Raw genomic sequence first — 57,671 nt, 5'->3', positions numbered from 1 at the left:
GGTGTAGCAGCTAAGGTATTTAGAATACCAGCTTTTAACAAGCGACTAATTAAGCGAGTTAAGCCAATAGAAATGCCGACACCAGGCATTTTTTCACCCAAGAAGACCCCGACTAATTCTTCATATCTCCCGCCAGAACAAATACTACCTAAAGCTTCATGTCCTAATAGAGTTGTTTCGTAAACTGTACCAGTATAGTAATCAAGACCACGGGCAATGGATAAATCAATACAGAAACGGTTTTCGGCAACTCCAAGATTACGCACGCCTGCAATTACTGTTTCTAATTCGCTAACTCCTAAACTCAATTGCTCGGTTTCTGGCAGATTTTGGGCGAGGTGCTTGAGCTTATCTAAGACTTCATCAACGGAACCGTCTATTTTGATAAATTCAATGATTTTTTGCGATCGCTCGGCTGCAATCCCTTCTTTCTCTAAATCTTGTTTGACTTTACTTTCACCAATTTTCTCTAGAGTATCAACAATACCAATACAAGATTTTATTTGATTTTCGGCAATACCTAATGATTTAAAGAAACCAGTAAGAACTTTACGGTTATTGATGCGAATCAGAAAATCACCAATATTAATTGCTTCAAATATCTCAGTGATAATTGCAGGCATCTGAGCATCATAGAGTAAACTGAGTTCGCGACGCGCAACTACATCAATATCGCACTGGCGGAACTGACGAAAACGCCCATCTTTTGCCCGTTCTCCCCGAAAAACTACATCGGTTTGATAACGAGCAAAGGGAAAAGTTAATTCATTCAGGTGACGCGCTATATACGCCGCTAAAGGAACTGTTTGATCGAACTTTAAAGCTCTGGCTTCCGAACCAGTTTCGCCCGATTTATCTCTCTCGGCTTGTCGATTTGGTGGCAATATAGGATTAATTCCATAAATGATATTATCGCCTTGATTACCTTTAGCTTGCAGTACTTCTAAACGTTCTACAGCAGGTGTTTCGATGGGCGTAAATCCATAGCTTTCAAAAACTCTACGGATGATATCTAACAAATATAATTCTAGACGCTTTTCGCTAGGAAGAAATTCTGGAAACCCGCTAGGGGTAGAAAAGTTTATTTTGTCACCTTTGGCCATGCGTGTACCTTACTAAGTTAAGATTTGAGATCAAAGCTTAACGACTGGAAGTCGTGGCTACACAAACAAAGTCCGCCTGCGCGGACTGGAGAATAATCAGTGGTTATCTCTGAAAGGAGAAATTACTATCTTAGCGGTTCTTCTTGTCTTATCCGTCAAACTCACGCTAATTAGTGGCAAAATCCTGACTTCGGTTGGAATTAGGACGTTGTAAGGAGGTTCCGGTGGCTCTTAAAATAATGGCTTCTAGCTCCAATAGTAACGTAGGGTTTTCCCAATATGAAATGAATTGCACTGCGATTCGCACATCTTCATCGTTATACTTATCGAGCCACGCTCACAAAAAAGCTTGATGTCCACCACTGAAACGCCCCCGCATCTTGGTTTTACCGATGTACAGCAATCCTTCAGTCCTGTGCCTGATTGCATAGATGCTAGGACTAGCCGGAATGCTCGTAAAATCACGAACGAGTCAAGGGTTGGCATTGTTCAAAGGGAATTAAGGCGATCGCATCCAGAATTTTCCTTTTCTTGACTTTGAAGTTCAGAATCATTTGTTGGCATGAAGACGAGAGAGGCGTGATTACACAGAAATCATATTCTCACGAATTCAGTTATTTTCTAGCCCTTCCCAAAGTTGAACCACTGGGATACGCAATTTAGAGTTTGCCTGCCAGAATTTGAGCTGCTGTGAGATTGAGGTTTGGAAAGGTGGGGGATTGGAATCGCTTCATTTCCTCGAAATTCAGTGGAGTCGTAAAACTGATGCTCCAGGATGCAGAGGGTGATTTTCCCTTCCAACGGGTCAACGATCCAATATTCAAGGATTTCTAGCAGCCCATACTCAGCTCGTTTTGAGCGGTAGTCTTCAGCTTTGGTCGAGGGACTAACGACTTCGACGACTAGAATCGGAGGTGGCTCATTAAGATTAATTACAGCTTCGCGATCGCTCATAGCTTCCCATTGGGCAACCGTTAGAACAGTGACATCAGGAATACGGGAAGTATCCCAATTTCGCCCACGCGGAGAGCGAACACCAACGAGGGCAGGAAGTGCTACCCAAGGTTCCCCAGATTGCACCAGTGCATCCTCAAACTGCCGTGCAACAAAGTGGATGATTGCCCCATGTTTGCCAGTTCCTAAACTCATGGGTACCAGTTCTCCATCGACCAGTTCATAGCGGGTATCTGTGCCATCATCGTAGGCAAGGTATTCTTCAAAGGTGAGTTTTTGAGTCGTAGTCGTCATATAACTGTCTCTAGGCAAGAATCAGACAACTGGGTCTGTGAACTGTTGGGGCGGAGTGTGGGGAAACAGCGATCGCTTGCTTTATTGTCATCAATATGCTATAAATTCCGAGACTTCACGAATTAATTCAATGATCGCGCTTTTGAAGATTTCCTTAAGTTGCTCTGAATTTATAGTAATCTCATACATTATGCCTCATTAGGTTAGTTTGAGTTTGATAGATTGATTCCTAACGCTTCAAGCTGCTGGTTCATCCAAGCCGTTGCTGTCGCTTCATCGGTTGCGATCGCTCTTTCTACTCCGGTTTTAGCAATTTCTAGTAGTTGCTTGGATTTAGATTTTGCATCTTTCCCATTTTGCATTTTCTCAGCTATTAAAAGTTGTACATCTTTGGTAACAAGTGGAATATACATATTTTTGATGGTTGGCATCAAAATCAATCGAAAATACCTTTTCCTTGACATACTCATCGCACTCTGGCGGCTTTGGTTTAGCCGTAAACAGATGACTGGCTTCCCGTCCTTGATCGCGCATAATCTGCTTCCAGACATGAAACATTGTAGTTCTGAACCAAAACTATCAAAATTCTTCCAGATGCTTTGATTATCGCGGACGAAACTGTGGCAGAGGCGATCGCCTCTAGTAAAATAACGTGAGTTCGATGAACCTCTCCCCAACCCCTCTTGGAGGCGGAGAGGGGCAGAAATATTCTTAGTTGACAACGAAAAAATTAGGGTTTCAAAGCCTCTCGAAGAGTGGGGGAGAGGAATGGAAGTAGGGTTTTTAGAGCCGTCGAACTCACGTTAAAATAGATATTTTGAAGAAGATGCGAATGCAATGCCAACTCTTGGAGACGCTTTGCGTAGCTTGCTTCTTTAAAGGAGTACGGCAGCAAGCTACGCCATTGGTTACGGTAATCAGTTGCATAGTGATAATGGCATTGGTCACTCCCCATTTTCAAACCACCAAGGGTCATTAGTAGCATTAGTTTTAATCAAAATAGCTTTTTTTCGCATAAATCGTTTCATCGCTGCTGCACCTATGCGTGACTGTCCCAAACCGGAGAATTTGAAGGCGTTTTTCTCTCCCTCATGCATGATGGCGGTGAGTCCAGCATCGTTGATATTAATAGCACCTGCATCTATTTGATAAGCAACTTCTAAGGCTTCTGTTTCTGAGGCAAATACAGCAGCACTTAATCCATAGATTGAGTCATTGGCTAAAGAGACTGCTTCACCTACTCCAGAAAAAGGCATGACTGGCATAATCGGGCCAAAAGTCTCTTCAGTCATGACTTTCATGGAATGATTAACTTGGGTAAGCACTGTTGGACGACACCACCAACCCCCACTTAAATCCTCGATGACACCACCGCAGTGAATTACTGCTCCTTTTTCCACTGCATCTAGAAGATGATCGCTAATGATGGCTGCTTGTTTTTCGGCAATAATCGGCCCAATTTCTCCACTTTCGACTGTGGGATAGGCTAGCTTCAGGCGATGTGCTTTGGCTACTAGTTGATGGTAAAACTTTTCAAATATCGAGTCTGCAACGTAAATTCGCTCAATTGAGAGGCATGACTGTCCGGTGTTGACAACAGAACTCCACAAGATTGCTGAAGTTGCTAATTCTAAGTTGGCTGATTCTAAAACGATCGCCGGATCTTTTCCTCCTAATTCCAAAAAAGCTGGAATAAACTGTTTTGCAGCCGCTTGTGCAACTTTTCTCCCTGTGGCTACACTGCCTGTAAAACATACCAAATCTACATTTTCAATTAAAAGAGATCCGGTTGCGCCTGCTCCTTCGACAAAAGTTAATACCTCGTGCAGTTTGGGAACAGTGTTGAGTGCTGTAATTAGTGGCGCTACAAAGCGGGGAGTGATTTCACTGGGTTTAACAATGACAGCACAACCTGCCAACAATGCCGGAATGGTATCAACAGTAGACAGTGACAGGGGAAAGTTCCACGGGCTAATTACTCCAACTAAGGGATAAGGAACAGATGTTTGTTGCAAGGCAATAAAGGAAATCGCTGTATTTTTTGCCGATTCTTGTAGTAATTCCGGTGCTAACCGACACCAGCGATCGATGCTGGAGAGGAAGGAGTCTATTTCTAATACCGAGGCTGACAATCTTCCTGTATCATTTACCAAAGCTTCCGTGAGGCGATCGCGTCCAGATATTATCGCATCTTTCCACTGCTGTAAAGCTTCAATTCTCCCCTCTAAGCCCAACTGCTGCCAGCGAACTTGTGCCCGGCGCGTCCGCTTACATTGCTGTACCACCAACCTTGGAGGCGGCGGGATAATTACGTAATCAAATTTGCCAGTTCGGGGATTGCGGACTTCTATTGGTTTTGTCATTTGTCACTTGTACTGAGCGTTCGCGTAGCGTCTCGAAGAGAAGCCGAAGTATTTGTCATTTGTCATTTGTTATTACTTCCTAATCCCCAATTTCCATTCTCAAATTCAAATCATCCCCAAATTGGTGAAGCACTCAATGGTGGTTTGCTGTGTTTGCAGGAAGTGTTTGCGGTCTACTTCTTTCCAGCATAGTATTAGCAGGGTAAAAGTGTGATTGGCGATCGCGAGTGAAGGTTGATTGCACAACCGATAACTTGCGATGCTAAAGCGCAGCACGATTCTAAATTAGTGGACATGGAAAATTGAGGGTCATAACAAATGACCAATACTTCGACTACGCGGTAGTTGAATCTCGACTTCGCTCGATTACCGCGCAGTCGAAACTCAGTACAAGTGACCAATGACAAATGACCAATTTAGAGAATCCGATCGCCACCCCAGAGCGATCGCACAAGTCTATCTGTCAATTCCGAGCCAAACATCTGTGCGGCAAATTTATTACCTGGATCGCGTTCAGCACTGATACGGCGGAGCGCTAAATCACGAGCCGCTAAAGTTTCTCGTGCATCTTCTGGCACAGGTTCAGCTACATCTACCCAAGTTAACCAGCGATCGAGTGTTTCGTGTGCAACTGTGCGAGTTAGTTCGAGAGTTTCAAAAGTAGGCGCGCCTGTGTAACACAAGCTAACAGGCGATTGAAATAGACGAATATAGGCACTTTTGCTGGTAAATACCTTGAGTTTAGAATCTGACTGTAACTTTAAAAATGTTTCATTAACTGGCTCATAGTAGCGATCGAGATATGCCAAATCAGTTAGAAGCTCAGTTCGAGCAATGTAATCTATATAAAATAAAATATTTCCATCTGGAAGTGTGCCAAACTCAAAGGCCAAATGAGGAACCTGAATATGGGACTTCAACCAAGTAGTAAGACGCATAGTCCCAAAGTTTGATTTTTCCGGGTTTCCTAACCACGAATGCACTAGCCAGTCAATTTCTTCCCCAGAAAAAGCAGTCAGCGAACCTTTCATGTTGCCATCAAGACTGCTATATTGCTGTAAATTTTCTACAGAAGGGTCTGGATGTAACTGAAAACGAGCCTCTAATTTTTGGCGGAGTTCCTTTGTAATCTCCCACAACTGCTCAAATACAGCTTTATTATCTAAATCAGTTGGTTGCTGAGTCATGGTTTGAGTTTGCAGTTTTTCTATAAACTTCATATTTAGTTTGACACTTTCCGGTATCTAATTCGTTACTGGTATCGAGCAACGCATTCATCGAACTCAAGACTGTGAGAAATAGTCCATCAACAAAGCGCGATCGAGCTATTGCTGCAACATCTTTTTTCACAGCATTGCAGCAATTTATCTCAGTCGATGATTCTTCATTTAGATGCTTTTGCTCTTAGCACAAGCTTCAGTGATAATACTGTAATTTTATGTAAAATTATTTTTTATATACTTAATTATAAAAATAAAAATAATTTTGTCGATAATTATAGACAAATTAGCAGAAAAACAAATATTAATAAGTTAATTGTTTGATTATAAATATACAAAATATGGCTTTTGATTTAGATAAAGCTTTTCAAATAGATATCGCTCAAATGAATTTGAAAAAAGCACATTCATTAGTATTTAGGTTACATGGTGAGCCGAAAATGCCTTTTGTCATTTGGCTGCTAGAGAATCCTAATAGCATAATGGCATTACCTGGAAAAATTAGTCTACTCCATCATGATTATATTCACATACTTTTAGATAGAGGGATTTCTTCACAAGATGAAGCTTTTGTCATAGGATTTACAATGGGTAATGACTTAAAGACTAATCAACTACATTTATTCATCTATCAATTTTTTGCTAAATTTATATATCCAGTTCCTTATAATTTTTCCAAGCTAGACTTTATGAGTTTTAAATTAGGATTTATCTATGGCAGAAAGATTAAAACTAAACAAATAAATGAAATTGACTTTGAAATTTACCAAAATGAAACCATAGGATTTTTGAGAAATTTCTTCGGTATCAATACTGATGATTCTCAAGTTATGCAAGAGGATTAATGGCGACAAGAATGAATTAAAATATATCTAAAAAAATAGTATTAAAATGCATCTACCTTATAAACTGAGATTTGCTTCTTCTCAACTAATAACTGTAACAGTACTGCTTACTCTGCTCTTATTCATTCCTCAAATTTGGCTCAACTTACAAGCATATTATAACTTCAATAGTATTACTAAAAATGAATTTAAACTTCAAAAACTAAGTGATGAAATTACTTATTTTGATGAAGTACTAACTATGTCAGCTCGCATGAATGCTGCTACAGGAAACACTATTTGGGAACAACGATATCGCCAATTTGAACCTAAGCTTGACATTGCTATTAAAGAATCAATTAAACTAGCTCCTCAAGCATATAAAAATGGGGATGCCAAGAAAATTGATGCTGCTAATCAGCGCCTAGTCACAATGGAATATCAATCTTTTGACTTAGTTAATAAAAATCAAAAAGAGACAGCACAACAACTACTTTTTAGCCATGAATATGAAACTCAGAAGCAAATTTATGCTGATGGGGTGATGAAAAGAAAGTATAATATCTCATTGGAATTACAGCATAAGGTTGATGAATATTATCAAAGAATCCTATGGGCAATTTCGGAGTCTATTATAAGTTTAGTAATGCTGATTCCGGCATGGCTTTTAGTATTGCATTTATTACAACAATACTTAAAAGCTAAAAAAATTGCTCAAGCCGCTTTAGAAGAAACGAATTGTCGGTTGGAAATGCAAGTTGCGGAGAGAACAGCAAAATTAAAACATAAAAATATTCAGCTACAAAATACACTGCAAGAATTGCAACACACTCAAGTACAACTTATTCAAACTGAAAAAATGTCTTCATTAGGTCAGCTAGTTGCTGGTGTTGCTCATGAAATCAATAATCCAGTTAATTTTATTTATGGTAATCTGATACATATTAGAGAATATAGTCAGCAATTACTAACTTTAATTAAACTGTATCAGCAGCACTGTTCTAGTAAGAAATCAGAAATAACTACTCTAATTAATGAGATAGATTTAGAGTTTATTGTTGATGATATGCCGAAAATCTTATCATCAATGGCAGTTGGTACTGAACGGATTCGTGAAATTGTACTAACTTTGCGTAACTTCTCGCGCCTTGATGAAGCAGAAATGAAATTTGTTGATATTCATGAAGGAATTAATAGTACCCTATTAATTTTACAGTATCGTTTCAAAGAAAATCATAAACAGCAAGAAATTGCAATTCTTAAAGATTATGGAAATTTGCCTCTTGTTGAATGTTATGCAGGAGGGTTAAATCAGGTATTTATGAATATCCTCAGTAACGCTATTGATGCTTTACATCAACGGGAAGTAGAGTGTTTAAAAGGAGATATTGAAAGACAGCTTAATTCTATTATTATCCATACTCAAGTTAAAAATAAAGAATGCGTAATTATTAGTATAAAAGATAATGGTTTAGGAATAACTGAAGAAGATCAAACTAGATTATTTGACCCTTTCTTTACTACTAAACCTATAGGTAAAGGTACTGGCTTAGGATTATCTATTAGTTACGAAATTATAGTGGAAAAACATCAAGGAAAAATTAAGTGTATTTCTGTACCTGGTAAGGGTACAGAGTTTATCATTGAGATTCCTATCAAACAGACACGTTCAATAGTTACACATTGACAGAGAGCCATCTTTGCTATTTCAATTATTACTAATAGAAAATCCTCGACGCGTAGGTTTAACATTAGCTAACTCTACCTGAAAACTTACTTTGTCCATCATTTCCCCGCTTCTCGCTTCCAAAGCCCACTTACCAGGACGCAAATTCCAAAATAAAGAATTAGCTGAGTTTGTATCTAACTTTTCGCCGTTTAACCACCACTCCACTGGTGCAGATTTATTTCCCGCTAGCTTAAATTCGAGTTTTTGCTGCGTTTGTTCGCCAGGATAAACTAAAAATAAATCGCCATGATGGGGAGATAAAATTCTCAAACTGGTAGAAGTAAAATTTGATTGCTGTTGTTTTGCTAACCATTCATCATACTCTGGTGGCAAATTAAATTGATGCTCGCGTTCGTAATTACTTTTATCTTCAGGATAAAAATATTCCTGCACCACTGAGGTACAATCTGGGGTGGGTCGTAATCCCGAAATTGCACAAACAGGTAATTGCACTAAACCTTTTGGAGATGGAAAATCTGCTGGTTCTTGATGTTCGTGCAGATGTAACATAATTCGATTCCATAAAGGTGCTGCACCTGTCACACCTGAAACTTGTCGCATCGGTTCGCCGTTGAAGTTGCCTACCCAAGTAGCGACGGTGTAATCTGTAGTGAAACCAACAGTCCAAGTATCCCGAAAATTGGAAGAAGTGCCAGTTTTAACAGCAACAGGAAAGGGTAAATTTAACACCGAGTTTACACCAAATGCTGTTGCACGAGCATAGCTGTCACTGAGTATATTGGTGATTAATTGCCATATTGTCGTTGAATTTTGGACTTCGACTTCGCTCAGTCGAACGATTTGAGATTTGGAATTTTGGATTGGGGAATCGGAAAATGTGCTTACTAAAGGAATCGCCTCTCCTTGTCGTGCTATGGTTAAGTATGCACGGGCTAATTCCCAAAGACTGACTTCGCCACTACCTAGAGTCAACCCCAAACCATAATGTTCTGGAGTTTGATTGAGGTGTTCAAATCCCAGTTGATGCAATCGTTCTAAGAAAGTTTCCACACCGACTTTTTCTAACACCTTTATTGCAGGTACATTTAAAGAATTTGCTAAAGCGATTCGTACCCGCACAGGGCCAAGAAATCTTTCGGTGTAATCTGTGGGGCTGTAAAGTTTCGCGCCGGGAATTGCATAATGGGCGGGTACATCTGCCAAAATGCTGTTTGGCCGAATTAAACCTTTTTCTAAAGCTAATTCATAGACAAAAGGCTTGAGGGTAGAACCTGGTTGACGTAGTGCTTGCACTCCATCATTGCGTCCCAGTTTGGCTTCATTAAAGTAATCAGGTGAACCGACATAAGCCAAAACTTCACCAGTGTGGTTATCAATCACCAACGCAGCAGCATCATGGACATTGTTAGCGGCTAGGGAAGAAATTACCTGTTGTACCTGTGCTTCGACAAACTGCTGCAAAGGGCGATTGATAGTCGTGCGGATGGGAGAATTTTGTTCTGTTTGCGTCTTATCAAACTGATTGGCTAACCAAAACAAAAAGTGTGGTGCGGCGATAATTCCCCCTTGGCGAGACTGAAACACAACCTTTTCGGTGTGTGTTCGGGTTGCGTTCGCTCCATTAATATACTTTTCCTGTACCATCCGATTAAGGACGTATTTTTGTCGCTGCTTCAGCCGTTCCCAATGTTCGTAAGGATTAAAATATGTGGGATTATTAGGAATAGCAGCTAACAAACTAGCTTGAGCAAGATTCAACTCACTAGCTGGAATGGAAAAATAAGTCCGCGCGGCGGCTTCCACACCATATATATTCCCGCCCATTGGTAGCCGATTGATATATGCAGCCAGAATTTCATCTTTGTTCATCCCTGCTGCTAACCGCCAAGCTAGCCAAATTTCACTTAGTTTACCAGAGAAGCTGCGCGGTACTGGATCTAACATTCGCGCTAACTGCATAGTAATAGTGGAAGCGCCGGAAACAATTCTTTTGGCGTGGATGGCTTCTTTGCTGGCGCGGATAATAGCTTTCATATCCAACGCCCCGTGATGGTAAAAGCTGCCATCTTCGGCGGCTAAAATGGCATGGATAAATTGGGGCGAAACCTGATTTAGGGGTACTACTGATGTATGTTCTTGATCGCGGGTGAGCAATGTTCCTAATGGTAAACCATTGCGATCGCTAAATTGCATTGCCAACTGATTTTGGGCAATATCTGCGGCCCGAATGGGCGCAAAATAAGGGAGTAAGCGTACCAGCAGACAGATTAGCAGCACAGCTAAGATAACTTTACTAGTGTGCTTAAGTTTGAGTAGCGATCGTAAAATTAGTTTCATCAGGGAATCCCCTGTCCAAGAAAACCTACCTTAATCTTGACGCAGCAATTACATCTACATCAGTAAATATTTCAAATCCTTAATAATTAATTTTTACTAACTCAGCAGATGTAAATTAATGTTTGCGAAATTTAAATACTTCTTTATAGTTAAGAATTGTAGTCATTTTTGGAACAATAACACTAGATTAGTTATCTATGTAAATAAACAGACGTTACCTCCGCAGCTGGTGTAAAAATAACTAGTTATCTTGCGTCCTTTATTAATGTTGGCATTTCCGGCTCCATCAGGTAATGCAAGTCTTTATTTGCTATAGCGTGTAAATTTTTTATTTTTAATTACTAGAAAAATGATTATCAGAGTTTTAATGCGTTTCCAGCATAAAATAACCTATCGCGTTCTTAGGATTATTAGGAATTCGGTAAAAAAAATTAGGCGTTCTTCAAGCCGGAAGAGAACAATACAGTTTATCCTTCTCTTTACATTTATATTAGGGATGGCAGGGTGTAATTTTTTTGGTATTAACTCAAGTAAAGAACAACTCCCAGCAGTATCCCCACTCACACCACCAAAATTACCAGACTGGATTGAACAAATAAGTCCTATTGGAGATGCAAAACCCCTCAATCAAATCCGCATCCGTTTTAAAGAAGCTTTAATCCCAGTTGAAAGTCTTGATAGTCCAGAACAACAAAAATTATTACAAAAATTTGCTCTTTGGCCGCCTTTACCCGGACAATTTCGCTTTTTAACACCGCGTATGGTGGGATTCCAAGCTGAAAAAGCATTACCAATAGCGACAAGGTTTCAAGTTACTCTGAAAGCAGGTTTAGCCGATTTAAAAAATCATCGCCTAGACAAAGATTTACCTTGGACTTTCAACACTGAATCCATTAAATTAACTAATTTACCCGGTGTCAATCCCATAGAAAAGGCTGATATCGAACCAATTGATTTACAACAGAAGCTACAATTTACTTCTAATGTCGAGTTGGATTTAGCTTCTGTCAAAGAACATTTACAGCTAATTCCAGAAGGTCAAAAAAAGGGTATAGGTTTTAAAGTTGAATTAAACAAAGAAGAAAAACCAATAAAAAATGAAGAAGATCCTTTAGAAAAATTTGACCCTTCAGCACGCAATTGGATTTATAATCTCATCCCACAGCAAAATTTAGAAAAAGCAACCAGTTATCGCCTGGTATTTTCTCCAGGAATACGTCCTGCTTATGGCAATCTAGCGACAGAAAAAGAATTTGCCAGTAAATTAGCAACTTATTCGCCTTTAGCATTTCAAAAAATTAACTATTACGGACAGCCAGATTCAGGCGGAACATTTGGACGATTTGTTAAAGGCAGTCCGCAGCTAGAATTTAATAATATTTTATTAGCAGATTCAGCTAAAGAAAACATTACTATTAATCCAGCACCAAAAGAAATTTCGAGAATTTTGCAAGTTAATGATGAAGATAAAATTGTCGGGATTAATCCTTATGCACTAGAACCTGCCAAGACTTATACAATTACTATCGGCGAAAATCTCAAAGATAAGTTTGGGCAAACTTTGGGTAAACCCGTCACCCTTAAATATGATACTGGAGATTTAGCTGGAGATATCTGGGTACCATCAGATTTGAATATTTTCCCTACAAGTAAAGATTTACAGTTAAATATTAGTACGGGAAATCTGCCAGAATCCAAATACAAAGCAGCTTATCGAGTAGTTCAACCGACAGATTTAGTTTATTTTAATAATAGTAGTGATTTATTACCACAACCTTCTGAATGGCAAAGCTTTAAGGTATCGGGTAAGAAAAATCAATCAGTTGATATTGCTGTTCCTCTGCGGGAAAAAATAAATTCTACTACGGGGATGTTAGCTTATGGAGTCCAAGCCCGCACGAATAAATATCAGGAGAATGGGAAGGAACTGTGGCGCGAACCTACGACTTATGGCATGGTTGAATTGACAAATTTGGGCGTATTTACTCAGTGGTTTCCTGAGTCAGGGTTAATTCGTGTCAATCATCTTACAGATGGTTCGCCAGTTCAAGCGGCTGCTGTTGAAATTTATCAATCAAAATTACAAGCAAAATCTCGCCCAGAAGCTTTACCTTGTGCAACAGGTAAAACTGATGACAATGGAATTTTTAGAATTGCTCGTGAAGGATTACAGAAATGTTATTCTGGCAATGAAAGCTCTAGTAAATCACCACAGTTATTAGTAATTGCCCGTGAGAATCAAGATTGGGCATTTGCTAGAACTGAAGAATATAGCGGCGTTTATGGCTACGGCATTGATGCAGGTTGGCAAGATAAGAAGCCAGAATCACGCGGGGTAATTTTCTCGGATAGACAATTATATCAACCAGGCGAAAAGGCTTGGTTGACTGGTTTTGCAGACTATTTACAAAATGGTGCAATTCAGCAAGATAAAAATGCTGCTTACCAATTAACTTTGGTAAATCCCGATGGACAAAAAACCAGCTTAGGTACGCAAACCACAAATGAATTTGGCAGTTTTTCTCTGGAACTGCCAATTAAAACTACTCAGCGCTTAGGCTACTATACAATCCAGGCGAAAGGTAAAAATGGACAAGAAATTTCTGGAGAGTTTCGGGTAGCTGAGTTTAAGCCACCCAACTTTAAAGCCGAACTTAACTTAGATAAAGAATTTGCTCTCATTGACGAAAAAGTTAATATTAATGCTACAAGCAATTATTTGTTTGGCGCACCTGTAGAAGGTGGAGAAGCAAAATATTTTATTACTCGCCAGCAGGCTGATTTTGTTCCTAAAGGTTGGGAGGGATTTAGTTTTGGTAGACAATGGTTATGGCCGGAGGAAACCCCTACTATATCTACTGATGTATTGCAAACTAATGCCCAACTAGATGCTAATGGTAAAAGTAGTCAAACTGTAAATGTGGCTAATGATTTACCATATCCGATGACTTACCAAGTAGATGTGCAAGTTGCAGATGTTTCTAATTTGTCTGTAGCGAATTCCAAAACATTTACAGCTTTACCGAGTAATCGCCTGATTGGATTAAAAAGTAATTTCATTGCTGATGCTGGTAAGGCTTTTCCTGTTGAAGTGATTGTTACTGACCCTACAGGAAAACCGATAACAGGTCAACGAGTAAGGGTGGAATTACAACAGATTAAATATAGCAGCGTTACCCAATTGGTGGAAGGTAGCCGAACTCCAAAAAATCAAGTTGAATATAAAACAGTAGGACAAACAGAAATTACATCTGCAAGTAATCCACAATCGGTAAATTTAACAGCACCAGAATCCGCTTCATATCGGATTAGAGTTAATTTTAGCGATGCTAAAGGTGAATTAAGTGCCACAGATTTACAAATTTGGGCAACTGGAGAAAATCCAGTATTTTGGGGTTCTAGAGAAGAAGATGTTTTAGAAGTTAAATTAGATAAAAAAGAGTTTAAACCTGGTGAAACTGCTACTGCACTAATTCAATCTCCCTATGCAGATGCAGAGTTGTACTTTGCTGTGATTAAAGATAAACCCCTTTATCAGCAGATTATCAAAGTTCAGGGAGGCGCACCACAAATACAGTTTCAAGTTACGCCAGAAATGCTGCCAAATGCAGCCATTGAAGCTGTATTAGTCAGACAAGGTAAACCCATAAATCAAGTAGAAGCGGGAAGTTTAGAAAACTTGGTGAAGATTGGTTTTACACCTTTTAAAGTTAATTTAGAAGATAAGTATTTAAAACTGCAAGTTAAGCCAGTGCAAGCATCATTAGAACCTGGTGCAGAGGAAACGGTACAACTAGAACTGAAGGACAATCAAGGAAACCCCGCCAAAGGACAGTTTACAGTGATGGTGGTAAACGAGGCGGTGTTACAACTTTCTGGTTATCGTCCGCCAGATTTGGTAGATACAGTTTATGCAGAACAGCCAATTTCTACGCGCTTTAGCGATAATCGCCCAGATGTCATATTACAAGCACAAGATGTAGCTAAACCGAAAGGTTGGGGTTATGGCGGTGGTTTTTCAACTGGTGCAGCCAATACTCGCACTCGCACCGATTTTCAAGCCTTAGCTTACTACAACGGTTCTGTCCTTACCGATGCAAATGGGAATGCACAGATAACCTTTAAATTACCGGATGACTTAACTACATGGCGGGTGATGGCTGTCGCCACTGATGGAAATCTGCGTTTTGGGAATGGGGACGCTACCTTTATCAGCACTAAGCCACTGCTAACTAATGCCATCTTGCCACAGTTTGCCCGTCCAGGCGATCGCATTCTCGCCGGTTTATCTGTAACTAACAACACTGGAAATACAGGAAATCTCTCAATAAATGGCGAACTTAGCGGTAATGTGAAGTTTGCTGACAAAAACTCCACAGCTACTTCTTTGCAAACCAAAGCTGAATCCGCAACTCACGCTTATCGTTTTCCCATGCTGGCGGATAGTGTGGGAACTGGTAAAGTTCGCTTTATGACTCAGTTAAATGGTACAGCCGCAGATGCTTTTGAAGTACCTTTGGAAATTAAGCCAATTGAAATTACCGAACAAGTTGTTGAATCTGGTGTCACTGAAAAACAGGTGAAGATTCCCTTAAATGTTGATAAAAATACCTTCCCTGATGCGGGAGGTTTAGATATTCAGTTGGCGAGTACTTTGATTCCAGAAATTAAAGCACCAGCAAAACAGACTGTAGAAGATGATGATTTACCATTTACAGAACCGGCGGCGAGTCAATTAATAATTGCTGCTAATTTGCAAATTATTGCACAGAAATATGGTCAGACATTTACAGAATTTAATCCTAGCCAACAGGCAAGTCAAGCAATTGAAAAATTACAAAAACTCCAAATAGTAGATGGTGGTTTTGCTGCTTTCCCCGGACAAGAAAAATCCGACCCTTGGGTTTCTTCCTATACGGGTGAATCTTTGGCTAAAGCTAGTCAGGTGTTCCCTAATTTAGTCGATTCTGCAACAGTGTCTCGCCTCAAACCTTATTTACAAAAAGTTCTAGCAAACCCCGGAGAATACGACTTTTGCAAACAACTACTCTGTAAAAGGCAACTGCAACTTAATGCTTTAATCTCTTTAGCAGAATTAGGAGACAAACGCAATACTTTCCTCGCAGATATTTATGAACAGCGCAATAGCTTTGATGTAGCAACTCAAATTAAACTAGCGCGATACTTATCTCAATTCCCAGAATGGCAAGATGAATCTCAACAATTAGTGAACAAGCTGCAACAGAATATCTATGAAACTGGTCGCACAGCAGTTGTGAGTTTACCAACTAGTTGGGGATGGATGAGTTCATCTACTACGACGCAAGCGCAAGCTTTACGCTTATTTATTGCCAAACAAAGTAAACCCGAAGTTATAGATAAATTATTCCAAAGTCTTCTGGCATTGCGCCGGGATGGTACGTGGCAAACCAATTATAATAATGCCCAAGCTTTAACAGCTTTGGTAGATTATAGTCAACTGCAACCCACACCACCTAATTTTGTTGCCACAGTGGAATTAGCTGGTAATAAGTTAGGAGAAAATCAGTTTAATGGCTATCAAAATCCCAGCTTACAGCTAAATGTGCCGATGAATAAATTACCTCGTGGGCGTAATGATTTAACCCTGCAAAAATCAGGTAATGGCACTTTACACTATCTGGTTGCTTATAATTATCGCTTGCAAGGTAATCAACCAGGCAGGTTTAATGGTTTACGCATAACACGAGAAATTAGTCAAGTAAATAAAGAAAAAGTTTTGCAAAAAACAGGTCTTTATGCTTTCGATAAACCCTTGACTTTAGCCTCTGGACAAGTGTTTGATATTGATTTAGAAATCATCGCCGATCGCCCCGTGGATCATTTGGTGATTAAAGATCCATTACCAGCAGGATTTGAGGCGGTGGATGCGAGTTTTCAAACTGCTACAGCTGCATTACAAGCAAAAGCCGATAGCTGGGAACTTGGTTTTAAGAATGTGTACCGCGATCGCATTATCGCCTACGCCGACCACCTGGAACCAGGAGTTTATAGCTTGCATTACTTAGTCCGTTCTGTGACACCTGGGACATTTTCTTGGCCTGGTGCAGAAGTTCACTTGCAATATGCGCCAGAAGAATTTGGGCGTACTGCTGAGTCTACATTAATACTTGAGGATATAAAGTAATTATTTATACTATCTTTAGCTACAACAAGTCTAAAAATCTTTCCAAGTATATACTCAAATTTTGGCTAGGGTAGAAGGTCTAACTAGCCGATTTGGTTTTTATGAGCGCAGGAAACGCTCATATAAGACCCTTTCTTAACAAGCGTACTTAAGTAAAGGCTACGTTTATTACATAGATATGTTGAAGTTAAAGTAAAAACAATAACAGTAAATTACCTGGTTACAATTTAGCGTTAGCCTCAATACGATATAACACAATATACCTAAAGCCCTGATGTAGAGGTGAGATTTATCGTGTGTTCAAAGACCAATTATCTACACACTTTTAACTAAACCTGCAATATCACAAATTAGACATTATTTGCTATTCAAATAGTGGGTTTTGAGCTAATGATTATCAAAAAAGCTTTGAGAATTTAACAACCAAAGCTTAAGCAGATTACCTTCCCACAACAAAGTCGGAAAGTTACTTCTGCTTGAATATTAAACATTGAAACTCAGCACAATTAAAAATGCAACAAGTACTAGCATTGATTGAACAAAAAAAACAAGAATTTGCTCAAGTGCCATTGTTTAATTTTATGCAACAGAAAAGTATAAATCCCAGACAAAGGTTAGCTTGGGCACCATGTGCTGCTCATTTTATTATGAATTTCGGAGAACTGAATAAGTATTTTTTGCGAGTAGAACCAACAAACGATCCAATTCAGACATTAATTAACAAACATACTTATGAAGATGACCATCATTGGTTGTGGTTTCTGGAAGATTTGAAGAATTTAGAATTTGACAAAACCTTGCAATTTAGTGATGCATTGAAATTTCTTTGGAGTGAAGAAACTCAGAATGCTCGCTGGTTGAGCTATCAACTCTATCGATATACTTTGCAAGCTACTCCTATTCAAAAACTAATAGTCATTGAAGTTACCGAAGCAACAGGTAATATAATGTTTTCTATAGCAGCAGAGATTGGCAAAGAAATTAAAGCAATTACCCAAAAACCATGCCGATATTTTGCAGATTTCCATTTGGATGTTGAAACTGGTCACATGACAGGTTCATCTGGAATAGATCAATTGTTACAAGATATTCCACTATCAGAAGCAGCCCAACAAGAAGCTTTTGAACTGGTTGAAAACTTATTTACAGTTTTTACCCAATTTACAAATGGTCTTTTGGTATATGCGAAAAACCATCAAGTTGAGCAACTATTAAAAGCTGGATAAATTAACTAGCTTCTGGAAATGGACAATTAATACTTAATTAAAGCCGCAAAGAGAAATTTTACTATGTCACAGCACGTACAAAATGTTGTAATTGTCGGTGGTGGTTCAGCAGGTTGGATGACGGCAGCTTATTTGAGCAAAGCCTTGAAAAAAAATGTTCAGATTACCTTGGTAGAGTCTTCTAATATTACAAAAATTGGAGTTGGCGAAGCAACTTTTAGTAGCATCAAGTCATTTTTTGATTTTCTGGGATTACAAGAATATGAATGGATGCCAAAATGCAATGCTACTTATAAGATGGGGATTAAATTTGTTGATTGGAATTCCGATCGAAGACACTTTTACCACCCTTTTGAAAGATTTGATTTTATTGATGGATTCAGTATCTCTGAATGGTGGTTAAAACTTAAGAGTGCCAATGAGGCATTTGATTATTCCTGCTTCATGGCACCGACGCTGTGCGATCGCCAAAGGTCTCCGAGATATCTTAATGGCAAAATCTTTGATGATAGAGTAGAACATTTATTCTCAGAGAAACATTTTTCTGACAAAAATCTCATCACACTTGCTGATGCTGAAGGTCAATATCCTTACGCCTACCATTTTGATGCAAATCTAATTGCTAGATTCTTGAAAGATTATTCAATACAGAGGGGCGTGAAACAAATTGTTGATGATGTGGTAGATGTAAATTTAACCGAAGATGGAAGCATAGATAGTCTCAACACTAACGAGCATGGCATTATCAGTGGAGACCTTTTCATTGACTGTAGTGGTTTCCGTGGTCTTTTGATTAACAAAGCTCTTGGTGAGCCATTCATTTCTTATTCAGAGTCGCTACTGTGCGATCGCGCGATCGCCATACAGATACCAAGCGATATTCAGAAAAATGGCATCAACCCTTACACAACTGCAACTGCTCTCTCATCAGGTTGGGTCTGGAATATACCTTTGTATGGCAGAGATGGTACAGGATATGTTTATTCCAGCGCCTTCATCTCTGCACAGGAAGCAGAACAAGAATTTCGCCAGCATCTAGGAAATGTCGCTGATAATTGCAAAGCTTCTCATATCCAAATGAGGATTGGACGTAACAGAAACTCATGGGTGAAAAACTGTGTAGCAATAGGGCTTTCCAGTGGATTTGTTGAACCATTAGAATCTACTGGCATATTTTTTATTCAGCATGGAATTGAAGAGTTAGTCAATCACTTTCCAGGGAAGTCGTTCAATGAAGAGTTGATCCGCAACTATAATAGAGCGATCGCTAACTGTCTAGATGGTGTTCGGGACTTTTTGGTACTCCATTACCGTGCCAGCGATCGAGCAGATACAAAGTTTTGGCAAGCAACTAAGCAAGAAATTAAAGTTCCTACGGAACTGCAAGAAAAGTTAAAGTTGTGGAAAAGCAGATTACCAAATAAAAAGAATATCAATCCATATTTTCATGGGTTCGAGACATACTCTTATTCGGTAATGTTACTTGGACTCAATCATAAGCCTGAAGCTAGTTTACCTCTGCTGGAGCATCTTGACGACGAGAAGGCGCTAGCTAAATTTCAGGCAATTAAAGAAAAAGCCAATTACCTGAGTACAAATCTACCCTCTCAATATGAATACTTAACTTATGTAATCAAGTCTCAAGAACATTCAGAATACCTCAAAGACAATCATTTTCCGACTTCATCAGTTAACGATAGCGCATATCAAATTCCTGTGCCAATCTAATATAGAACTTACGCAAACAATAGTCAAAACTTTAATTTTCAGGTAAGTAAGGGCAATTCATGAATTGCCCTTACTGCGTGTATTTTTCCGTAAGTCCAATAATAATTAAGGAAAATCCAAGATGACAGCGAAACAAATATGCGTGATTGGGGCAGGAGTGAGCGGATTAGTCTCAGCCAAGACATTTATTGAAGAAGGTTACGAGGTTACATTGTTCGAGAAGCAGCAGGAACTTGGCGGTGTGTGGGAAAGGTCGAGAGCTTACCCAGGACTGTCGCTCCAAAATCCCAGAGACACCTATGCTTTCTCAGACTATCCTATGCCTGCCTCTTATCCAGAATGGCCTTCAGGAGAACAAATATGCGCTTACCTTGAATCCTATGCCCAACACTTTGGTGTCACAGAAAAAATTCAATTCGGTGCAAACGTAACTAAAGTGGAGCGCAAATCAGGAAATACTCCTGGATGGATAGTTAGTGTTAGCTTTCAAGAAAATGGTAAGGAGATCGGAAAACAAAATTATAACTTCGACTTTGTGATTGTGTGCAATGGTCTTTATGATATTCCCTACATTCCTAACTTGCCGGGAATGGAAGAGTTCATTGCCGCCGGAGGTAAGGTAATACATAGTAATAACTTTAATGACGCCTCTGTAATTGAGGGTAAGCGCGTGGTTGTTGTCGGTTTTGGCAAGTCAGCCACCGATTTGGCAAATTTCGCAGCTAGCAAGGCTAAGGAATGTACCCTTGTGTTCCGTCAAGCGCTGTGGAAATTTCCCAACTTCTTTCTCGGTTTGTTCAACATCAAGTATATTTTCCTGACTCGGTTTGCAGAAACTTGGATGCCCTATCATAAACTTCAAGGATGGGAAAAGTGGCTGCATAGTTTTGGCAAGCCACTAGTGTGGGCATTCTGGCGGCTGAATGAGACTATTATGCGTTTACAGTTTCCTCTTGATGCTTGTGGGATGGTGCCCAAACAGCCGATGAACAAATTGATTGGTTGTAGTGTCGGCTTGGTGCCTGAAGGCTTTTTTGAACATGTACGCGCAGGCAAAATTCGTGCTGTGAAGACAAAAATCAACAAGTTTTTTGCTAGTGGTGTCGAATTGGATAACGGGGAGCAAATACAGGCAGATGTGGTTGTCTTTGGCACAGGGTTTCTTCAAGATATCCCCTTTTTAGAAGAGAAGTATCGCAGACACGTATTTGATGAGCAAGGCACTATCCATCTTTACCGCCATCTCATTCACCCTCATGTTCCCCAGATGGGTTTTGTTGGTTATAATTATACTTTCTGTGCCCAGTTATCAGCAGAAATTGGTGCTAGGTGGTTATCAGAGTATGTCAAAGGAAATTTACCTTTACCATCCCCGCAACAGATGTTAGAGGATGTAACAGTAGAGTTGGAATGGAGGAGGAAAGATAGACCCTATGCTTTCGTTAGTGGAGCATGTGTGACTCCTTTTACATTCCATTACATTGATGAGTTGCTTCAGGATATGGGTCTTGGCACCCGCCGCAAACAAGGAAACCTGCTTGGAGAGTTGATGATGCCAGCAGATCCATCTGCCTACAAGAATCTCCGACAGGAATTACAGGCAAAACAACAGCCATCTCTTAATGATTCTGCGATCGCGGCAAGTGTAAAGGTAAAAAGCGTTCTTTGATATCTCCATAATACGGTTCGATGAAGTTCTAAACCGAACTGTATTATGAAGAGTGCAGAGTACTAAAGAACCTAAATTTTTCAGTATTAACAGCTTGTTTTACTGTTGCATTGGAATCTCGATCGCAAACTCAGTTCCCTTTCCTGGAGTTGATTCACAGCTTAACTGACCTTTATGTTTGTCCACTACCACTTGATAACTAATTGACAACCCCAACCCCGTACCACTTCCTACTGCCTTAGTGGTAAAAAATGGATCGAATATTTTTTGCTGTACCTGTGCAGTCATCCCATAACCGTTATCAGCAATCCGAATCTTCAATGTATTTACTTCTCCTAGTTCAGTACGAATACGAATCTGAGGATTTTTCCTTGGAGAATCTTCTCCATTGTTGTAGTCCTCTAAAGCATCGATCGCATTACTTAAAATATTCATAAACACTTGGTTAAGTTGACCGGCATAGCAAATAACATCCGGCAGTTGTGCATATTCTTTTAATACCTCAATTTCCGCGCGATTATTATTTTCTTTTAGTCGGTGCTGCAAAATCATTAGGGTACTGTCGATGCCTTCATGGATATTGACAGGCTTCATTTCCGATTCATCTAGACGAGAGAAGTTACGTAAGCTCAGAATAATATTTCGGATACGGGAACTTCCCACCTTCATCGAATCGAGAACCCTTGGCAGGTCTTCTCTCAGAAATTCTACATCCATTTCCTCGATTTTCTGCTCCACTATTGCTGAGGGATGGGGATATTGTTGCTGATAAATGTTAATCAAATCTAGCAATTGTTGAACATAATCACTTGCGTGAGTGATATTACCATGAATAAAATTGATAGGGTTATTAATTTCATGGGCAATTCCCGCCACCATTTGCCCTAACGAAGACATTTTTTCACTTTGAATTAATTTACTTTGGGTACTTTGTAATTCTTCTAGAGCTTCTTGCAAATGCTGATTTTTTTCGTTTAGTTCTGCTGTTCTTACTAGCACCTTTTTCTCTAGTATATGGCTGTATTCCTCCAACTGCTCATTCGCTTTAGCCAAATTATTGTAGAGAATGGCATTTTCTAAAGAGATTGCAGCTTGGATAGTTAAAAGCTTGAGAACTTCTAGGCGATCGCGTGTAAATGCTGCTGTAGTTAAATTATTTTCTAGATAGATTAGCCCCAGCAATTTCCCTTGATTAAGCATTGGAATACATAATATGCTTTTTGGTTGCTCGCGGTTAATATAACTATCTATCGCAAAAGAAGCTCGATCTGTAATGTCATCAATTACTAATATTTCTTGGGTTCGTTTGACATAATTAATCAGAGAAATAGGAACAATATCGCTAGACTCGAAAGGAATAGATAAAAACTCTGTGTGAGTATCTCTAAAAGTTGAAGCAGAACTAATTGCAGCAATAGTTAAGTCTAAATTATTAGCTTCACTCAATATCAGCACACATTTAGAAGCTCCTGCATTCTCCATCACAACTTCCATTAAAGTAGAAAGAAGTGCCTCCAATTCAATTTCTCCAGATACAGCTTGAGAAGCTTTAATGACAGTTCCCAAATCTAACATATCTGAAATACTAGTGTTGGAGCCAATGACAGTTTCATTCGTCACCAAAGTAGATTTATTGCTAAGTGTAGATAGGTGTAGACTCAGTTCAGGTAAATTATTTTCACTGTAAGAATAGCTAAGTTCTTCTTGCTGAATCGTGGGGAGAAGTAATTGAGGATAGCGTTTTTGCAAATCATAAACTTTGGCTAACGCTCCCCAACGAACATAGCAATAATAGGCATCAGTGAGGTATAATTGAGCAATTTTTTGTTTACCCCATTTGAGATAAAATATTCCTGTTAATTCACAAGCCAGAGCTTCATCGTTAATGTATTCATTTTCTTTGCTAAGGGAAATAGCTTTCTCGTAATTATCTATCGCTTCAAGATATTGACCAAGAACTCGATGCCGTTCCGCCTCTACTAAATGAAATTTATGTAAGTAATTCATTGGAGCATGATGTGCCCAATGTGCTATTTTTGCCTGATTTTCTCTAACTTTTTTGATAATTCTTTCTTGTTGATCTTCATCAACATCAGGATACAAAGCAAGCTGTACTAATGAATCATAAAAATAGAATTGAGCACTGATTATCATTCCTAGACCAGCAGATAAATACTGTTCTGCCTTCAGAGAATTTTCAAGTGCTTGGGAATAATCTGTAAATAGGTAACATAGTTGCAGTTTACAAATAAACAAGCAAATAATTGCAACTCCATCATTAGCCGCCATATGAATCGGTAACATTGTTTGCTCATTATATGCGTCACCAATTAAACAACAAGAATTTTCTGAAGAACCTAACAAATTCAATACCATCTGGCGATATATTTCATTCCAATGAAAAACCCGCTCTTGTTTTATTTGTTTGATAGCATTGCTATGCGTTGCCATTTCCTGCTCAAGAGGAACTAATTCCTTACCAATAAAATATGCATAATAGGAGTATGTATAAAGACAATAAGCCCCAAATTCTAAATCTCCTGTTTCTAAATTGTTAGAGTAAACTTCTATCAAAGGTTTTAAAGTATTTCTAACATGTTCTTTCCAGGGTTTGATCAGTTGATTATATGTTTGAATTACCTTCAACATAACTTCTTGAGTTTGGAATTTGCTCAACATACTTTCAGCCAGTTTGCCAAATCGATAGCCAGACTCAATATCTCCCACTACACTGCACAATATAATCCCATAAGCAACATACACGAATGCAGATAAAGATGCATTGCCATATTTAATCGATAAGTTGATCTGATTCAGAACTATTAATGGAAACAATGTGGGAACAACTGTGTAGGTAAAAGCAGTTATATTAGATAATATACGTATCACTACTAATGACCGAGAGTCCGTCATTTGGGGTAAATTAATTAAATCTTCAATACTCCTGCCGCTTAGATGTGATGCTGTTTCTGCTAATGCTATTTCAATATCAGACTGCTGAGGATTACAGGGAAAGTCTACTCCTAATAATTTTAAAAATCCTAGTGCAAGATTAACAGCTTCTAGTGCTTGACCCTGTGCGCCATAAGCTTGAATTTTTACTTCATAGACTTTCACTTTTTCTAAGAGTGTTTTAGCTCTTACTAATACCACCTCTGCCAATTTCTCCATCTGCTCAAAGTCGCCAGCCAAGTATGCTGCTTCTGTTGCTATTTCATACAAAGCTAGAGTTAGGTCATATTTTATCTCCCAACTATTATCTGCTAGTAGCTCAATTCCAGTAGTTAAATACTTAAGTGCCGATGAATAAGCTGTTGATACTAAAGCTTTACGTCCAGCGATTAGATTCATTTCAGCTAACTCATTACGTTTAGCTTGATGGATGATAAATTCAGCTGCAATATTCAAATGATTGACAAGCTCAAAAATATTTTCTTCCCGTTCGGCAATTGGGGTATTTTTCAAGAGAAGCAGCCCAATTTTTAAGTGCATTTGCTTGATTTGGTCTTCGGGTATTAGAGAATAAGCTGCTTGCTGAACTCTATCATGTACGAATTTATATCTGGGAAGTTGAGAATTAGTTGCTGAGAAATTTTCTGATTCTCTACTTGAAAAGCTTAATAGTTGTCTATCATTTTCTGGTGCCAAATTATAACTATCTTTTTGAAGTATAATCAGTCCTTCAAGTAATGCTTGCCATAATTCTGATGCTGTATCTATTACAGATTTTTCATTAACAAGTGATAATGTTTTTAAGTCAAACTCATTACCAATACAAGCAGATATTTTTAATACATTTTGTACATTCTGGGGCAACTTTCCTATTTGTATGCCCATAAACTCTACTACATCATCTGTAAAAGATAAGGTTTTAATTTTGGTAATATCATACTTCCAATAGCCAGCATCAAAATTTAATTCAATTAGTCCATCATCATATAATAATTTGAGAAATTGAGATGTAAAGAATGGATTGCCTTTAGTTTTGAAAAACACCATTTGAGTCAGAGGTACAGCAATGACTTCTGGACAACGTAGCGTATCGGCAATCAGATGGTTTAAATCAAGTTGACTTAAAGGTAAGAGTTTAAATGTATTAATTACTCCTCCAACTTTGGCAATTTCTTGCAGTGTCAAATTTAAAGGGTGTAGATTTGAAACTTCATTATCTCTATAGGCACCAATTAGTAGCAAGCTACCTTGACTTTCAGATGTTTTCTCTGTATCTTTAGCAAGGTGAGAAGAAGTTCCATCCATTAATAGTTGAATAAATTTCAAAGAAGCCGTATCTGCCCATTGCAAATCATCTAGAAAAATGACTAGAGGATGATCTTTCGTAGTGAAGACCTGGATAAATCTCTGAAACAATAAATTGAAGCGATTTTGAGCGGCGCTACCAGTAAGTTCAGCAGATGGGGGTTGTTTGCCAATAATTATTTCCAGTTCAGGAATTACATTAATTATTACCTGAGATTGCGTACTCAATGCCGATAAAATTTTGGTTTTCCACTGTTGAATTTGGGCGTCTGTTTCGGAGAGTATTTGACTAATTAAATCTCGCAAGGCTTGCACCAATCCTGACAACGGAATGTCACGTTGGAATTGGTCAAACTTACCTTTGATGAAGTAACTACGCTGTCTAGCAATGGGTTTGTGGACTTCATTAACCACAGCAGTTTTACCAATCCCTGAGTAACCAGAGACTAAAATCATTTCCGTGCTTCCCTTTGTCACTCGGTCAAAAGTAGTAAGGAGAATTTCAATCTCTCTTTGACGACCATAAAGTTTTTCAGGAATAGCAAAATGATTTGAGATATCCCGACTTCCTAATTCAAAGGCTGTAATATTTTGTTTCTCTTGCCATTGGTTTTGACATTTCTCTAAGTCATGCCTAAATCCATGAGCGCTCTGATATCGGTCTTCGGCATTTTTTGCCATCAGCTTGCTGATAATATCAGATAAAATTGTGGGAATATTAGAGTTAATATGACTAGCTTTTGGCGGCTCTTTGGCAATGTGAGAGTAGACTAACTCCATCGGTTCAGTAGTACTAAATGGTAACTGCCCTGTCAGGAGTTCAAAGAAGGTGATACCCAAGGAATAAAAGTCGGTACGGTAGTCTATACCTCGATTCATGCGTCCTGTTTGTTCAGGGGAAATATAAGCTAGAGTACCTTCTAGGACATTGGGATTTGTGAGAAATTGAATTTCTTTTGGTAATAGAGTTGCAATACTAAAATCGATGATTCTAGTCTTACCCGTTATCGGATGAATCAAAATGTTAGCGGGTTTGATATCTTTGTGAATTATGCGATGGCGATGTAATTGTTCTAAAGTTGCACTAATTTCAATAGCAATATCGAAAAACTCACTCAATGAAACAGAATGATTTCCTTTTTTCTGCTCTTCTTGTTGCCAAAGATTCAGGGCAATACCACCAAAGTCTTCCATTACTATCACATACCTATTGTGATATTTTTCTAGATTTATTGGTTTGACTATGCCTGGAATTTGAAGATTTTGGGTAATAGTGTACTGATTATGAAACTGATTAATTTCAGCAAAACTAGGATCTTCATTACGCATCAATTTTAAAATAACTGATTGCCGATCTTTTTCATTGATAGCTCGATAAACTAAGGTTTTTTTCCCTGAATATAATTGCTTAATAATGCGATAGCCAAGTATAGAAAATAATTTATCTGATTCTACTAACATTGCATTTAGCTATGATAATTTTCTTTCTCTGGTTTAGTATACCCAGAGCATAGTAGCTACTATCAGTGAGTCATGTAATTTTGTAATGTGCTAAAAATTAGAATTATTAATCACCAATTGGCAGCAGATTGTAGGTAACTGAGCTATAAGAAGATCAGTGTATTAACGGGTAATGAGTGGCTATTTATGTTTAGTTTCTTCAAAAAGCGAAAATTGAAAAATGCTGCGATCGCACATAAATATTAGACATTTTAACCGCAGACAGATATTCATTTTGCTGTATCTAAAGGTAGAGGATATACTCAAAATTGTTCATAGTTTTGACAGCAAGATACATTTGACAGAGTATAATGTGTATAAAACAATTAAAATTTACGTAAGTTATCACCAAATTACAAAAGCGATCGCACTCATAACTTTATTCAATTTTTAAGACTTCACTACTACCCATTGCGTCACAGCCGCCATTGCTCGCCAACCTAAAAATTTACCAATAGGTTCCGCTCGCTGAATGGCAATACGAGTTAAATTGCCACCGACTTGTTCATACCATTGAAATAAAGTTTGCTCGCCCTCTACTGTGACAACATTGGCCACTAAACGTCCACCCGGCCGCAGTGCTTCCCAGCAAACATCAAAAAGTCCGATTGCTGTCACCCCACCACCAATAAAAATAGCGTCTGGTGCTGGCAAATCTTTCAGGGTATGGGGCGCTTTACCTTCAATGATTTGCAGATTTGGAGTACCGAGAGTAGCAGCGTTGTCAGCAATATACAGTAGTCTAGAGGAATTTTGTTCGATCGCGATCGCTCGACATCGCGTATTACTCCGCATCCATTCAATTGAAATTGAGCCGCAACCCGCGCCCACATCCCACAATAACTCTCCTGGTGTGGGTGCTAAAGCTGCTAGGGTGATTGCCCTAACTTCACGCTTCGTTAACTGTCCATCGTGGCGGTAGGCGTTATCTGGTAATCCTGGTAATCTTGGCAATGGGATAACCCCAGTATCAGCAATACAATCAACTGCGATCGCATTCAAAGCCGCAACTTCGATTTCACTCCAGGATGCAGCCGTACCTTCCACAATTCTTTCATGAGCGCCGCCCATACGCTCCAATACGGTGATTTTACTGCCACCATAGCCGCGATTTGTCAAAATTTGAGCAACGATCGCTGGTGTATCTTTCCCCTCACTCAAAATCAACAGTCGCGCTCCCGGATAAATGTAACACTGGAGTAGGGAGGATGGACGACCATTCAAACTCAAGGTTTCTACCTCAGTCAAAGACCATCCCACCCTAGCACAGGCGAGGCTGAAGGCTGAAGGTGCGGGGATAATCGTCATTTCAGAGACGGGAATTCGCCGCGCTAAGGTGACACCAATGCCGTAACACATCGGATCGCCGCTTGCGAGTACGCAGATTGACTGACCCCGGCGCTGAATGATTTCCTCTACTGAAGCACTAATGGGAGATGTCCAGACTAGTTTCTCACGTCGATCGTCTGTAGGAAGCATTGCTAAATGGCGATCGCCTCCCACAATTACTTTCGCTCGATCGAGTAAAGAAAGAGCGATCGCGCTTAACCCCTGTAATCCATCTTCCCCAATGCCAACAATAGAAAGCCATTTCTGTATCATGCTAATTCATGATTAATTACTTCATAACGTTGTTGGCAGGAACTTTTAACTGATAATTCCGAGATTGTTGTAGATTTCGATGAGATTGCCATCGGGATCGCGCAAATGAGCTGTGCGGATTCCCCAGCTTGGGCGATCTCGTGGTTGAGTCACAACGAGCGCATTTTGAGCCTTTACTTGCTCATAGACCTCATCCACGTTATCCACTGCCAAAATCAAGACTATTTTATCTCGATTGACAACGTATGAAGGCTGTTCAATTCTTGGGACTACTTCAGCCATTAATTCTTGTTTGAGTAAACCCAGCTTGAGATATCCGGTATTAAACTCAGCATATCCGGTATTTTCATCGCCCCAATCGACATCAAATTTCAGCAGATCCCGGTAGAACAGAAAAGAATCTTTGTAGTTGGAGACAAGCAGTCTCAGGTGTGTTAGCTGAAGCTTCATATCTGTTGGGTTAGTCTACTAACTGTGAATTCTAGGTTCTGGGTGCAAAGTCGCCAGCAACTCGCTTTCGACAATTGCTAATTCATCAAGCCGCTGCATAACAATTTCTTTGTCGAAATAAGTAGCAGCTAAAACCCAATATATACCGTAGTGACGCGCTTCGGATGCCATTAGCCCACGATAAAATTTTGCTAACTCTGGCTCTGGACAGTAAGCAGCTAATAGTCCCAGGCGTTCGTGAGAGCGAGCTTCAATTAAACCAGTGACTAGTAAGGAATCCAGAAATCGCTCAGGTTCTTTGGGGCGTACTTGAGCTTTTAAAAGAGCGCCGTAAGGAGGCGGTGGTAGAGGAGCTAGGGGAATATTCCGGCGCTCTAACCATTGGTTAACTAGCTCAAAATGTTCTAGTTCTTCGCGAGCGATCGCAGTTAACTCCCGTACCATTTTAGTATTGGAAGGGTAGCGAAACATCATGTTCAAGGCTACCCCTGCTGCTTTGCGTTCGCAGTGGGAGTGGTCGAGTAAGATGATATCTAAATTAGCGATCGCTTGTTCTAACCAAGCAGAACTAGTGGGCTGTTTCAGGGCGTTGATAGTCGATAACTGAGTAAGCACAGAGTCAATCAATTTTGGATTTTGGATTTTGGATTTTGGATTTTTCAATAGTTTAAACTATTAGTCCGCCAAAGAAACTTTGCGGGATTTATCGTCAGAAAATCAAGTTCTTTTCTCCCTACCTTGCCTACTCCCGCTTCGGCTACGCTCAGTGACCACCTGCCCCCTGCCCCAATACTGCACGCTTTGTGCATTCTTAACTCGGAATTGGGTTTGGGGAAAAGGTTAAAGGGTAAAGGTTAAAGGTTTTTTCTTTCCCCTTTCCCCTTTCCCCTTTTCCCCTTAACCGACAAGTATTGCCCCCTGCCCCCTGCCCCCTGCTCCCCTGCCTCCCTCATTCCTGCCGCTGCCGTTTCTCCATTTCTTGAGTAGAAATCATACTGTTGACTTTCTCTACATCTACCATCATCAAAACTGCTCCTTGCATTTCAATTCCAAGCAGGGGAGTAATTGCTAGGTAACATTTTATTTGTCTACCCCGACGATTGGTAGCATCGAGGATCATTTCTTGAAACTGCTTTTTCCCGGATAGAGATTCACGAATAGGCGATCGCAACTGCTCGACGGGTAGCCCAATATCTAAGCTGAAGATAGACTTGCCGATCACTTCATCAGTCCGCAAGCCCCATAAATCTTCGACCATGTAATTCCAAATAGAGATATTAAAGCTGCCGTCAATTACCACTACTCCCGTTTGCAGACTTCTGAGAATAGAAATGAGACTAATATTTGTGTGATTAAGTTCTGTGGTGCGCTGGCTCAGTTCGCTATTAATTGTCTGTAATTCTTCATTAGTAGATTGGAGTTCTTCATTCATCGTCTCCAATTCTTCATTGGTAGATTGGAGTTCTTCGTTAGTAGTTTCTAACTCTTCATTGGTAGATTGTAATTCTTCGTTGGTAGTTTCTAACTCTTCATTGGTAGATTGTAATTCTTCGTTGGTAGTTTCTAATTCTTGTTGGGAACGTTTCAAGGCATCTTGGAGTTTAATATAACGGGTGACATCATGAAAAGAAATACTGACTCCTAAAAAGCTGCCATCTGTATCTTGTAAAGGTGTAATTTGTACATCTAGATATTGAATTTCTGTGTTAGACACATAGCGCTCTACATTTGTTATGCTCACAGGGCGGCGTTCGGTATAAGCCCGTTCAATTAGCGATCGCAATTCAACAGGTCGATAGGAAAGTTCTAGATCCTGGAAGGGACGAGTTAAATCTTTGGGGAAAAGACCGAACAAAATCCGCGCTTGCTCGTTCATCATTACCAGAGTGCCATTGGTATCAATGACTATTTGGGCGATTGGAGTTGTGTCAAAACCCATTTCTCGCAATCGGAGATTTCGAGCCAAACGGTTGCTAGATTCGTCATCTGCGGGATTTGCCATAACTAAGAGGCGATCGCGTAAATTCACCGTCGATACTTTAGTAAATATTCGATTTTTTAAGTCCAGCGGCATAAACAAATTAGAATGCATCAATAGCATCTCTGCTTTTCCTAAAAACAGATAGCCATTATCATTTAGTGCAAAATGAAACCGGGCTAGAATTCGCCCTTGAGTCTCAGAATTAAAATACATTAATGTATTGCGGCTGACTAATAAATCTAAACGCGAAATGGGTGCATCCTGAAGCAAATCGTGACGACCAAAAATCACTGAGCGGCGCAAGTCTTGGCGGAAAACATAGCGGTTCCCCACAAGTTCAAAGTATTTCTGCCGCAGTTCATCTGGTATAGATTGGACATCTTTTACTGAATACACAGCTTGCCTAGCCTGGTTGAGAGCATCTTCATCTACATCTGTGGCGTAGATTTTCACTCGTTGACGAAATTCCTCTGCTCCCAATATTTGGGCCATCAACATTGCCAGGGTATAAGCTTCTTCTCCAGAAGCACAGCCAGCGCTCCAGATACGGATTTGATCGGCAGCTTGTTTATTGTTAATCAGATTAGGCAGTATTTGCTCTGCTATCTCTTCCCAAGCTGATGAATCTCGAAAAAAAGCGGTCACGTTAATTAAAATCGTATTGAAAAGATGATTAAATTCTTCTGGATAAACTTCTAGATAGTCTTGATACTCTTCAAAACTTTCTATGGCTAATGACTGCATCCGCTTGAGTACTCGACGTATCAAAGTCGAGCGCTTATAGCCTGTAAAATCAAATCCCCGGCTTTGTCTGAGATAAACCAATAAATTTTCAAATTTAGGATCTTTTTCTGCGGAAGTCATAGTTTAAGGGGGCAGGGAGCAGGAACAAAGGAGTGGAGTTCATTATGCTTCCACGAGTATCAAAGCCTCATTAATGGAGTTCTGAGCCACATTAACGCAGTTTAAAGCCTCATTAACGGAGTTGTGAGCTTCATTAATGGAGTTCAAAGCCTCATTAAACTATGTTGACACTAAGTTGGTTGCACTTTAATACATATCTCCTCTACTCCCCTGTCCCTATGCCTCTCAGTTTAGTTAAATTTTGCCATGACTAAACTTACCAAGGTGGTAGAAATTTCATCAAGAGGTAGAATAAAATCTACATTGCCAGTGTTAATTGCGGCGGAGGGCATCCCTGCAAATTCGGCGGTTTTTACGTCTTGGACAATGACAGTACCACCCATTTTTTTAATTGCTTCTATTCCGATTGCGCCATCGCTAGCCGTTCCACTTAGCACAAGGGCCATCGCTCTGTCTTTGTAAGTGGCTGCAACCGATTCAAATAATAAGTCAGCCGAAGGACGTAAAAAATGTACTAATTCAGATTGTGATAAAGAAAGTGTACCGTCACCATTAACCAACAAGTGACGATCGGGTGGAGCAACGTAAGCCGTTCCTGGGGTCAGGGAATCTCCTTCTTGTGCCTGTTTGACAGTAATGTCTGTGCGCCGACTGAGAATTTCTGCCATAAACGACGGATGTTCCGGAGCCAAGTGTTGCACAATGGCGATCGCGGCAGGAAATTCTGCTTTTAGAGTCGATAGCACTTGAATTATAGCAGTCAGTCCGCCTGCCGAGGCTGCGATCGCCACTATATCAAAGGCAGCATTAGTAAAGTGAGGTGGATGATTTTTGGCATTTTCTGCCATTTCAATCATGATTTTGCCCCTATGACTATCTGCATAACTTCTTTAGTTACAAATAGTATTACATTAATTAAGTTGCAATTTTTTCTTATTTACATATATCATACAATATATTTTAACTACTTCAGTATTTTTTGCCTTTACCGATCAAATTCACAGGTTAATCTTCCTGCTCTAAAATAGATTTCGCTTTCAAAAGTTGCTGCTTATGTTCCTCACTAACTGTTGGGTATTGCAGATTTAGTTCTTCTAATTTTGTGCAGATAATATTGGCAACGATCAGCCGTGTAAACCATTTGCGATCGGCAGGAATGATATACCACGGTGCCCATTTAGTACTAGTATTATTAAAAACTTCTTCATAAGCATTCATATAATCATCCCAAAAAGCTCGTTCTCGGACATCATTATCTGAAAACTTCCAATTTTTATCAGGAGAGTCAATCCGTTCTAAAAAGCGTTTTTTCTGCTCTGACTTAGAGACATTTAGAAAAAACTTCAAAATGATGACGCCATTATCAACCAAATATTTTTCAAAGTTATTGATTTCTTCAAAACGCTGTTTCCATATCTTATTTCCATTAGGAATGTGAGGAAGTTGTTGTTTCTGAAGCATTTCTGGATGGACGCGAACCACTAGCGCTTCTTCATAGTATGAACGGTTGAATATGCCAATTCTTCCTCTTTCTGGCAGAGCTTTCATTGAGCGCCACAAGTAGTCATGGTCTAATTCTTCCGCACTGGGGCCCTTAAAACTAAACACCTGAAATCCCTGTGGATTAACACCAGAAGTTACGTGTTTAATAGTGCTGTCTTTGCCAGCAGCATCCATTGCTTGAAAAATAATCAACAGAGCATAGGTGTTTTGAGCATAGAGAATATTTTGGTAATTAGCTAGTCGTTCAATATCTACTTTTAATTTGGTTGCAGCATCACTTTTTTGATGGAAATCAGTTTTATAAGCTGGGTCATAGTTTTTTTTCAAAGAAATCTTTGAACCAGGTGGAACAATGAAAGCATCATGATTCATCTATCAAATCTCCTAACAGCTATTTAATACAAAAGCACATTTTGAAGCGTTGATTCCTGAAAGTTAAGTAAAGCAACGTAAATAATTAAAAGTTTGTAGTGAGGACTTTAGCCTCTCTGCAAACTAATCTCAAGATTTATTACATTACTTAATCTACTTCGATTTATTCTCATCTACTTACTTCCGTCGCTTTGGCATCGGACGCATTGCTTCACGTCCCAAGATAAACATCCCTGTGATACCTAAACAGACAAACCAAATATATTGATACCAATATTGCCGAATCTGTACAACTGTACTAGTTTTTGGATGCAATGTATTTAAGTATAGCAGCAGCATCAATATCATCAGTGCCCCAAAACCAACAAGGCTCAAGCCAATAAAAATTCGTGCAGAACGCAGTTCAAAATCACTAATAGTATTTAGGTCAATTTCTGCCAGTTCCTTAAAGGAGTCATCCGCTAAAGATGAGGCTGCTTGAAATCTATTACTCAGTTTTGATGGCAAAATTGGCGACAGTTTTGCTACAGTTGGGCGACGAAGTAAAGCCTCAGTATCTCGCAGCAATTCTAGTGGTTTACGGGTAGTAGTTGGTTGAGCAAACTCTATGTTTTCTGTAGGAGTTGAGGCATTAGCTTTGCTTTCAAAATCCATAGTATACTTCGGAAAAACCAGGATATACATAGCCTAGCGAATCAAAAGACAAATGCGTGAAAATAATTTGTAATTTGTAATTAATTGATTTTTGGGAAAATACTAATCATTCTACATTACTGATAAATTCTGACTCCTGACTCACCTCGGCTCATTTCGGCTACGCGGTAATTGAATCTCGACTTCGCTCGATTACCGCGTAGTCGAAATTCAATGACCAACGCTCGGCGACCATCTGAGTGCTGAATTCTTACTGAAAAACTATTCGTCCATTTCTTTTAATGTAGCTAATGCCGATGGAGATAAACGACTGAGATAGCGGAATATCCAGTATTTAAAAATAGTATTTAAAATCACAGGAAATGTAGCAATAAAGAAAAAGATTACATTTCTAGTGGGTGGTAGACCTAAATGTTCTGCCAATCCTGCAAGCAGGACTTCCCAACCGTCTGGTGAGTGAAATCCGACAAATATATCAGTAAACAGAATAATTAAAAAAGCTTTGGCACTATCGCTCAGACCAGAGACAATGGTATCCATAAAAGACTTAAGGATCGCAATTTCTCTTTTGCTCATGGCGATAACTATACCAAAAGAAAATAGTGATATTAAATCAGCAAAAACATTACTAAGACTACTATTGCTTTTTCTCCTAAATTCTTCCGAGATTTCAATTGCTTTACTTTTAATTTTTCCTTGTGTTAACTCTGAAGAAAGTGCTGGTGCTTGATTAATAAAATATTCAAATCTCAATGCTTCTTGAAAACTATGGAATTCATGGAGAGCTTCTTTTTCCATATCAGAATTGATGAATATTGTAGTTGCATTATCTCCTCTAACCCTTTCTAGGATTGGACTTACAATATATTCTTTAGATAAATATTGAGTTAAAAGCGGTACAAGAATGAGAACTATCAAAAATCGCAGAGCAATTATTGTTCTACCTTTAGAAAGGCGATAATTCCTGACAAATTCTTCTTCTGTCTGCGGTGCAAAATCTGCTTGAATTTTATTAATCCTTCTGCCGATAGAACTCTTAGGCAATTTAGGTTTTGGAATTGGAGGGTTAATTTGAGGATCGTTTACATTAGCTGAATTTAGCTGTTTTTTGATTTCGTTATCATTAATGTTTAAAGGCTGATAAGTGGGCACTAAGGAAGTCTTATTAATTACTTCATCTTTGATAGCATACTTCTCTACTACTTCATCAATAATCTTCAACTTTTCTAATAAAACAGAGTTAGAAATATTGATAATTCCCCGACTAAGCTGAAATTCTGCAAGCCTGATCTTAATAATAGTTAGGTTCTTATTAAGATACACTTGCCAATAAGACATTACATTTTCAGTATAATTTACTGATTGTAAAGATATTTTTTTGTTATCAAAATGTTCGTTCTCAATGTTTTTAATTCTCTGAGCTGCTTGATAAGCTTCTAAAAGTGCCCTTTCTGGCGTATCTGAAAACCAACGCTTAAGCGATCGCAAATATTTTTGGAATGTTCTGGTAAGTGAGTTTTTCATTACATATATGACTTTTAGATAATGTGTATTATAGTTATATAATCATAAAAAATGGGTAATACAGCTAAATAGTTAGTCCAATCCAGATTCAGGTAATACTCCCTGATGCAATAGACCTCTTGCAAAAATATATTTTTGCACTCTCAGGGTAAAGGGAAAAAGGTAAAGGGAAAGGATTTTGAGTTTTTTTATCCTTTTCCCCTTCACCTTTACCCCGACAAATGCCAAGAAGTCTAATGTCTAGGAAGGGCTACGTCTACGCTAGCAATTTTATATTACCTGTAAACTCAGATGGATCGGCATAGATTGGCAGTTTATCCATTACACTGTCATTATTGACACTACATGTCAGTATTTCTGGTCTATACAAAAGCCCTGATTGTAACATTTCACAATCAAAGCAAATTTTCCATTATGCAGAGTTTATCACTGTTAAAAGGAATAGGAAGTAAAGATGTTGTTTTCTCATCTCCCTTATCCCTCTATTCACTACTCCCCACTCCCAAGTTTTAAATTATGAGTTTGAGTCTATGCATGATTGTGAAAAACGAAGCAGCAACACTGCCTAAATGCCTAAGCAGTGTGAGAAAAGTAGTGGATGAAATGATAGTCTTGGATACAGGCTCAATCGATCGCACTCCCAATATTGCCCAACAACTCGGTGCAAAAGTCCATCATTTTAAATGGTGTAATGACTTCAGTGCTGCCCGCAATGCAGCTCTCAAATATGTCACTGGTGATTGGATTTTGGTATTAGATGCTGATGAAACTCTGACTTCAGCAATTGTACCGCAGTTACAAGAGGCGATCGCAAGAGATGAATATTTGCTCCTCAACCTCGTCCGCCAAGAAGTTGGTGCAGAACAATCTCCCTATTCTCTGGTTTCCAGGCTATTCCGCAATCATCCAGATATTCGTTTTGACCGTCCTTACCATGCCTTGGTAGATGATAGTGTGTCAGAAATTTTAACCAGAGAACCCCACTGGCAAATAGGTTATTTACCTGGGGTTGCCCTTGTACACACAGGATATCAAAAAAGTGCGATCGCTCAAAATAACAAATATGCCAAAGCCGCTACAGCGATGGAAGGGTTTCTGGCAACTCATCCCAACGATCCCTATGTTTGCAGTAAATTAGGAGCGTTGTATGTGCAAACTGGGAAAATTTCTCAAGGTATGGATTTGCTAAGACATGGAATCACCGTTGCTGAAGACAACTACGATATTTTATATGAACTCCACTATCATTTAGGCATTGCCTACAGTCGCTTGCAAAAATCCCCACAGGCGATTTATCACTATCAAGCTGCCATCAAATTGCCAATCTATCCCATGCTCAAACTAGGAGCATACAACAACTTGGGTAACTTACTCAAAGCAGCAGGAGATTTCAACGGTGCGAAAACTGCTTATATCACAGCTTTGAAAATCGATCCCACTTTTGTTTTTGGACATTATAATTTGGCGATGACATTTAAGGCTTTGGGTTTATTTGCAGATGCGATCGTATATTATCAACATGCAATTACCTTAAATCCTAACTATGCCGAAGCATATCAAAATTTGGGGGTAGTGTTGCTGAAAGTTGGCAATCATCAAGATAGTTTAGCAGCTTTTAGAAAAGCGATCGCCCTTCACGAAAGATATAATCCCGAAGAAGCGAAGAGACTACGCCAGGGATTGCAAGAGATGCAGTTGATATAGGGCATTGGGCATGGGGGCATGGGGCATTGGGCATAGGGTATGGAGGAGAATAACAAATAACAAATGACAAATGACAAATGACAAATGACAAATTCAGAGGTTTCGATGAGCCAAAGCATTGATGAACGGATACGCTGGACAAGTGCAGACTTAGAGTTATTGCCAGATAACGGTAATCGCTACGAAATTATCGATGGGGAATTATTTGTGACTAGGGCACCGCATTGGGGACATCAAAAAGCTACTGGTAATATTTATGCAGAATTAAGAACTTGGTCACTCTCATCAGGTCTTGGTGAAGCTGTTCCTAATCCAGGAATTATTTTTAGTGATGCAGATAATGTTATTCCCGATGTGGTTTGGGTAAGTAAAGAACGCCTCGCCATTTTACTTGATAATGAAGGACATTTAACGGGAGCGCCAGAACTGGTTGTAGAAGTACTTTCCCCTGGAGTCCAAAACGAGCGGCGCGATCGCGAAGTCAAGCTAAAATTATATGCTTCTAGAGGAGTTCAAGAATATTGGATTTTAAACTGGCAATTACAACAGGTTGAAGTGTATCGCCGAGAAAAAGCAGTTCTGAAATTAGTAGCAACATTATTCGCAACAGATGACCTCTCTTCACCTCTGTTACCAAATTTTGTTTGCACTGTAGCGCGGTTGTTTGTGTGAATATGCAGAACTTCAAAAACTTGAAGCTGGAAACACAAAACTCAGACTTAAGTATAGTTCAATACATTTAAGTTAACTGTATTGATTTATAGTCTCAAGACTTGCCTCCCCTAGTTCTCCCCGATTGTTACCTAATCTAAAAATATCAGCCCAAAAGTTGAAATCAAAACTTTTGGCGGTATCAAACTTTTTAATATTTTATTAATAGAGAGACAAGCTGATTTCGTATATTTTGTTCATAATTGGGTGGACTTGGCAGCATAATTGCCTTCACGGGCATAATTCTTTAAAGAATACAACAACGTAGATGCAATGAGTATTTGAGGAAGTAATACCTATGCTTGAAACCCATCTTATCCACACCGAAGCTGATTATCGTGCTGCACTTGATGAAATTAAAAGATTGTTTGATGCAGAACTAAATACACCAGAGTTTGACCGCTTGGAAGTTTTAACTACGCTTGTGAAAGCATACGAGCAAAGGTATTATCCAATCGAAGCACGAGATCCTATTGAAGCAATCTTATATTATCTTGAATCCCGCGAGTTGTTTTTAGATGACATAGAGCCAATGAAACAAGCCATGTTTTACTAAAAACCCCTATAACTTGAACTTCGGAACACGAAACTTGAACTTCAAAACATGAAACTTCAAGTTCAGAACACAAAGCTTAAACTTCGGAACACGAAACTTAAACTTCAGAACACAAAACTTGAACTTTAGAACACAAAACTTGAACTTCAAAACATGAAACTTGAGGTTTAAAATGAACTCCACCAGTTCTGAGTCGAAAAGGTGGAGTTAAAAAGTTGAAGAGTAGAGAAGTACTCCTCACAAATGACAAATACTTCGGCTTACCTCGGCTTCGCTCGGCACAAGTCGCTCAGTACAAGTGACAAATGACAACTGACAATTAACTAAATACGCGACTTGACAAATTTCTCTAATCTATCCATTCCCTTTTCAATCGTCGCCATATCTGTGGCGTAGGAAAGGCGAATGTTGTCATCAGCGCCAAAAGCAATTCCGGGAATGACAGCAACTTGATGTTCTTCCAACAAAGCGTCACAAAATTCTAGGGATTTTAGACCGGTTTTGCTGATATCAGGGAACAGATAAAAAGCGCCATCTGGTTTTGCAGTACTCAATCCGGGAATGGCGTTGAGTCTGTCTAGCATTACCTGTCGCCGTTTGGCGAAGGCTTGGCGCATTTCTTCGACACAATCTTGAGAACTTTGTAGGGCCGCGATCGCACCATATTGGGCAAAGGTACACACGTTAGATGTACTATGTCCTTGGATGGAACTTGCTGCTTTAATGATTTCTACAGGCCCCGCTAAATAACCAAGTCTCCACCCAGTCATAGAATAAGCTTTCGCAAACCCATTACTAATCAAAGTCCGGTCAAAAATTTCCTGACCCAAAGAACCGATGCTGATATGTTCTGCACCGTCGTAGAGAATCTTTTCGTAAATCTCATCAGAGACAACAAAGATATCTGCATCAACTATTACCTGCGCCAGTGCTTTAATTTCATCTGGCGTGTACACCATCCCAGTGGGATTAGATGGGGAGTTGAGGATAAATAACTTCGTCTTCGGCGTAATCGCTTTACGGAGTTTTTCGGGAGTAATTTTATAACCAGTCGTGGCATCTGTAGGGACAATTACCGAAACTCCACCTACCAAAGTCACCATTTCAGGATAACTTAGCCAGTAGGGTGCAGGGATAATTACCTCATCACCTGGATCGATTAGCGCCACGATTAAGTTGTACAGAGAATGCTTACCGCCATTGGTGACGATGACATTCTCCGACTTGTAATCAAGACCGTTGTCGGTTTTAAGCTTGTGGGCGATCGCTTCCCTTAACTTTGGTTCTCCGGCTGCTGCACCATATTTGGTTTTGCCTTCATCCAAAGCTTTGACTGCTGCGGCTTTAATATGCGCTGGGGTATCGAAATCTGGTTCTCCAGCGCTAAAACTACAAACATCTATTCCTTCCGCCTTCAGTGCCTTAGCCTTGGCTGCGATCGCTAAGGTTAATGAAGGTGTTACCTGACTTACTCTTGCTGCCAGCTTCATTCTTACTATTTTTGGCAAATCTTTCACTTATCTAAGGATATCCCAGAATCCCTACCAAGATTTGCTTTTTCTGAATTCGTTGAGAATCGGGGAGATGAGGGAGCAGGGGAGCAGAGGGGCTGAGGGGCAGGGGGAGCTGAGGGGCAGGGGAGAATAAGAAATAACTAATGACCAATACTTCGGCTTACCTCGGCTCCGCTCGGTACGAGTCGCTCAGTACAAGTGACAAATGACAAATGACTCCGCAAAGCAGTTTGATTATTGACTCTTAACCATGTATTATGTATAACTTTATTTTTAGGTAAACTAGTTGTTTTTATGCAGATTAAGAAACTTTTAATTGCATCTTCTCTGTTAATTACTGGTCTTTTTATACCTAATGCTGCCATTGCTCAAAATCGCGGTACTCCGGGTAAATTTGATTTTTATGTACTGACACTCTCTTGGTCGCCAGATTATTGTGCGGCAAATGGTAGCCGTGACAAGCAGCAGTGTGGTTCTGGAAGGAAACTTGGTTTTGTACTACATGGTTTGTGGCCGCAGTATCAAACTGGTTATCCTGCTAATTGTTCTACACAAAAATTACCGTCGGAAGTAAAGCGACAATTTCCAAATTTGTATCCTAGTAATAAACTTTACGATCATGAATGGGAAAAACATGGTACTTGTTCGGGGAAAACTCCTGCGGAATACTTGGGATTGAGTAAAAGGTTAAAAGATGCGATCGCTATTCCCGCAGCTTATAATCGTCCGGCAAAACCATTGCGTACTACAATTACAAATTTTAAAAATTCCTTTGTGAGTGCTAATAATCAAATTACTGCTGATGGAATAGCACCTTTTTGTTCTGGTTCGGGAAGATTTTTGCAAGAAGTCTTCTTTTGTTATTCCAAAAATGGTGAACCTGGGATTTGTAGCGCCGAGATTTTGAAGCGATCGCAAAAAAGTTGTGGCCAGCCAGATTTCTTACTGCGAAACGTTAGATAAAAATCGGGAATGGGGCATTGGGCATTAGTCATTAGTCATTAGTTATTTCTTATTCCCCTTGTCCCCTCTGCTCCCCTGCTCCCCTGCTCCCCTGCTCCCCGTAACTATGATTTGAAGTTCCTTAATTTATTTTTTACTGTTTCTTATTTATTCCTTAACCTATTTATTCTAATCTTCTAATTGTAATTAGAACCTATTCTTATTTTGAAATAACAGATGCAATCAGAAAATTTATTTAGCACAAAGTTGTATTTTTAATTATAACTTTTTGTGTAGCTCACTGAATTGCAATAACTCCAAGTTTTTTCCCAGTTTTAATAGTTTTTTGCAACACAAATTATTTTAGTCAGGGTGCATTCTTGTCTTTTACTAGGAGTGCTAAATGGAATATTTATTTCTGGCTTTGGCGCTGAGTCTTGCACTCGGCTTCGAGTTTGTCAATGGTTTTCATGATACTGCAAATGCAGTTGCCACGGTCATTTATACTAACACCCTAAAGCCAAATATTGCCGTTGTTTGGTCAGGCTGTTGGAACCTAATTGGTGTGCTGACATCAAGCGGAGCTGTTGCTTTTGGCATTATTGCCCTGCTTCCTGTTGAGTTGGTACTCAATGTTGGCTCAAGTGCAGGCTTCGCAATGGTCTTTGCACTTTTGATTTCAGCGATCATGTGGAACTTGGGAACCTGGTACTTGGGCTTACCTGCATCCAGTTCACACACATTGATTGGCTCGATCATAGGTGTTGGTTTAGCAAATTCAATGTTGTCTTCGGGTCATATTTTTGGTGAGGGCGTGAATTGGGCAAAGGCACAGGAAGTTTTTACATCTTTACTGATTTCGCCAATTATTGGATTCACCTGCGCCGCACTGCTGTTAATACTAGCGAAGATACTGATTAAACGACCAGAGTTATACCGTGCGCCGGATCATGGTAAAGCACCGCCGCCTTGGATACGTGCTTTGTTAATCTTGACATGTACTGGTGTGAGCTTCGCCCACGGTTCAAATGATGGTCAAAAAGGTATGGGTTTGATCATGCTCATCTTGGTAGGCATTCTACCAGGTATGTTTGCACTGAATATAGATACCAATGCAGGAGCGATCGCTCAGTTGGCCGCTACGTCCAACTCTGTGATTTCAGTGCTGCAACAACCACTACCTGGAACATTCTTAAACAACCAAAACGTCTCAGATGAGCTTTCCGACTACCTCAAACCAAGTAACGAAGCCACCGAAAAAACATTACCAGCTCTTGCTGCTAAGAGTCGTACAATCAAAGATAAGCTTGCTGATAAGACTAGTTTCAAGCAGCTTTCAAAGGATGAGCTTGGCTCATTACGAACTGATATGTATCTAGTAGCTGGAACAATTGCAAAGTTGGACAAACAGAAAAAATTAACTAATACCAAACAAGAAGAGGTGCTTACCAGTTATAAAACGCAGTTGGATAAAGTAACCAAATTCATTCCCAATTGGGTAAAATTTGCCGTTGCCATTGCACTGGGTCTTGGCACAATGATTGGTTGGAAGCGGATTGTAGTAACAGTAGGTGAAAAGATTGGCAAAGACCACCTTACTTACGTTCAAGGAGCTTCCGCCGAGTTAGTAGCTATGACAACCATTGGTGCTGCGGATTATTTCGGTCTACCAGTCAGCACCACTCACGTACTATCATCTGGTGTAGCGGGTACAATGGCGGCGAACCATTCGGGTTTGCAAATGGATACTCTAAGAAATCTGCTCCTAGCCTGGGTGCTGACACTGCCGGTTTGTGTACTGCTTGGTTCTGCTACATACGCAGGTGGCTTGTATATAGTCTTGAATATTCTAGGCTTGAAGTAGGACAATGGGGCATTGAAAAGTAAAAAGTAAAAAGGCAAAAGATTCTTTTCTTTTTACTTTTGCCTTTTACCTTTTGACTTCTTAAGCTATCGTCACATCTGGCGACAAGTAAACATCTTGAATGTTGTGAAACAGTTTTACACCTTCCTCAAAAGGACGTTGGAAGGTTTTTCGCCCAGAAATTAATCCTGAACCACCAGCGCGTTTGTTGATTACGGCGGTGCGTATTGCTTCGGCGAAATCATTTTTACCAGTCGCGCCACCAGAATTAATCAACCCGACACGCCCAGAGTAGCAGTTTAGTACTTGGTAACGAGTTAAATCAATTGGGTGATCGGTTGTCAACTCTGTGTAAACCCGCTCATCGGTTTTGCCGTAACTCTTACCACTGGCTTTGGCAATTGCACCGTAACCATTGTTATTTTCGGGTAACTTTTGTTTGATAATATCAGCTTCAATCGTTACGCCCAAATGATTCGCTTGTCCGGTAAGATCAGCCGCAAGGTGGTAATCTTTATCTTGTTTAAAGGCGTTATTCCGCAGATAACACCAGAGAATTGTTGCCAAACCGAGTTCGTGGGCGCGTTTAAAAGCTTTGCTGATTTCTTGAATTTGTCTGGTAGAATGCTCCGAACCAAAGTAAATTGTCGCACCTATCGCCGCCGCCCCTAAATTCCAAGCTTGTTCGACATCCGCAAACAATACCTGGTCAAATTGATTGGGGAAAGTCAGCAATTCGTTGTGATTGATTTTGGCAATAAAGGGAATTTTGTGGGCATACTTGCGCGAAACTATACCTAATGTCCCCAAAGTAGTAGCAACAGCATTGCAATCTGCGGCGATCGCTAACTTGACAATATTTTCTGGGTCAAAGTAAATTGGATTGGGCGCAAAAGACGCGCCAGCTGAGTGTTCAATCCCTTGGTCTACTGGTAAAATCGAGAGATAGCCTGTATTTGCCAGACGACCAGTAGAGTAAAGTAAGTGGAGATTACGCAATACTTGAGGATTGCGATCGCTGTTGAGCCAGATGCGATCTACAAAGTCTGGGCCCGGCAAATGTATTAAATCACGAGAAACTTTTGCTTTGTAAGTAAGCAGGTCTTCAGCCTCTTTACCTAGCAATGACTCAATAGAATTAGGCTCTTTGAGCGTTGTAGTCATAGTATTATCCTCAAAAACTGAGCAAATGACCTTGTTTTTAAGATAGCATTTCTAATATTGCTAACTTGGTTGTACGGTCATTAGTTATGTGTATTCTTTTTGAATATATAGCAATCTTCTTTTATAAATGAAAACCAAAAGGCTGAGATTTCCCACTTGTTTCAATAAGCCGAGAATCTTGTGATGAATGATTAAGTAAGGCTATACTACCGGAAGTATTAAATCAACTTTCGGAATTGATATTTTCAACAGTGACCAACATCAAACAGTACAATCATACTATCTGGCGATCGTAACTGAAAAGTGAAAACCCATCTTTACCGGATTTTGATAATAATTTTGAACAAAATAAATACAATCGTATGAATAAGTTTCAAATCGATATCGACTTTAGCAATATAGATTTAGCTTCCCTTGAGACAGAAGAAGATTTTCAAAGAGAAGCAAAAATGTTACTCCCAAAGGCACTGGTCAAACTAGGTGAAAGTGTGGGTGAAAAAACTTGGGAAGAATTACAGCAAAAGTTGCAAGGAACTGGAGGTAAACTCAAATCTTCTCCCAGCGAGAAACGTAGGTTTATTCAAGAAACTGGAAGAACTTATCAACGAAATGCTAGTAACAGAGAAAAACAAGAACTAGAAGATTATATAGTAGAGCAATTACGCCAGCACAAGTAGTATTTGTCAGAAGTTAACTTATCAGACATAATTCAAATAAACCAGCGACGAATAAACTCCACTTGGAAGCGATAGCCGTCGTCAACTTCCTCAATTAACTTCCGTTGCAACAGCAAGTTGAAAATAATATCAGCATCAGGGAACTGTTGCAATAGAGTTTGGCGCCTGACTATAGCCCCTTCCCCTTGAGCGGCGATAAAACATAGAATAGCTTGTCCAGTAGCATCTATTGGTTGTTTTGAATGTCAGCTAAGAAAAATCTGCCACTTTGCAAAGCTTCTGAATTGCAATTCCAGCGATCGCTGCAATAATTAGCTTGGAATATTTAGGTGTTAATAAGTCAAAATTTATTCTAGTCTACTAGCAGAATTAACATCTAAAAACAACGTTGCTTGTGGTTGTTGACGAAGAATAGAAGCTGGACAGTCTGTACCGATATAGCTTTGCAGCATATCTTTTACCACATTCGCTTTACGTTTTTCTGGAGCAAGACAGATAATTTTTTTAGCCGAACAAATTGTTGGGATGGTGACAGTAAAAGCATACTGTGGAACATTTTCTAAATTCGGAAAGTGACCTGTACTTACTTGTTGCTGACGGTTTACAGTATCCAGCTTTACCAGTTTTACGCTGTAAGGATCTTGAAAATTTGCTACAGTTGGATCGTTAAAAGCTAAATGTCCATTTTCGCCAACACCAAGACAGCATAAGTCAATCGGTTGTGCTTGCAATAATTTAGTGTAGCGATCGCACTCTGCTACTGGTTGTAATGTATCACCTTCTATATAGTGAAATTTCTTAGGATTAACCCGATTTTCTACACGTTCTCGCATATAACGCCGAAAACTAGCAGAATGATCGGCAGTAATTCCCAAATATTCATCTAGATGGAACACAATAATCCGCGACCAATCTACATCACCCAATGCAATCAAAGCATCAAGAAATTTGAGTTGGGAGTTACCTGTAGCTAACAATACAGCAGCTGTATCCTGAAGATTAAGAACTTGCTGTAAATACTTTTGCACGATTACGGCAACATCCTCGGCCATTTCGACTTCAGAGTTGTAAATCTGCACTAATAAATCGTCAACGCGAAAAAAGTTTGTGGCGGCTACCATTTGCTTACGAAGAAGGTTATCAATTATACGGCAGTTTGCCCAGAGGTTTTACCTGTCTACCCTTATATGCCCTATCTAGTATAGATTTTAGGATTTAGCAAAGTAATTTGTGACTCTTGAAATTTTCTTCTCCAGTCCCCAATCCCCGTATTAACAAAGGAACAATCACTAAAGGCAAAAAACAATGTAAACTATTTAAATTAAGTTAACAATTATTTACATTTTACCCAAAAATCATGCTGGCTGCAATTCTTTTTGACCTAGACGGCACTATTGTCAATACCGATCCTATACACTACCGAGCTTGGCGGGAAATGCTGTTAAATTACAGCATAGAAATAGATGAAACATTTTATAAATCCCGAATTAGTGGAAGGCTAAATCCAGAAATTGTTGAGGACAAGAGGACAAGGAGAATTGGGGACAAGGGGAAAGACTTGTTGTAAGTTCTAACTTTTGTCACCTTGTCCCCCTTGTCCCCCTTGTCCCCTCTACTCCCCTACCCCTCACCCCCCATCCCCAAAAACTCCACTTTTTAACCGAGCCATATCACGCAACGGTGGTGCGCCGAACAAGCGACTGTATTCACGGCTGAACTGTGAGGGACTTTCATAACCCACATAATGACTAGCTGTTGCTGCATCCATACCTTGCCCCAGCATCAGACGACGGGCTTGTTGAAGCCGAAGTTGTTTTTGATATTGCAAAGGACTCATGGTGGTGACAGACTTAAAGTGATGATGAAGCGACGAGGGACTCATGCGCGCTTCACGAGCGATCGTATCGATCCGAAATGGTTTTTCGTAGTTCCATTTCAGCCAGTTGATCGCTCTGCTAATTGCTTGGAATTGTTTATCGACTAAAGCAATCTGTCGCAATCTAGCACTGTGTTCGCCAGATAACAAACGGTAGAAAATTTCTCGGACCATCAAAGGTGCGAGGATGGCAATATCTTGGGGCGTTTCCAACAACCGTACAAGTCGGATTGCAGCATCAAGTAGTTGTGGGCTAACAGGATTAATAGACAAACCCGGTTTTAGTGGTTGGTTAGTGGGAGCGTCTAGTTTTGCCTCCATCATCAGTGTGCTGAGTTCTCCGGGATCTAAATCGAGCCGAAGACACAGATACGGAAGGCTTGGTGTCGCTTCAATCACTTGCCCAACGACAGGCAGATCGACCGACACCACCAGATATTGGTCTTGACCATAAACATACAGATTGTCTGCCAACATTACCTGTTTCTTGCCCTGAGCGACGATGCAAAGGGCAGGCTCATGCAGGGTATGGAGAGGGGCAGTAGGTTGTAATGAACGGATCAGGAATAACCGCTCGATCGCTGTGGGATGGACACCATCTCCATTACTGTTTTGTGCAATCAGAGCGGCTAGCTCGGACTGCTGCTTTCTAACAGTCTGTTCCATAATGTTGTTTGAAATCCTTTATTAAACTAACATTCAGGGCAGCTGCAATCTATTTAGCCGCTGAGGTCAGTTTATCTTTTTATGATAAACATGAATAAAAATGCAGGATTAGGCAAGAATTTCGCAGGTTCAGATTACCGCATCAAGCTTTGACTCCCTTAGATTAAGAGTGTGCTAGAGAATACAACAACTTGGAGATCCGGTTTTATGACTACCAACCAACAGAAAGTCGTACTAATTACAGGCGCAAGTAGCGGTATCGGTGAGGCGACAGCACGTCTACTCGCTCGTAAGGACATCCACGTCATCCTGGGCGCACGACGCACGGAGCGGCTAGAAAAGCTCGTGGCTACAATCCGCGCTGAGGGAGGCTCGGCGGAGTATCAGACTCTTGATGTTACTAATCGCGCCGACTTCCAAGCCTTTGTAGAATTTGCTCAGAGCAAATTTGGCCGCATTGATGTCATCGTTAACAATGCAGGCGTTATGCCGCTCTCGAAGCTAGAAGCGCTGAAAGTTGATGAATGGGACTGGATGATTGATGTGAACATCCGTGGCGTACTCAATGGCATCGCTGCTGGGCTACCGCTGATGAAACGCCAGGGATTTGGCCAGTTCGTCAAGGGACTTCCAAAAAATAAAACATCCCATTTAAGATAATGATAATCATTTTAGGGGGGAGAAAGCGGCAGCCATCGGCTGCCGCTTTCTCCCCTCCTTTTTGTAGTAAATTCAGTAATGATGAATTTTTGGGTGCAGCAGAGGTGTCTATAGTATTAACTTCTTCACTGAAACAACTATTAAAACAAACAGCATCTCAATTAAAAGGTGCTGCAAAACGTAAGTTTATAGCGTCAACAGTCCAAGGTTTGGGTGTAGGTGGACAGAGACTTGCAGAATCGGAATTAGGATGGAATCGAGGTACTATCCGTAAAGGGATGAAAGAATTAACTAGTGGTGTTACCTGTATTGACAATATGAGCGCAAAAGGTCGCTATAAAGCAGAATTACATTTACCAAATCTCCTAGAAGATATCAAAAATTTAGTAGATTCCCAAAGCCAGACAGACCCAACTTTTAAAAGTCAAAGACTATATACTCGTCTCTGTGCTACCGAAGTGAGAAAGCAATTAATAGAAAAGTATGATTATAGGAATGAAGATTTACCTACGTCAGAAACGATTCGTCTGAAACTGAACCTCTTAGGCTATAACTTGAGACGAGTAGCTAAAGTTCAACCTCAAAAAAAATTCCCCAAACCGACGCAATCTTTGAGCAACTAGATATAGTAAATCAAAATGCATCTTCTGACGGAAGTGTCTTGCGTCTGTCGCTGGATGGAAAAGCTCGCGTCAAAATTGGCTCATTTGACCGAGGAGGTAAAAGCCGGGCTAAGGTCGAAGCTGATGACCATGATTATCATCCTAAAACAACCGTAACTCCTTATGGGATATTCCTTCCAGAGCTTGATGAACTTTTTTTATATTTTACGGAATCGAAAGTTACAAGCGATTTTATAGTTGATATTTTAGAGGATTTTTGGATGAGTGAGAAACATCGTTTTTCTCACGTTGAAACATTACTGCTCAATCAAGATAATGGGCCAGAGAATAGTTCTCGACGCACCCAGTTTATGAAACGTATAGTAGAGTTTGCCCAGAAATACTCATTGAATATACGTTTAGCTTACTATCCGCCTTACCATAGCAAATATAATCCCATAGAAAGAACATGGGCAGTATTAGAAAATCATTGGAACGGCAGCATCTTAGATGAAATAGAAACGGCTTTAAACTTGGCTGCTAGTATGACATGGAAGGGTAAACATCCAATTGTTAAGTTAGTTACTCAAACTTACGCCACCGGAGTGAAACTCACAAAAAAAGCTATGTCGGAAATTGAGAAACAAATTGAGCGTTTGACTCATTCTCAAAACGAATTTTTTCCCAATCTGGGTAATTGGTTTATTGATATTAATTTTGCCAAAACGTAAGTTATAAATAGTAATTTACAGCTTTATAGTCTTAAATAAACATAACTTCACTTTGCGGCTTGCTCGTGCGAGTGTAGATTTTTTCATGCTTACAAAGGGGGGAAGAGAGCGGCAGCCGACGGCTGCCGCTCTCTTCCCCTTAATAATGATTATCATTATTGAGTAACTGCCAAAAGATTAATTTTTGGGACAATTTATTCTTTGGAAGTCCCCAACTTGTCCTCCATCGGCGGACATGCTGTCTGGCCAACCTGCGCTGTTTATTCAGCAACTAAGTTCGCGGTGTTGGCAATTTCGGAGGGGCTGCGTCAGGAAAATACTGACATTCGCGTTACAGTTATTTCACCGGGTGTAACGGAGTCGGAACTAGCCGATAGCATTACTGACCCCGAAGCTGGCAAAGGTATGGAGGAATTCCGCAAGATTGCGCTTCCGGCGGAAGCGATCGCCAGAGCGATCGCCTTTGCAATCGAACAACCGGATGACGTTGATGTGAATGAGATTATCGTGCGTCCTACAGGCAGCGTATAGTTACGCAAAGATGCGAAGAATTTTGAATCTAAGCTAGTAGTAAAACAACTGAGAAGCCCTATATGACTACCCAAAATAAAATTCAACATCGCCAACTTGGTTCAATGGTCTAACTATTTTTCCCCTAGCTCCATGTAAATCTATCCCCAGAAGACTAACCCGTATTGAAGCAGCAATTCCTGCATCTGCGATCGCAGGCACTCGTTACGATCGACATCAAATGCAGATGTTGGACAGCGAACGCTAATGCGATCGACAGGGTGAGCAAAGTACTAGAGGATTTGTAGTAAGCAATTTGCTGCTTAGAAACTAAGGACTAATGTCTTACTACGAGCCTCTACTTATTTTTCAGCCAGAATCGCGTAAATTTCCCGTTTAACTTGCTCTAAAAGCTCGCGCACCCGATTTATCCGCTCCATATTGCTACTACGAGCCACCTGCGCCACCGCAGCAGCTAACTCTGTGGCGGCATTCCGCAACTCAATAAACTCTTGGGGCTTACCTGTAACAAAACTTTTGAAGGTATCCCAAGGAGTGTCTGAAGGTTCTTGTTGGGAACGTTCTGCCAATAATTGTTTACCCTCATCCGTAATCGTATAAATCCGCTTGCCCCCTTCCTGTGCGCTCTTGAGATAACCTCCTTCTTCCAACAATTGGAGTGTTGGATAAACTGAGCCAGGACTGAGGCGACGGAAACCGCCGTAGCGAGTTTCCATCTCTTTAATCAGGTCGTAACCATGACTAGGATGCTCAGATAACAATTCCAGCAGAATGAACTTGATGTCACCCCGACGAGTCCGGTATTCATCTCCCCAACCACGACCAAACATTTCATTATCAAAGCGTTTGTCATGATGTCTACCATGATGCTTGCCATGATGGTTGCCATGTCCAAACCAAGACCTGACAAGCAATGAATCCTCTTCGCTAACTCCTGCCCATGCAGGTGCGCCAAAACGTGACCGAAAATGTCTAAACATAAGTAAATCTCAAATCAACTTTCTCTAATATACGATATATCGGAATATATCGCGATATATCGGAATAGAATTTTGGTTAAGATTTGTAACAAAAGTAGCATCAACTAGTTAAGAGTCTGCACTTGTTCGACAAAAGACTCTACCCAATACTGCACGCTTTGTGGATTTTTAACTCGGAATTGGATTTGGGGAAAAGGTTAAAGGCTAAAGGTTAAAGGTTTTTTCTTTCCCCTCCCAAAACCCGACAAGCATTAAGACTCTACCCATTGCAAAAATGCTTAATCTACGGCGTTTAGTCGTAAATTAAGCATTTTTACTTGATTCTGAAGTGATAGGTGTAACAAAAAGTTCAGTGCACAGATAAAACCCCGTATTTTTAGATGGTTTGCTTTTTTTGTGTCTTGTATTTCTAGATAAAATATGTATAAATACGAGATATTTTAGTTAAATATTTTATTGAAATCGGTGTTAATTACAGATGTGAATATAAGAATTTATTGCTAGTTAAAATTATTAGAACTAATTTTGTGAATTTATAAAATACTTTATTTTTTTGTATAGATTGTGAACTTAACTTGGGAATACTAAGTGTGAGAAAAGTTAAAATTATACATAAACTGATGATTGTTTAACTTTTTTACTAGCATTCGCTGCTAAATAATCTAGATTCCTTTTTTAAACCACGTAGGGAACTAATCAGATTCAATCGAAGCTGACTAAGTTCTCTCAAAACTTTCATTGACCCCAACAACAGTTTATTTACACTTGCTTGATTCATATATCCTATTTAGTTAAGAATCACTTTAGGTTCAATACTATTCGGATAAGATAACCCCGCCTGGATTTGAGGGAGTGAAAGAAAAAATAGTCTCCCTTTTAAAGAAAGCCAGTGTGTTGGGAACTCTCCTAAATTTATAGGAGCAGGTGTCAGCAAAGCTGACTACCAGTTTTCTATTGAAGAAAAGCTGATTAAATATTTTTGTTTTGGTTGAGATAACAATGTTAGAAACTGACGGTGGCGAACGTGGTAGTGGCAGATAGGACGAGTGTAAAGTTCTCTCTCGATTATTTGCAGGAATTTTTGAGTATTGCGGTCAAAAAACTGAAATCCCTCGTACTTTAGGCGGGAGATGAGCTTAAATTGCGGCAATGATTTTGCTAATGGCACAATTGAATGGTGTGAGTTCGACTTGACGAGTGCCTTCATATCCATAAGTCAAACTCACGCTCAGATAACTATCTGGCTTGTAGGGTAATCGTTCTGCCCATTCAACTGCCACAATTCCTGGTATCACTTCAACACCTTCCCAGTAACTTTCTAAATTTAGGGTTGCGACTTCTTGCGGTTCCAAGCGATATAAATCCAGATGGTAAAGGGGAAAGCGTCCTTCAGTGTACTCATTAATCAGCGTGAAAGTAGGACTGACAATGGGTTCAGCAATTCCTAAACCTTTACCAATGCCTTGAACTAAAGTAGTTTTACCAGCGCCCAAATCACCTTCTAGTAAAATCACGCTGCCAGGTGTCAGGGATTCGCCAAGAGTAATACCTAAGCGCAGCGTCGCTTCTGTATCTGCAAGAAAAATTTTCATAATTAGTCATTAGTCATTAGTCATTAGTCTAAACAAAGAACAAATGACTAATTTTTTATCTTAAGTGATGACCTCTACCGTACCACCGTAATAACACTTGTGCTAGTTTCTGCGGATTGTGACGTACAAAACCTGTTTCATCTTCATACAAAACATTAGCTGGAACAATCCGTCGCCCTAGTTGAGTTACGGCTTCTCTATCGAGGAAAACGGGATGAGAGTTTTGTTGGGCGTAGCGGATAAGTGATTGCTCCGAAGGAGATTTTTTGTGTATTAATACAGCATCGAATAGTCGTCTTTGTCCGCAAGCAGCATCAATTGCTCTGATGTGATCGGCAACAGTATAGCCTTCAGTTTCTCCTGGTTGAGTCATGATATTGCAGATATAAATACGGGGGGCATCTGATTGAGCGATCGCATCGGCAATTTCTGGTACTAATAAATTAGGAATTAAGCTTGTATAAAGGCTACCTGGGCCAATAATAATGTAATCAGCTTCTTTAATTGCTTTAATAGCTGCTGGCACCGCAGGAGGATTAGCCGGAATGCAGCCAATTTTGACAATTTTACCGCCAGCTTTGGGAATACTAGACTCCCCCTCAATCCGACGACCATCGGCTAATTCTGCCCAAAGGCGAACATCACTGAGAGTTGCTGGTAGTACTTGTCCTCGCACCGCTAGAACTTTAGAACTGGCTGCAACTGCTTGTTCTAAATCTCCAGTAATATCACTCATTGCTGTTAAAAACAAATTACCAAAACTGTGACCAGTTAACCCATCTCCAGCCCGAAAACGGTATTGAAACAATTCTGTTAATAACTTTTCTTCATCTGCTAGTGCAGCCAAACAATTGCGAATATCTCCTGGTGGTAGCACTCCAAATTCTTGACGCAAACGCCCAGAAGATCCACCATCATCGGCGACAGTGACAATCGCGGTAATATTAGCGCTGTAGGTTTTCAGTCCTCTCAACAACGTAGAAAGTCCCGTACCACCACCAATTACCACTATTTTTGGGCCTCGGTACAATCGACGATGGGCCAGCAAGACATCAATGAGTTCCTCTCCGCCTTCTGCTCTTAGTACCTTAGTAATTGAGCCGACAGTCCGAGTTTGCCCCCAAAGCACTAACAGCAAGCCGCCAAGCAGTACCAAAGGCCCACTGATATAGTTCGGTAAGAGGTTGGTGATTACTCCCAAGAAACCTCTAACCAACTCAATCATCCAAAAAATTGGGGTTAGCTTAATCCAAATGGCTAACCCCAAACTCGCCAGCAGTACACCCCCAACACTAATTAACAACCAACGTTTTACCGATAGTCCAGGGGATAACCATTTGAACCACTGGTTAACTCGATAGGAAGTACGAGAGCGCGACTGCTTTTGCAGGGCGTTGAGGGCTTGTCTGAGAAAACCAATTGACATACCTGATTTGGAGCAGTGCTACAAACAATAATTAACAGAAAATTTACACCGCTTGGTTTAAAAAACCAGGCGTGAAACTATTATATTTATCAATCCTATTAGACTAAGAGCAAGTCGTGAACATTGCCAGGATTTCTAGTTAAACAATACCCTGGCTTGATAAAAGTGAATTTAATGGAAAAACGAATTTTAGGATTAGATCCAGGACTGGCAATTTTAGGATTTGGGGCAATTAGCTGTACACAAAACCTCAAAAAGGTGCAAGAGACTACAGTAAATATGCTGGATTTTGGAGTAATTAAAACGTCAGCAGATGTAGAAATGGGCCAGCGCTTATGTACCTTGTTTGATGATTTACACACCCTGATAGAGGAATTTCAACCAGACTTAGTGGCAATCGAGAAACTCTTCTTCTATCGGATGTCAAGTACTATCCTGGTTGCACAGGCGCGGGGTATAGTCATTTTAGTGTTGGGGCAGCGTCGTCTTCCTTATGTAGAGTTTACTCCGGCTCAAATTAAACAAGCTTTAACAGGCTATGGCAATGCTGATAAGTCAGAAGTGCAAGAAGCGGTGGCGCGGGAGTTAGATTTAGATGAAATTCCTAAGCCGGATGATGCTGCGGATGCTTTGGCAGTGGCTTTGACGGCTTCTTATCAGCTGTAGGTTTTCATCAAAGATTTGGGGTTGGGGAGATAATGCTTTCTCTAAAAGCCCACGAACCATCACCAAGACTGGACTCTTTAATGAAAACGCTTAAGGGCAAGTTATGATGATGTTGCTCAATGCGATCGCCTACAGTGAGCGGTTACGCGATCGCCAAAAGTCTTGCTAAATAATTGTAATAATATTTAATATGAGTCTAGGTTGTGTAATTTAGATTAACTATTGCAGAGAAATTCTCTCAGACTGAGTAAAATGACAAATACAACGAGGCAACTATTTTATAGATTAGTTACCCTAGAACTGGAGACTATGTTTTCAGTCCTGAGTTACTTCTGTATTTTGCCTCTGAGGCATAGCAATTTAGACCACACTAAATCCTTCATTTAAGAGCTCCTACAAATCATAATGGCTGTGATTGAGAAGAAAAGAACTCGCGATCTGCCCCAAATTAACGAACGAATTCGCTTCCCGAAAATTCGGGTCATTGACACTGACGGTGCCCAACTGGGAATTATGCTCCCACAGGAAGCACTACAACTAGCAGAAGAAAAAGAGCTAGATTTGGTGCTAATCAGCGATAAAGCTGACCCGCCGGTTTGTCGGATTATGGACTACGGGAAATACAAGTTTGAACAGGAGAAAAAGGCGCGGGAAGCCCGGAAAAAACAGCACACGGCTGATGTCAAAGAAGTTAAGATGCGCTACAAAATAGAAGAACACGACTACAATGTGCGTGTTAAGCAAGCAGAGCGCTTTTTGAAAGATGGCGATAAAGTCAAAGCAACTGTGATGTTCCGGGGTCGAGAAATTCAACACAGCGACCTAGCAGAAGATTTGCTCAAGCGAATGGCAACGGATTTAGAGCCTTTTGGTGAGCTTCAACAAGCGCCTAAAAAAGAAGGACGAAACATGATGATGCTCATCTCGCCTAAAAAATAATTCTCTAACTGTTTAATAGACCAAGTTTGAAAATCCCCTGACTTCTAGCCAGGGGATTTTTTGATGTTTCTTTTCGATGCAATATGCGCCCAAAGTTTTGAGGTTATTTAAATTTATCTAAAATCGATAGTCCTGAAGACTGAATGGGAAACATAATACTCAGTTGCTCAGGACTTTTGCTATTTCCAGGAAATGAGAGACAAGGAAGACAAGGAAGACAAAAAGTATTTTTCTCCCCCTGTCCCCCTGCTCCCTGCTCCCTGCCCCCTGCCCCCTGTCCCCTGCCCCCTGCTCCCTGCCCCCTGCCCCGCTTCCCAATGCGCGGTGATACTACCAGAAAATAAAACTGCATGGAACTGAAAAATCACTGGTTGGCTGCAAATAAAGTTGCTTTACCACGACTACTACAGTGGGTGAATCTCCGACCAGAGGAGAGCGAACGCACCCAAATAATGTTTCTTTTTTACACAATTGTCTGTGTAGGATTGCGGTGGGCAGAAGACAGTACGGTGGCGCTGTTTTTGGATGAATATGGGACTCATCTACTGCCGTGGATGTACATTGCTAGTGCGGCAATGAGTGCCGGACTGGTTTTTTTATACTCTTGGCTGCAAAAGATTTTTCCCTTACGTCGGGTAATTGTGGCGATCGCACCTTGCATGTTGATGCCATTAGTTTTATTAGTTGTATTACGTTGGGGATCGCATTTTTCCTATCTGGCAGTGATTTCGGCTTTTCTGCTGCGGCTATGGGTAGATGCACTTTATGTGGTCAATGACCTCAACACCTCCATCGTCGCCAACCAAATATTTAATATTCGGGAGATTAAACGGACTTACCCACTGGTGAGTAGTGGGCTTTTAGTAGCAGATGTGATCAGTGGCTTTAGTTTACCTTGGCTATTGCAATATACCACGCTGAATAAGATCGTCCTCATCGCCTGTATGGTGATTTTATTAGGATCGGGAATTCTATTCTATTTAACTCATCACTATCGAGCAGCTTTTCCTGAAACCCCACAAAGACTAGCTCCTGAACAACAAGCTTCACGAGAGCGTTTCATTAAAAGTCCGCTGAAGCGGTACGTCTGGCAGTTGTTTGCTTTTGTGGGACTGTTGCAAGTTATTGGGTTGTTAATAGATTTTCAGTATCTGCGCGAACTCCAATCCAATTTGAGCGACCGAGAACTTGCGAGCTTTTTGGGTCTTTTTGGTGGGATGTTGGGACTGTGTGAGTTGTTGTTGCAGTGGTTTTTTTCCAGCCGACTGATCGAACGTATGGGGGTATTTTTCACTGCGACGCTTTTACCAATCACCGTCGGCTTTTCACTCCCAGGAGTGCTGGTATTACTGCATTTAATTCCAGCCATCCAATCGCAAAGCTTTTTCTGGGGTTTGATAACTGTCAAATTCTGCGATGAACTTCTGCGCTACACCTTTGTTATGAGTAGCGGTCCCATTCTGTACCAACCGATTCCAGAGGGAATTCGTAGCCGGATGCAGACTTTATCTGGCGGAACTGCTGAAGCGATCGCCACAGGTTTGACAGGAGCGCTAATTTTTGTAACTATCTTGGTTTGTGGGCGGTTT

At 40.1% G+C, this 57,671-nt stretch carries 45 protein-coding genes and 1 pseudogene (2 of these 46 only partly in view); 20 read left to right on the top strand and 26 right to left on the bottom strand.

Features of this window, described 5'->3' with window-relative positions; all coding sequences use genetic code 11:
• Positions 1-1,103: the 5' portion of a histidine--tRNA ligase gene (hisS, locus tag ACR5KR_RS10745; protein WP_448266513.1), read on the bottom strand. It extends 286 nt beyond the left edge of the window; 1,103 of the gene's 1,389 nt are visible here — the first part of the coding sequence; its start codon is at positions 1,101-1,103; its stop codon lies beyond the left edge, outside the window.
• Between the two features lie 352 nt (positions 1,104-1,455).
• On the opposite strand from hisS, the gene ACR5KR_RS10740 reads away from it, so the two are divergent.
• Positions 1,456-1,638, top strand: a complete 183-nt coding sequence (locus ACR5KR_RS10740; RefSeq protein WP_445626557.1) for a hypothetical protein — start codon at positions 1,456-1,458, stop codon at positions 1,636-1,638.
• Positions 1,639-1,724: 86 nt separating this feature from the next.
• Here ACR5KR_RS10740 and ACR5KR_RS10735 read toward each other — a convergent pair whose 3' ends face one another.
• The 8 genes from ACR5KR_RS10735 to ACR5KR_RS10700 all read right to left on the bottom strand — a co-directional run bounded on the left by ACR5KR_RS10735 (position 1,725) and on the right by ACR5KR_RS10700 (position 6,064).
• A complete protein-coding gene (locus ACR5KR_RS10735; protein ID WP_448266512.1) occupies positions 1,725-2,351 on the bottom strand; it encodes a Uma2 family endonuclease in 627 nt (208 codons plus the stop codon).
• Positions 2,352-2,441: 90 nt separating this feature from the next.
• Positions 2,442-2,540, bottom strand: a complete 99-nt coding sequence (locus ACR5KR_RS10730) for a hypothetical protein (protein WP_448266511.1) — start codon at positions 2,538-2,540, stop codon at positions 2,442-2,444.
• A gap of 14 nt (positions 2,541-2,554) precedes the next feature.
• Complete coding sequence (locus ACR5KR_RS10725; RefSeq protein WP_448266510.1) at positions 2,555-2,713, bottom strand: hypothetical protein; 159 nt, start codon at positions 2,711-2,713, stop codon at positions 2,555-2,557.
• 4 nt (positions 2,714-2,717) lie between these two features.
• Complete coding sequence (locus ACR5KR_RS10720; RefSeq protein ID WP_448266509.1) at positions 2,718-2,909, bottom strand: hypothetical protein; 192 nt, start codon at positions 2,907-2,909, stop codon at positions 2,718-2,720.
• Between the two features lie 386 nt (positions 2,910-3,295).
• On the bottom strand, positions 3,296-4,714 hold the full coding sequence (locus ACR5KR_RS10715; protein ID WP_448266508.1) for an aldehyde dehydrogenase family protein: 1,419 nt from the start codon (positions 4,712-4,714) through the stop codon (positions 3,296-3,298).
• Positions 4,715-4,819: 105 nt separating this feature from the next.
• On the bottom strand, positions 4,820-4,990 hold the full coding sequence (locus ACR5KR_RS10710; RefSeq protein WP_448266506.1) for a hypothetical protein: 171 nt from the start codon (positions 4,988-4,990) through the stop codon (positions 4,820-4,822).
• A 140-nt stretch (positions 4,991-5,130) separates the two neighbouring features.
• Positions 5,131-5,901 carry a red chlorophyll catabolite reductase gene (locus tag ACR5KR_RS10705; RefSeq protein WP_448266505.1) on the bottom strand — a complete coding sequence of 257 codons (771 nt, stop codon included), beginning with the start codon at positions 5,899-5,901 and terminating at the stop codon, positions 5,131-5,133.
• Complete coding sequence (locus ACR5KR_RS10700; protein ID WP_448266504.1) at positions 5,882-6,064, bottom strand: hypothetical protein; 183 nt, start codon at positions 6,062-6,064, stop codon at positions 5,882-5,884. The genes ACR5KR_RS10705 and ACR5KR_RS10700 overlap by 20 nt, the downstream gene beginning before the upstream one ends.
• Before the next feature lie 211 nt (positions 6,065-6,275).
• Here ACR5KR_RS10700 and ACR5KR_RS10695 point away from each other — a divergent pair, with 211 nt between their 5' ends.
• Both ACR5KR_RS10695 and ACR5KR_RS10690 read left to right on the top strand, forming a co-directional pair.
• Positions 6,276-6,779 carry a hypothetical protein gene (locus tag ACR5KR_RS10695; protein WP_448266502.1) on the top strand — a complete coding sequence of 168 codons (504 nt, stop codon included), beginning with the start codon at positions 6,276-6,278 and terminating at the stop codon, positions 6,777-6,779.
• Between the two features lie 46 nt (positions 6,780-6,825).
• Positions 6,826-8,445 carry a sensor histidine kinase gene (locus ACR5KR_RS10690; RefSeq protein ID WP_448266501.1) on the top strand — a complete coding sequence of 540 codons (1,620 nt, stop codon included), beginning with the start codon at positions 6,826-6,828 and terminating at the stop codon, positions 8,443-8,445.
• A gap of 21 nt (positions 8,446-8,466) precedes the next feature.
• Here ACR5KR_RS10690 and pbpC read toward each other — a convergent pair whose 3' ends face one another.
• On the bottom strand, positions 8,467-10,785 hold the full coding sequence (gene pbpC / locus ACR5KR_RS10685) for a penicillin-binding protein 1C (protein ID WP_448266499.1): 2,319 nt from the start codon (positions 10,783-10,785) through the stop codon (positions 8,467-8,469).
• Between the two features lie 496 nt (positions 10,786-11,281).
• Here pbpC and ACR5KR_RS10680 point away from each other — a divergent pair, with 496 nt between their 5' ends.
• From ACR5KR_RS10680 to ACR5KR_RS10665, 4 genes are all read left to right on the top strand, one after another.
• Entirely contained in the window at positions 11,282-16,951 is a 5,670-nt protein-coding gene (locus ACR5KR_RS10680) for an alpha-2-macroglobulin family protein (RefSeq protein ID WP_448266498.1), read from the top strand.
• A gap of 512 nt (positions 16,952-17,463) precedes the next feature.
• Entirely contained in the window at positions 17,464-18,177 is a 714-nt protein-coding gene (locus tag ACR5KR_RS10675; protein WP_448266496.1) for a hypothetical protein, read from the top strand.
• 63 nt (positions 18,178-18,240) lie between these two features.
• A complete protein-coding gene (locus ACR5KR_RS10670) occupies positions 18,241-19,905 on the top strand; it encodes a tryptophan halogenase family protein (protein WP_448266495.1) in 1,665 nt (554 codons plus the stop codon).
• Between the two features lie 121 nt (positions 19,906-20,026).
• Positions 20,027-21,574: a flavin-containing monooxygenase gene (locus tag ACR5KR_RS10665; protein ID WP_448266494.1), complete on the top strand. Its 1,548-nt coding sequence runs from the start codon at positions 20,027-20,029 to the stop codon at positions 21,572-21,574.
• 99 nt (positions 21,575-21,673) lie between these two features.
• Here ACR5KR_RS10665 and ACR5KR_RS10660 read toward each other — a convergent pair whose 3' ends face one another.
• From ACR5KR_RS10660 to ACR5KR_RS10620, 9 genes are all read right to left on the bottom strand, one after another.
• Positions 21,674-27,292: an ATP-binding sensor histidine kinase gene (locus ACR5KR_RS10660; RefSeq protein WP_448266492.1), complete on the bottom strand. Its 5,619-nt coding sequence runs from the start codon at positions 27,290-27,292 to the stop codon at positions 21,674-21,676.
• 429 nt (positions 27,293-27,721) lie between these two features.
• Positions 27,722-28,933 (bottom strand): precorrin-6y C5,15-methyltransferase (decarboxylating) subunit CbiE, encoded by a 1,212-nt coding sequence (gene cbiE / locus ACR5KR_RS10655; RefSeq protein WP_448266491.1) that lies wholly within the window; start codon positions 28,931-28,933, stop codon positions 27,722-27,724.
• A gap of 45 nt (positions 28,934-28,978) precedes the next feature.
• Complete coding sequence (locus ACR5KR_RS10650; protein ID WP_445626576.1) at positions 28,979-29,383, bottom strand: VOC family protein; 405 nt, start codon at positions 29,381-29,383, stop codon at positions 28,979-28,981.
• An 18-nt stretch (positions 29,384-29,401) separates the two neighbouring features.
• Positions 29,402-29,998 carry a tRNA isopentenyl-2-thiomethyl-A-37 hydroxylase MiaE gene (gene miaE / locus ACR5KR_RS10645; RefSeq protein ID WP_448270159.1) on the bottom strand — a complete coding sequence of 199 codons (597 nt, stop codon included), beginning with the start codon at positions 29,996-29,998 and terminating at the stop codon, positions 29,402-29,404.
• 334 nt (positions 29,999-30,332) lie between these two features.
• Positions 30,333-32,228, bottom strand: a complete 1,896-nt coding sequence (locus tag ACR5KR_RS10640) for a CheR family methyltransferase (protein WP_448266490.1) — start codon at positions 32,226-32,228, stop codon at positions 30,333-30,335.
• A 230-nt stretch (positions 32,229-32,458) separates the two neighbouring features.
• Positions 32,459-33,085 (bottom strand): chemotaxis protein CheB, encoded by a 627-nt coding sequence (locus ACR5KR_RS10635; RefSeq protein WP_448266489.1) that lies wholly within the window; start codon positions 33,083-33,085, stop codon positions 32,459-32,461.
• Between the two features lie 148 nt (positions 33,086-33,233).
• Positions 33,234-34,103 carry a polyphosphate kinase 2 family protein gene (locus ACR5KR_RS10630; RefSeq protein ID WP_445626580.1) on the bottom strand — a complete coding sequence of 290 codons (870 nt, stop codon included), beginning with the start codon at positions 34,101-34,103 and terminating at the stop codon, positions 33,234-33,236.
• Between the two features lie 177 nt (positions 34,104-34,280).
• Positions 34,281-34,757 carry a hypothetical protein gene (locus tag ACR5KR_RS10625; RefSeq protein ID WP_445626581.1) on the bottom strand — a complete coding sequence of 159 codons (477 nt, stop codon included), beginning with the start codon at positions 34,755-34,757 and terminating at the stop codon, positions 34,281-34,283.
• Positions 34,758-35,018: 261 nt separating this feature from the next.
• Positions 35,019-36,281, bottom strand: a complete 1,263-nt coding sequence (locus tag ACR5KR_RS10620; RefSeq protein WP_445626582.1) for a proton extrusion protein PcxA — start codon at positions 36,279-36,281, stop codon at positions 35,019-35,021.
• Between the two features lie 534 nt (positions 36,282-36,815).
• Between ACR5KR_RS10620 and ACR5KR_RS10615 the strand changes: the two genes are divergently transcribed.
• The 3 genes from ACR5KR_RS10615 (at position 36,816) to ACR5KR_RS10605 (ending at position 39,252) form a co-directional block, all read left to right on the top strand.
• Entirely contained in the window at positions 36,816-37,985 is a 1,170-nt protein-coding gene (locus tag ACR5KR_RS10615) for a tetratricopeptide repeat protein (protein ID WP_445626583.1), read from the top strand.
• A gap of 105 nt (positions 37,986-38,090) precedes the next feature.
• Positions 38,091-38,657, top strand: a complete 567-nt coding sequence (locus ACR5KR_RS10610; protein ID WP_448270157.1) for a Uma2 family endonuclease — start codon at positions 38,091-38,093, stop codon at positions 38,655-38,657.
• Positions 38,658-38,994: 337 nt separating this feature from the next.
• Positions 38,995-39,252 (top strand): helix-turn-helix domain-containing protein, encoded by a 258-nt coding sequence (locus ACR5KR_RS10605; protein WP_448266488.1) that lies wholly within the window; start codon positions 38,995-38,997, stop codon positions 39,250-39,252.
• A 323-nt stretch (positions 39,253-39,575) separates the two neighbouring features.
• Here the strand turns inward: ACR5KR_RS10605 and ACR5KR_RS10600 are convergent, their stop codons facing one another.
• Positions 39,576-40,742: a pyridoxal phosphate-dependent aminotransferase gene (locus ACR5KR_RS10600; RefSeq protein ID WP_448266487.1), complete on the bottom strand. Its 1,167-nt coding sequence runs from the start codon at positions 40,740-40,742 to the stop codon at positions 39,576-39,578.
• Positions 40,743-41,060: 318 nt separating this feature from the next.
• Here ACR5KR_RS10600 and ACR5KR_RS10595 point away from each other — a divergent pair, with 318 nt between their 5' ends.
• Positions 41,061-41,729, top strand: a complete 669-nt coding sequence (locus ACR5KR_RS10595; protein WP_448266486.1) for a ribonuclease T2 family protein — start codon at positions 41,061-41,063, stop codon at positions 41,727-41,729.
• A 382-nt stretch (positions 41,730-42,111) separates the two neighbouring features.
• Complete coding sequence (locus tag ACR5KR_RS10590; protein WP_448266484.1) at positions 42,112-43,572, top strand: inorganic phosphate transporter; 1,461 nt, start codon at positions 42,112-42,114, stop codon at positions 43,570-43,572.
• Between the two features lie 81 nt (positions 43,573-43,653).
• On the opposite strand, the gene ACR5KR_RS10585 is transcribed toward ACR5KR_RS10590, so the two are convergent.
• A complete protein-coding gene (locus tag ACR5KR_RS10585) occupies positions 43,654-44,736 on the bottom strand; it encodes a class I fructose-bisphosphate aldolase (protein WP_445626588.1) in 1,083 nt (360 codons plus the stop codon).
• A 362-nt stretch (positions 44,737-45,098) separates the two neighbouring features.
• Between ACR5KR_RS10585 and ACR5KR_RS10580 the strand changes: the two genes are divergently transcribed.
• Positions 45,099-45,413 carry a hypothetical protein gene (locus tag ACR5KR_RS10580; protein WP_445626589.1) on the top strand — a complete coding sequence of 105 codons (315 nt, stop codon included), beginning with the start codon at positions 45,099-45,101 and terminating at the stop codon, positions 45,411-45,413.
• Positions 45,414-45,760: 347 nt separating this feature from the next.
• On the opposite strand, the gene ACR5KR_RS10575 is transcribed toward ACR5KR_RS10580, so the two are convergent.
• Positions 45,761-46,534: a glucosamine-6-phosphate deaminase gene (locus ACR5KR_RS10575; protein WP_445626590.1), complete on the bottom strand. Its 774-nt coding sequence runs from the start codon at positions 46,532-46,534 to the stop codon at positions 45,761-45,763.
• A gap of 236 nt (positions 46,535-46,770) precedes the next feature.
• Between ACR5KR_RS10575 and ACR5KR_RS10570 the strand changes: the two are divergent.
• Positions 46,771-46,935, top strand: a pseudogene (locus tag ACR5KR_RS10570) (HAD hydrolase-like protein); the annotation flags it as partial.
• Between the two features lie 105 nt (positions 46,936-47,040).
• Here ACR5KR_RS10570 and ACR5KR_RS10565 read toward each other — a convergent pair.
• On the bottom strand, positions 47,041-47,955 hold the full coding sequence (locus ACR5KR_RS10565) for an AraC family transcriptional regulator (protein ID WP_448266482.1): 915 nt from the start codon (positions 47,953-47,955) through the stop codon (positions 47,041-47,043).
• 207 nt (positions 47,956-48,162) lie between these two features.
• Here ACR5KR_RS10565 and ACR5KR_RS10560 point away from each other — a divergent pair, with 207 nt between their 5' ends.
• The 3 genes from ACR5KR_RS10560 (at position 48,163) to ACR5KR_RS10550 (ending at position 50,479) form a co-directional block, all read left to right on the top strand.
• Positions 48,163-48,615 carry an SDR family oxidoreductase gene (locus tag ACR5KR_RS10560; protein ID WP_448266480.1) on the top strand — a complete coding sequence of 151 codons (453 nt, stop codon included), beginning with the start codon at positions 48,163-48,165 and terminating at the stop codon, positions 48,613-48,615.
• Between the two features lie 110 nt (positions 48,616-48,725).
• Positions 48,726-49,948 (top strand): ISAzo13 family transposase gene (locus tag ACR5KR_RS10555; RefSeq protein ID WP_448270155.1). Its coding sequence is split into 2 segments (ribosomal slippage): positions 48,726-49,206 and positions 49,206-49,948, totalling 1,224 coding nucleotides; the frame shifts between segments, so codons are not numbered across the junction.
• 201 nt (positions 49,949-50,149) lie between these two features.
• Complete coding sequence (locus ACR5KR_RS10550) at positions 50,150-50,479, top strand: SDR family oxidoreductase (protein ID WP_448266479.1); 330 nt, start codon at positions 50,150-50,152, stop codon at positions 50,477-50,479.
• A gap of 341 nt (positions 50,480-50,820) precedes the next feature.
• On the opposite strand, the gene ACR5KR_RS10545 is transcribed toward ACR5KR_RS10550, so the two are convergent.
• The 3 genes from ACR5KR_RS10545 to ACR5KR_RS10535 form a co-directional block, all read right to left on the bottom strand.
• Positions 50,821-51,459 carry a PadR family transcriptional regulator gene (locus ACR5KR_RS10545; protein WP_448266478.1) on the bottom strand — a complete coding sequence of 213 codons (639 nt, stop codon included), beginning with the start codon at positions 51,457-51,459 and terminating at the stop codon, positions 50,821-50,823.
• Between the two features lie 1,136 nt (positions 51,460-52,595).
• Positions 52,596-53,051, bottom strand: a complete 456-nt coding sequence (gene tsaE, locus ACR5KR_RS10540; RefSeq protein ID WP_448266477.1) for a tRNA (adenosine(37)-N6)-threonylcarbamoyltransferase complex ATPase subunit type 1 TsaE — start codon at positions 53,049-53,051, stop codon at positions 52,596-52,598.
• 55 nt (positions 53,052-53,106) lie between these two features.
• Positions 53,107-54,477 carry a gluconeogenesis factor YvcK family protein gene (locus tag ACR5KR_RS10535; protein ID WP_445626596.1) on the bottom strand — a complete coding sequence of 457 codons (1,371 nt, stop codon included), beginning with the start codon at positions 54,475-54,477 and terminating at the stop codon, positions 53,107-53,109.
• A 174-nt stretch (positions 54,478-54,651) separates the two neighbouring features.
• Between ACR5KR_RS10535 and ruvC the strand changes: the two genes are divergently transcribed.
• The 3 genes from ruvC to ACR5KR_RS10520 form a co-directional block, all read left to right on the top strand.
• Entirely contained in the window at positions 54,652-55,143 is a 492-nt protein-coding gene (gene ruvC, locus ACR5KR_RS10530; RefSeq protein ID WP_322668374.1) for a crossover junction endodeoxyribonuclease RuvC, read from the top strand.
• Positions 55,144-55,548: 405 nt separating this feature from the next.
• Complete coding sequence (infC, locus tag ACR5KR_RS10525) at positions 55,549-56,082, top strand: translation initiation factor IF-3 (RefSeq protein WP_322673183.1); 534 nt, start codon at positions 55,549-55,551, stop codon at positions 56,080-56,082.
• Between the two features lie 350 nt (positions 56,083-56,432).
• Positions 56,433-57,671, top strand: partial view of an MFS transporter gene (locus tag ACR5KR_RS10520; RefSeq protein ID WP_448266476.1) — the start only. Its footprint extends 1,767 nt past the window's final position; only the first 1,239 of its 3,006 coding nucleotides appear in the window; it begins with the start codon at positions 56,433-56,435; its stop codon lies beyond the right edge, outside the window.

Source organism: Nostoc sp. DSM 114159, assembly GCF_053470285.1.
Note: the sequence above shows the minus strand (reverse complement) of the source record. Positions and strands in the feature narration are given on the sequence as shown.

Coding starts and splice junctions, on each gene's coding strand:
- ACR5KR_RS10740 (WP_445626557.1), top strand. CDS start 1,456: ATGTCCACCACTGAAACGCCCCCGCATCTTGGTTTTACCGATGTACAG.
- ACR5KR_RS10735 (WP_448266512.1), bottom strand. CDS start 2,351: ATGACGACTACGACTCAAAAACTCACCTTTGAAGAATACCTTGCCTAC.
- ACR5KR_RS10730 (WP_448266511.1), bottom strand. CDS start 2,540: ATGTATGAGATTACTATAAATTCAGAGCAACTTAAGGAAATCTTCAAA.
- ACR5KR_RS10725 (WP_448266510.1), bottom strand. CDS start 2,713: ATGCAAAATGGGAAAGATGCAAAATCTAAATCCAAGCAACTACTAGAA.
- ACR5KR_RS10720 (WP_448266509.1), bottom strand. CDS start 2,909: ATGTTTCATGTCTGGAAGCAGATTATGCGCGATCAAGGACGGGAAGCC.
- ACR5KR_RS10715 (WP_448266508.1), bottom strand. CDS start 4,714: ATGACAAAACCAATAGAAGTCCGCAATCCCCGAACTGGCAAATTTGAT.
- ACR5KR_RS10705 (WP_448266505.1), bottom strand. CDS start 5,901: ATGACTCAGCAACCAACTGATTTAGATAATAAAGCTGTATTTGAGCAG.
- ACR5KR_RS10695 (WP_448266502.1), top strand. CDS start 6,276: ATGGCTTTTGATTTAGATAAAGCTTTTCAAATAGATATCGCTCAAATG.
- ACR5KR_RS10690 (WP_448266501.1), top strand. CDS start 6,826: ATGCATCTACCTTATAAACTGAGATTTGCTTCTTCTCAACTAATAACT.
- pbpC (WP_448266499.1), bottom strand. CDS start 10,785: ATGAAACTAATTTTACGATCGCTACTCAAACTTAAGCACACTAGTAAA.
- ACR5KR_RS10680 (WP_448266498.1), top strand. CDS start 11,282: ATGGCAGGGTGTAATTTTTTTGGTATTAACTCAAGTAAAGAACAACTC.
- ACR5KR_RS10675 (WP_448266496.1), top strand. CDS start 17,464: ATGCAACAAGTACTAGCATTGATTGAACAAAAAAAACAAGAATTTGCT.
- ACR5KR_RS10670 (WP_448266495.1), top strand. CDS start 18,241: ATGTCACAGCACGTACAAAATGTTGTAATTGTCGGTGGTGGTTCAGCA.
- ACR5KR_RS10665 (WP_448266494.1), top strand. CDS start 20,027: ATGACAGCGAAACAAATATGCGTGATTGGGGCAGGAGTGAGCGGATTA.
- ACR5KR_RS10660 (WP_448266492.1), bottom strand. CDS start 27,292: ATGTTAGTAGAATCAGATAAATTATTTTCTATACTTGGCTATCGCATT.
- cbiE (WP_448266491.1), bottom strand. CDS start 28,933: ATGATACAGAAATGGCTTTCTATTGTTGGCATTGGGGAAGATGGATTA.
- ACR5KR_RS10650 (WP_445626576.1), bottom strand. CDS start 29,383: ATGAAGCTTCAGCTAACACACCTGAGACTGCTTGTCTCCAACTACAAA.
- ACR5KR_RS10640 (WP_448266490.1), bottom strand. CDS start 32,228: ATGACTTCCGCAGAAAAAGATCCTAAATTTGAAAATTTATTGGTTTAT.
- ACR5KR_RS10635 (WP_448266489.1), bottom strand. CDS start 33,085: ATGATTGAAATGGCAGAAAATGCCAAAAATCATCCACCTCACTTTACT.
- ACR5KR_RS10630 (WP_445626580.1), bottom strand. CDS start 34,103: ATGAATCATGATGCTTTCATTGTTCCACCTGGTTCAAAGATTTCTTTG.
- ACR5KR_RS10625 (WP_445626581.1), bottom strand. CDS start 34,757: ATGGATTTTGAAAGCAAAGCTAATGCCTCAACTCCTACAGAAAACATA.
- ACR5KR_RS10620 (WP_445626582.1), bottom strand. CDS start 36,281: ATGAAAAACTCACTTACCAGAACATTCCAAAAATATTTGCGATCGCTT.
- ACR5KR_RS10615 (WP_445626583.1), top strand. CDS start 36,816: ATGATTGTGAAAAACGAAGCAGCAACACTGCCTAAATGCCTAAGCAGT.
- ACR5KR_RS10610 (WP_448270157.1), top strand. CDS start 38,091: ATGAGCCAAAGCATTGATGAACGGATACGCTGGACAAGTGCAGACTTA.
- ACR5KR_RS10605 (WP_448266488.1), top strand. CDS start 38,995: ATGCTTGAAACCCATCTTATCCACACCGAAGCTGATTATCGTGCTGCA.
- ACR5KR_RS10600 (WP_448266487.1), bottom strand. CDS start 40,742: ATGAAGCTGGCAGCAAGAGTAAGTCAGGTAACACCTTCATTAACCTTA.
- ACR5KR_RS10595 (WP_448266486.1), top strand. CDS start 41,061: ATGCAGATTAAGAAACTTTTAATTGCATCTTCTCTGTTAATTACTGGT.
- ACR5KR_RS10590 (WP_448266484.1), top strand. CDS start 42,112: ATGGAATATTTATTTCTGGCTTTGGCGCTGAGTCTTGCACTCGGCTTC.
- ACR5KR_RS10585 (WP_445626588.1), bottom strand. CDS start 44,736: ATGACTACAACGCTCAAAGAGCCTAATTCTATTGAGTCATTGCTAGGT.
- ACR5KR_RS10580 (WP_445626589.1), top strand. CDS start 45,099: ATGAATAAGTTTCAAATCGATATCGACTTTAGCAATATAGATTTAGCT.
- ACR5KR_RS10575 (WP_445626590.1), bottom strand. CDS start 46,534: ATGGTAGCCGCCACAAACTTTTTTCGCGTTGACGATTTATTAGTGCAG.
- ACR5KR_RS10565 (WP_448266482.1), bottom strand. CDS start 47,955: ATGGAACAGACTGTTAGAAAGCAGCAGTCCGAGCTAGCCGCTCTGATT.
- ACR5KR_RS10560 (WP_448266480.1), top strand. CDS start 48,163: ATGACTACCAACCAACAGAAAGTCGTACTAATTACAGGCGCAAGTAGC.
- ACR5KR_RS10545 (WP_448266478.1), bottom strand. CDS start 51,459: ATGTTTAGACATTTTCGGTCACGTTTTGGCGCACCTGCATGGGCAGGA.
- tsaE (WP_448266477.1), bottom strand. CDS start 53,051: ATGAAAATTTTTCTTGCAGATACAGAAGCGACGCTGCGCTTAGGTATT.
- ACR5KR_RS10535 (WP_445626596.1), bottom strand. CDS start 54,477: ATGTCAATTGGTTTTCTCAGACAAGCCCTCAACGCCCTGCAAAAGCAG.
- ruvC (WP_322668374.1), top strand. CDS start 54,652: ATGGAAAAACGAATTTTAGGATTAGATCCAGGACTGGCAATTTTAGGA.
- infC (WP_322673183.1), top strand. CDS start 55,549: ATGGCTGTGATTGAGAAGAAAAGAACTCGCGATCTGCCCCAAATTAAC.